Below are 51776 nucleotides of genomic sequence, written 5' to 3'. Positions count from 1 at the left end.
CACCTGCCGAATACGAGACCAAGCACTACCGCGAAACCACGAAATCCCAGGTCACAGTCACGACCTAGAGTCTCGATCAAACCCGGAACGGTTCAGTGTGCCGCACCGGCGATGTACTCCTTGACCAAGGTTGTGTGGAGCGTGGCTGGGAGTTCCGCGAACACGTCGGCATGGTCGGCGACCAGCCGGAAGAACGGCGATCCCCACGGATCGAGTGTCACCACGTCCCAGAGGAACAGACCCGCGTACTCACTGTCGTGAAGCAGGTGAGACCCGAGTGTCACGGCTCCTCCGATGTCGTGTGCGACAACGTATGGCCTGTCCAGGCGCCAGTACGTGAGCAGCTGAGCGAATCGTGACATCTGGGAGGCAAGATCGATCGGTACTACCGGATCCTTCGGTGATCTGCCGTAGCCGGGCATGTCCCACAGGAACACCCGATATCTGCTGCTTAGGTGCCGTGCAGTCTCCGCCCATACCTGTGACGACCACGGCGTGCCATGGCAGAACACCACATCTCCCAGCGCAGCCCCCCGGTCGGGGACCAGTACGTATGTTGCGACGCTTGCCCCGTCGACGGTGATGTGGACAGGATCCGGCAGCCGCGATTCCCTCGTATTCATGCGATGAAGCTAGAACCTCAGGTCGACCTGAGGTCAAGCAGGGATAATGGCCCCATGAAGATCGGAGACGTCGCTCACCGTCTTGGCGTAGCGGTGCATGTGCTGAGGCACTGGGACGATGTAGGTGTCGTCGTGCCCGACCGCACACCGTCAGGCCAGCGCGACTACAGCGAGGAGCACCTTCACCGCTTGCGGGTCCTGCGAGCATGCCAGGGCGTCGGCATGAGCCTGCCGGAGATCCGGCAGGTTCTGCACCGAGGTGACCCCGAGAGAACGGGCGCGATCGAGCGGCAACTCCACCAGATCCGGACGCAGCGAGCACAACTCGAGGATGCCGAACGATTCCTCGTGCATGTGATCAACTGCGAGCACGACCTACTCACAAGGTGCGATGCGTGCACGAGATATGCCGCAAGCGTTTCCCTGCAGGAGGACGAGCACGTGACGCCGTCAACAACGCCCTGACCCGCAACACCTAGCAGCAGTGCTCAAAGACGCCTGCGGAAGTGGTCACGGCGCGAGACGGCGGCGAGCCATGCCCCGGTGCGCCGCTCGCGCCAGCCGCCCTCGAAGAGGATGTTGAGCTCAGCGTCGGTAACAGCCCTCGCTCTCCAATGAAATGACACAGCCAACCGGTCGGCGAGGTTGCTCGGCGGCACAGCGCAGTTCATGACCGGCTCCAACGGCAGTCACGCGGGGTCCCACACAGCATCCCTGTCGCCGTCACCCGTGGTGATCGCGGTGGGAGGGGTGCGCTCGTTCTGAGGGAGATCCGCATCGTGACTGTTCAGCAGCAGGTCTGGTTCATCACCGGCTGCTCGACCGGCTTCGGCCGGGCCCTGGCCCGGGAGGTCCTCGCCGCCGGCCAGAAGGCGGTCGTCACCGCCCGTGACATCGCTCAGGTCAAGGACCTCGTCGAGGGCAACGACCAGGCGCTCGCCCTGCCCCTCGACGTCACCGACGGCACCCAGGTCAGCAAGGCCGTTGAGGCTGCCGAGGAGCACTTCGGCGGCATCGACGTGCTGGTCAACAACGCCGGTATCGGCTACTTCGCCGCCGTGGAGGAGAACACTGATGAGGAGATTCGCCGGATCTTCGACATCAACGTGTTCGGCCTGTCCGACGTCATCCGCAACGTCCTGCCGGGCATGCGCGCGCGCCGCTCGGGAACGATCGTGAACTTCTCCTCCATCGGAGGACTGCGCGCCTTCCCGGCCGTCGGCTACTACGCCGCCACCAAGTTCGCCGTCGAGGGCCTGACCGACGCGCTGCGCCAGGAGGTCGCCCCGCTGGGCATCACCACGCTGCTCGTCGAGCCCGGCCCCTTCCGCACCGACTGGGCGGGCCGGTCCGCCAACGAGACGCTGCCCGAGCGGGAGATCGCCGACTACGCCGACACGGTCGGCGCGGCGCGTGCCGCGTTCCGCGCGGACACCGGCAAGGAGCCCGGCGACCCGCACGCCGCCGCCCGGGCGATCGTCACCGCCCTCGCCACCGACACCCACCCCCAGCGCCTGCTGCTGGGCGCCCCTGCGTACGGCACGGCGATCGAGCAGCTGGAGTCGATGCTCGCCGAGATCCGTGCCAACGAGGCGCTGACCCTGTCGGCCGATTTCGACGCTCCCGCCGCCTGATCCTGCGCCAGGCTCCGCCGGCCGGTGACGACGCCGTACTCCGGCCTGTCACCGACCGGCGGCGCCCGGGCAGCTGCGCCCGCCTGCTCCGTAATCCGCATGGAAGCCGAACCGATGAGCACGCGCCTCGTCGCGGGCCGGCCATTGAGTGCCCGAGGAGAACCCGGAGGGGTTCCTGCGCATGTTCCTCGAATTCGGCAACCGCGCACGCACAGCCTGAACACCGCTTCGCAGAAGGATTGAGCCACCATGGCTGACAGCCACGACAACCACCTGCGCGGCCGCGTCAGCGTCATCACCGGAGCGTCCTCCGGCATCGGCGCGGCCACGGCTCGGGCCCTGGCCGCGTGCGGCGCCCGCGTCGTCCTCGCCGCCCGCAACGCCGACAAGCTCGACACCCTGATCACCGAGATCCGCGACGCCGGCGGCACCGCGGCCGCCCGCATCACCGACGTCACTCGCCGGGACGACGTCGAGGGCCTGATGGACTTCGCCGCCGGCGAGTACGGCCCCGTCGACCACCTGGTCAACAACGCCGGCCTGATGCTCTTCTCCAAGTGGTCCGACCGCGCCATCGACGACTGGGACAAGATGATCGACACCAACCTCCGCGGCTACCTGCATGCCATCAGCGCCGTCCTGCCCGGCATGATCGCCCGCCAGTCCGGCCAGATCCTCAACCTCAGCTCGGTGGCAGGCATCCGCGTCGGGGAGGCCAGCGGCGTCTACAGCGCCACCAAGTTCTTCATCCGCGGCATCACCGACAGCCTCCGCCGGGAAGTCGGCATCACCCACGGCATCCAAGTCTCCATGATCAGCCCTGGCGTCATCTCCACCGGCTGGGCCGACAAAGTCTCCAACGCCGAGGGCAAACAGATCGCCCAGCAGCTCAACGAGGGTGCCATCGACCCCGACCGGGTGGCCGACGCCGTCGTCTACGCGCTGAACCAGCCCCCTGACGTCACCGTCAACGACATCGTCGTCCACCCCACCCGCCAGGCCTGGTAGTTCCACCTTCAGCCTCAGAGCAATCCCGCGCCGACCCTCGCGGCGGTCGGCCACCTGCAGCACTGAACGACCACCTCCGCACGGAAACGGAGCCCTCTCATGAGCAGCACCGCCTCCCGCCGCCCGCTCGCCCTGGTGACCGGGGCCTCCGCGGGCATCGGCCACGAACTCGCGAAGCTGTTCGCCATCAACGGCTTCGACCTGATCGCCACCGGACGCAGCGAGCACACCGACCATGCCGCGGCCGGCCTCGCCCGGCACGGCGTCGACGTCACCCCCGTACGCGCCGACCTCTCCCAGAGCGAGGGCGTCGAGTCGGTGTGGCAGGCGGTGCAGGAGACAGGACGGCCGCTCGACGCCGCGGTCCTCAACGCCGGCCGCAGCATCGGCGGCGCCTTCCTCGACACCGACCTCGACGACGAACTCTCCCTGATCCAGCTGAACGTGGCCTCCGTCGTCCACCTGGCCAAGCACGTCGCCCGGCACATGGCAGGCAACGGCCGCGGCCGCATCCTGATCACGTCCTCGCTGTCGGCGACCCTGCCCACCCCCTACGAGACCGTGTACGGGCCCTCGCGCGCCTTCACCCGCATGTTCGCCCTCGGTTTGCGTGAGGAACTCAAGGAGCACGGCGTCACCGTCACCTGCCTCATGCCCGGCGCCACCGACAGCAACTTCCACACCCGCGCGGGCATGAACAACACCGCCTTCGGCCCCGGCATGAAGAAGAACAACCGCAAGGAAGTCGCTCGCCAGGGATTCATCGCCATGATGAACGGTCGCGCAGAGATCGTCGGCGGCGACGCCGCCACCAAGCGCACCGCCCTCGAACACCGCTTCCTGCCCGAGACCTACAAGGCCGCCCGTCACGCCACCAAGGCCAAACCCCGCTCTCGCTGAGCACACGCCCGCCACTCTGCGGCCTGGGACCGTCTCGCCTCCCGGGCCGCGGACCTTTCACGGCGACAGTGCCGGCTCTGGATGTGCAGGTGACGGACGCCTGTGACAGGGGTCTTGGGCTTTCCGCCGTAGGCGTTCGCAGGGGGACCGGCCGGCGAGGGCGCCGCAGGAGCGATGGCTCGGCGGCTGGCCAGTGTGGAAGAGGAAGCTGTCATCCGCCGCGCGGCCAGGGTGCATCGGTGCTGAGTTCCTTCTGTCTGTGCCGGACGTCTACGTGCCAGGCATCGGTGCCGCCATGGTGCGGTAGCGCCGGACGGAGGTTCCAGGGACTTCACCCAAAGGAAGGCTGGGCCGTGCCCTGCTGCGGGAGCGCGGGCCGGTCCGGCTTCACGGTTGGGCAGGGCGGGGGGAGGCCACCGGCGGCTCGGGAGGCTCGAGCAGGTGGCGTCGCCCGCCCGGATTCGTGCAGCCGTGTCGGCCGGAGCGCAGCTGTGTGCAGGCCTTCGCCTCCGAGGGGTCGGAGGCGGGCACCATGGCGGTGTACACATCGGTGTCGTAGTGCACCCGTTCCCGCATGTGTCTGCCGTGTGCCGGGACGGCCTCTGCCATGTCACCTGGTGCGCCCCAGCTGATGCGGCCCCAGGCGGCCCGGCATGCGTCGCTGTACCGCAACTCGACGTACACCCCGTCCACCCGGACCAGGGCGGAGGTCCAGGCGTCGCCTGCGCACCCGGTGTCCTTGGGGTCGAGTCCGGCGCAGCCGTCCGAGTAGCACTGCGTGTCCAGACCGGCCTCAGCGCCGGTCGTCGATGTCGCCGGGGTGGCGGACACCCCGTTCGGGCCGGCCGCGTCATGACCGTTTGCGGCGGAGAAGGCCGCCACTCCGGCGGCCACGGCGGCCGAGAGGACGAGGACACCGGACAGCCGCGCACCCGCGGTCATCCGGCGCGCGGGCCGAGTGGCCGGCTCCACCGGCTCGGCCGCCGGTTCTTCGCCGGGATCCGCCTCCGGGGCGGGAGTGCGCGGCCGGTTCCACGCCTGCTCCGCCAGTTCCCACAGGGATGTCAGGGTTGCGACATCGCGGCCCACCAGCCGTCCCAACGCCTCCACTGCCTCGCGGGGCGGCAGCTTCTTGCCGTTAAGGTAGCGCTCCCAGGCCGATTTACTGAACGGCGTCTGCTCGGCCAGCGCCGCGAGGCTCAGCCCGCTGGTGTCCTTCATCTTCCGCAGCCGGTCCACCAAGGCCCATACTTCGGGCTCCAGTTCCTCCGGTAACGCCCGCCACTCCCCCATTGCCGGTCCCCACCCCATCCACCAAGGACGACACGCCCCACCGACGGTACGGTCACGGCTGCCGTCGCAAAAGTGCACTGCTTGCCATTTCCCACCGCGGGGTAGAGGCGGGACATGGGGGTTACCGGGGGGTTGTGTCCGCTGCGCGTGATACTCGTCCTTGCCGTCGCGACGGTCCTGGCGTCCGTACCGGCCAGCGCCGCCGACCGGTCGGCAGTGTCGTACGTCAGCGGCCACGGCGCCCTCGGCGACGACTGGCGGGACGAAGGCGTGCTCGACGCCCGAGAGCATCCGCGCAGTGACCTCGTCGGCCTGTGGCAGTCCGTACTGTGGGCGGACGGTTATCTCGCCCGGGCCTTCGTCACCTGCCGCTACGACACCCGTACCCGGGAGGCCACCCGCGTCTGGCAGAGCAACCACGGTCTGGTCGCCGACGGGGTCACGGGAGCCCAGACCCTGGGCTTCGCGGGCGGCAGACTGGTGTCCAGGCCGCCCTGAACGGTGTACGTCGGCGAGCGGTACGCCCTGCCGCTGCGCCGCACGGGCGCGGGTGTCTACGAGGTGTACGACGAAGGCCGCTTCGCTCCGCTGCGCACCGACTCGGCCACTCTGCACGTCTGCAGGGACGCTCACTGATCCACGACCCAGGAGGTGCGGGCGCTGACCCCGAGTTGGCGGTCGAGCAGGTCCACGCTCCCCTTTGCCCTGCCGGGTGTGGCGCCCAGCATGCCGGTGCGTGCGTCCCCGACGGGTGCGGTCACCGCGCGGCCGTCGGCGGAGACGGTGAGACCTGACGTTCCGGCGCCGGGGACGACGTCCGCCCACACTGCACGGCAGAGCGGGCTGTACCACAGCGTGAGCGTCCGGTGGTCGGCGCGGAGCGCGTGCACGGACACGCTGCCCCGGTCGCAGCCGATCCGGTACGGGTCCCGGCCCCGGCAGCCGTCGCCGAGACAGGGCGCCCCCGCTGGTGTCCCGGTCGCGGTCTGCAGCGGCCAGGGCCATTCGGGCGCACCGGGCGGCGCCCCGTGGGGAGCCGGGACACGAGACGCTGGGCGACTCCCGCCGTCCCAAGGGCTCAGCAGGGCCAGCAACGAGGCCAGCAGCAGTGCCGTCCCCAGCAGACCGCCGAGCGCCGTCGTCCGAGATCCGGGGCGAGGGGCCGCACCGGTCGCCGCCGGTGCGGCCGTCTTCGCGGCCCGGGCCGGGAGCCCTGTCCGCCCCGGTGCCGGTTGCCGGGCGACGGCGGTCGCGGCCACCTCCCACAGTGCCAGCAGCCGGCTGTGCTCCTGGGCAGCGAGAGGTCCAAGGGCGTCGACGGCTTCCCACGGCGGCATCGCCCGGCCGGACAGATAGCGGTGCCACGAGGTCGCGCTGTAGCCCGTCTTCCGAGCGAGCTGAGCGAATGTCCAGCCGTGGCGGCCCTTCAGTCGCCGCAACTCGTCCAGCAGCCGCCGGTGCGCGTCCGGAAGGTCTTCGGGCACGGGCTTTCGCAGCGTCACGCGCGACGCCGGGCGATGCCGGGCACACGGAACCGGTCCCGCCGTGCGCACGCGCCGGGGAGCACGGTCAGCAGCCCGCCTTGCCGTCGATATAGACCGTGCTCACGGTGTCCGGCTGGAGCGTCCGGTCCTCATGGGGTGCCAGGCAGATGCCGTACACGCGGCCGCCGCCCGCGGCGGTCATGTGCAGGATCGCCCGCTCCTCATTGAGGCCGCTGTAGACCGCGTAGGCACCGGAGGCGTCCGGTCCCAGGTCCTGAGGGAACGACGTGACACCGCGGTACGAACCCGTCGGCTGCCCCCGCGCCCAGTCGTCCGCCGTCTTGTAGAAGCAGACGTCCAGTTCCGCGCAGCCGTTGTCGGCTCGCGCCGCGGCCGACGGAGTACCCGCAGCCAGGGCGACGGTGGCGAGTGCGCCGGCCATGACGGTTGTCATCAACCTCTTCGCGCGTCCCATGGCCATCAGGGCAACACGCAGGGCACGAGAGGGAAAAGGAGTTTTTCGGTCCGCCGTCCCCGCCGTCTCGCGGAGTCGTCTTTCCGCCCGGTGTCTGCCCAGGTCGCCCGGGTGGGCCGGCCCAGGATCGTGGCACTTGCCGACGGACTGCGGCGCCACCGCACCACCGGCCCCCCGGCTCGGTGACGGGTCAGCCCGACGCCTCGAGTACGCGGTCACCGACCAGCAGCGGGCTTGCGGCATCTCCGCCGACGGCATCGTCGGTCCCGACACCTGGCGTTGCCTGCGGGGCGGTGACCACAACTGACCTTCGGCGCCCGCTGACGGGCGCGTGCAGCTCAGCCGTCCGCCCCACGGGGGAGGTGGACGGCTGTTCGCGTCGGGCTTCCAGCCCCGGGACAATCACGGCGTCCAAGCCCAGGCGATCCGACGGCCCGGTCCGCCTGGTGCGCAGTGGTCGACGAGGCGCAGTAGCCGGTCGGCATGTCGTAAGGGGGCAGTAGCCTCGGGCGCTATGGGCATTCGGATCGATGTCGTGGTGGGTCACCCGATCAACGATGGGACGGAGAGGATGCTGGCCGACGACTGACGCTGGGGAAGAGGACCAGGCTGCGGCGGAGGAGCCGGAGCCGGCCCAGCCAGCGGAATTCGGCGCGTTCACGCTTTTCCGTCGTCGCGTGGGAGGGCGAACGGCGGTTGCTCGCAACGGCGTGGTGGTCGCCGAGCTACCGGACCCCGACGAGCTCGCTGGCTCCAGGAAAAGGCCCGAAGTATCCAAGCCGTCCAGGTGCTTGGACGTCCGGCCGCGGTGAGCGTGGCCCGGGTGCGGTCGACGACGCGCGTCTCACCGTGCAGCTCCAACTCCACGGGCCGGCCAGGATCCCCGGCCGATCGCGCGACGGTCAGGACCACCCGGCCGAGCTTGACACTGTGGCGCAGGTTGCGTCCGGTGGTTGACCAAGGCGACCGGTCGGTGAGAGACAGTTCGGGTACCGAAGTTCCCTGCAGCGAGCCGGCGTTGGAGGCCACCGCCCGTACCGTGACGTTCCGCCGGTCGGGATGGCCTCCGCGTCACGCGCACCTTCAAGATCCGGCTGAGGGTGAGAGGTCGGCTCCTGCCGTGGTGTCGTGGACGCCGAAGACCTCGCCTGACCGGTGGTGGGCACTGTCCTAGGCACCCGTGGTGAACTGCGTGATTTCACGGATGCGGAGCCTCGCACCGCGCGACGTACTGTGCGCATGACCTGGGCGCAGCACGCGCCCGGCATGCCTGCTCGGAGACCCTGGCGGGTTGCCTTCGACCTCACGGAGATTCACATGCGTATACGTGCCCTGTCGGTAGCCCTTCCCGGCGCCATCGCTCTGTCCGCGCTCTGCCTTCCGGCAGCCGCTCAGGCGGCGGAGCGTCCAGGCGCGGCCGCGAGGCTCGGCTCCTTCGCCGCCCACGGCGTCCAACCCCGCACCTCGCTGGGCAACATCAGTTTCTCCAAGGCGGTCATCAACGGCGGCAAGGACATCGTTCTGGGCACCACCACCAAGAAGTCCGTCACCGTGACGTACACGGCCACCAGTTCCAGCGGAGTGGCCCTCACGGAAGCCTTCCTCTGGCAGGGCACGGACAGCTCGAACACAGACACCATCACCGGATCCCTGGGCACTGACGACGACCCCACCTGCGCCGAGTCGACGACCCGGACCGGCGTCTACGCCTGCACGGCCGTCTTCCACATCAACGCCGCGTCCGACCTGAAGAACAACGGCGTCGCAGGGACCTGGAAGCTGTTTCTCGGCGGGTACGACCTCTATGCCAACGCAAGCTACGACGACGACGTCGCAACCACCCGGATCAAGAAGGCATCCCAGTTGACCGCCGACGCCACCCCGGAGCCGGTGAAGAAGGGCAAGGCCATCACGGTGACAGGCAGCCTGAAGCGTGCCAACTGGAACAACGGCATCTACACCGGCTACGCGGGACAGGAGGCGCTGCTCCAGTACCGCAAGAAGGGAAGCAACACCTACGCGACCCTCAAGAAGGTCACGAGCGGCTCCGGGGGCGCGCTCAAGACCACCACCACCGCCACCGCCGACGGGTACTACCGCTTCTCCTTCGTCACCAATACGACCACCGCTGCCTCGACGGCGGCCGGCGACTACGTCGACGTCAGGTAGCCGCGGACGCCTGTGCTCCAAGCGGAGTTCTGCGCCGGCGGCGCCGCGCGGCATCGGCGACGCAGCAGTCGCAAGGTGTCGCGCAGTTCCTCGGAGTGCCCGGACTGATCGTCTCTCTATCGCGTTCCCGGATGCTTCGCGGAGATGTCGCGGGTGGCTTCGAGGAGAGGGAGTGGGTGGATGCGGCCGGGAGTCGGGGTGGAGGTGTGTCCCTGGGATTGGACCGACATCACGACGACCGTCTGGTAGGCGCTGGGGTTGGTATCCACGTCGGACCATGTGGTGCCGGGGCAGAGGGCGTCGATCGTCAGGGTCTTGGTGTACGGGTGCCGACCGACGGCGTATCCGGTGGCCGGCCTGCCGTCCACTGTTCCGTTGCCGGCGGCGGGCTTCTGACGGCCGGCGATGACGCCGTGTTTGAGCAGGAGGGCCGTGGGCGGAACCTCGCCGATCGGCAGGCTGAGCATCTGAGCCCGGTCGGCGGAGGTGATGCTGTAGGTCGCCCGCAGAGCAGAGCCCTGGCGGCGCAAGGACTTGACGGTCACTTGCAGGTGCTCGTCGGGACCGCTGATGACCACGGGGCGTTCGATGGTGCCGCCGCAGGGCAGGGAACGGTCCTGGTTCTTCTGTGGTGGGGTGGTGGTGGTCGGGGCGGGGTGGGTCGGAGCGGCGGATGCCGTGCCGGAATGCGTTCCGCATGCGGCGAGGGCGAGCAGCAGGACGGGAACGGCGGGCAGCAGTGCGCGGCGCATGAGTGTCTCCACGGGGTGTGAGCGAGGTGGGGAGCCGTCATTCGGCCAGGGGGGCACGAGCGACGATCACTGGATCGGGGGCCGGTGTGTCGGAGATGACGGGGTTCTGGGTGGTGAGGACGACGACGACTTCGTAGCCGCCTTTCCACATCGAGCTCCAGGACGTTCCCGTGCATGGCCGGCCCGGCATCGGAGGGAGTTGGGCGCGGTAGGGACGGGCGGGGTCGACGCTCAGCTGGTGCGGGGTGTTCTCGTCTGCCGGTGCACGGGTGGCCGATGATCGCGGCAGATCCTGGCCGGCGACGATGCGGCCTTGTTTGAGAACGAGGGTCCGTGGCCCGCCGGTTCGCCCGGAAATCTGCAGGACGGAGGGGGCGGTCGCGGTCACCGTGTAGGTGATCTGGGGTGCTCCACCCGGGGCTTTGCGCACCCCGGCGATGTGCGCGGTCACGGCTCCCCGACCGGATGGGGCCGGGACTGTCCCTCCGCAGGTGTAGTGGCGGGCCGGCGGCGTGTCGGCCGGGGTGCCGCTCGGAGCCGCACCGCTCGTCGCCCGGGGCTGCCTGCTGACCGAGTCCGCCGGTGTGTTGACCTGCGGAGGAGGCGTGGAGTGCACCGTGCCCAGCACCACCGAGGCGGCCACGGCCAGACCGGCACCGGCCACGGCGGCGTACTGGACGCGCCTACGCCTGCGCACCCGTGACTGGACGTGGTCGATGTCGATGTCCAGTGGCGGTGTACTGTGCGCGGCGGCGAGCAACTGCTCGCGCAGCTCCTCCGGCTTCATGTCTCCAGCCTTTCCTGCGCGACGTGGTCGGTGGGTGGCTGCAACTGGGTGCCCAGCCGTGCCAGCGCGTCGCTCAGATGGCGCTTGACCGTGCCCTCACCGCAGCCGAGCCGCTCCGCTATGCCCGCCGTGGACATGTCCTCGTAGTAGCGGAGCACTACGCATGCCCGTTGCCTCGGCGACAGACGGCGCAAGGCCTCCATGAGGTCGATCCGGTGCGTGACGTTCGCGCTGTGGTCCGCGACCGGTGACGGCGACACCAGCCGCGGAAGGGCGCGGATCCAGCGGGTGCGGCGCCGGTGCAGGTCCAGATAGCGGTTGAGCATCGTGCGACGTACGTATGCCTCCGCCTGTTCCAGTTCCCACGCGCGACGGGGTCGGGAGAAGACCCGTACCAGTGCTTCCTGGACCAGGTCGGCGGCCTCGGCACGGTCACCGCACAGCAGGAAGCCGTACTGGTTCAGCTCCGCGCCGCGCTCTTGCGCGAGCTCGGACAGCAGGCTTGACCATTCGGCCACGTCTCCTCCGTTCCCCTCACCCTGTACAACGAACAACTCGCCGGTTCGGTTGGGGGTCCTCGTACATGGAGCAGGGCCCCACTGGCTCCGGGTCGGAGCTCCGTGGGGCCCTGCGCGGTGCGATTGGCTACTGGTGCGGGTTGAGCTTCAGGCCGAAGCCGTTGAGGATGTCAGTGGCCTCGGTCCAGTACATGACCCCGGTGCCGTTGTTGGCGGAGACGATGCCGCGTGCCTGGCGGTGGGAGCTGTCGTTGATCGTGAAGACCAGGCCACCGGAGTCGCCCTGGGTGCAGGTGTAGCTGCCGTTGCCCTGTACACCCCGCACGTTGTGGGTGGAGCCGTCCTCCCACTTGATGCTGTACCTGACGTCGCTGTTGGTGACCGATATGCCGCAGGGGACACCGCGACCGTTGTAGTAGGAGCGGGCGCCGTCCTGACAGACCGACTGCCCGTTGTATTGATCGTGTTACGGGCCATCAGCTCGTCCCCAGTTCGGCAAATCGTTCGATCTTCGAGTGGTCGTCCCCTATCGTCAGCTTGTCCTGTCCGGTCGCCCGTCGGGGGAACGCTCGAGTGAACAGACCTTCCAAGTTGCTCATTTCATTGGCTGCCACCTGTGTGGCCGTCGGGCTGATCACGACAACGGGCTTGGTCGACACGGCCGGCGCTTCGCCCGCCGTTCCTGCCGCACCGCACTGGACGGCCGCGGCGGCGATGCGGTTCTGGACCGATCAACGTATGGCGGAGGCCAAGCCCTTTCCGGGTGCGTCGGGGAAATCCTCGTCACAGCGTGCGCTGCCCGCCCGGGCAACGGGGGCCGGACCGACGAGCTCGCACTTCGGCGGGTTGGCGATGATCGGACGGATGTACCTGCGAAGCGGCGGCGGGTCCTACTTCTGCACCGCGAGTGTGATCAACAGCCGGCACCACAACATCGTGCTGACCGCAGGCCATTGCATGGACGCCAGGGCCGGTGGCGGCTCGATGGCGTTCGTGCCGCAGTGGACCGCGGCGAGCCCGCGACCGCACGGGATCTTCCCGGTCGCCACCGACTCCCGAGGGCGCGGCCGGGTCTGGATCGATCAACGCTACTACGAACGCGGGCATGCGAAGGGTGCCCCGTGGGATGTGGCGTTCGTCCAGGTAGGGGCCCGCAGCGACGGCAGGCAGGTGCAGGACGTCGTAGGGGGTAACACCCTTGTCACCGGGCGCGGTTACGTGTTTCCCCGAGTCCGGCTCGTCGGCTACCCGAACACGGATCGCCAACCTTTGACCTGCACCAACTCCACGACGCGGTTCACACCCACGGACGGCACACCCGGGTCGTACCTCCGGATCGCCTGCGACGACTACCGGTCGGGTACCAGCGGAGGCCCGTTCCTGGCGAACTTCGACTCGCGCACCGGGACGGGAGATGTCGTGGGCAGCATAGGCGGCTGGAAGACCGGCGGGCCCACCGCAGACATCTCGTACAGCCCATACTTCGGCTCCGATGTCCGACGCCTGTACGACGCGGCCGTGGCCGGCACCCCGCCCGCCCGGCCCGGCGCGCTGCCCACGGTCCGCGGTGAAGCTGAACGGTAGGCTCAGGTTTCCCGACCGCACAGCTTGGCCCGCCTGGACGCTGGCACGGGCCGTCGGCGAAGCTCGCCTTCCGGCCCCGGTGTTGACGACGTCCGCCAAGCTGCTGCCGCACGATCTCCCGGCCTACCGCTGGATGTGCGAGCACCTCGACGACATCACCCCCGCCGCGACCCTCAACGGCCCCGACGGACTGCGCCAGTGGCATCGCCGCCGCCACCGCAGCCATGCCGGCCACCGCCGCCGGTCGATTCGACGAGGCAGAGGCCGGCTACGCCGCGGCCGACGGCCTGTTGCAGTGCGTCAGGGGCGCACTGCGTGGGCCTTCTCGGTGTGGCCGGTCACGGCAGGATCTCGACGTACCCGTCGGTTCCGTGCACGCGGATCCGCTGCTTGTCCCGGATCAGCCGGGTAGCCTGTTCCACGCCTACGACGGCCGGCAGGCCGTACTCCCGGGCGATCACCGCGCCATGGGTCATCAGGCCGCCCACCTCCGTCACCAGGCCCGAGATCCCGACGAACAGCGGCGACCAGCTGGGGTCCGTATAGGCCGTGACCAGGATGTCGCCCGTCTCGAGATCGGCTTGCGCCATGTCGTGGATGACGCGGGCCCTGCCCTCGATCGTCCCCGCGGAGACCGGTAGGCCGATCAGGGCGCCGGCCGGCACGTCGTCGCGTCGGTACGCCCCGGTGACGGTCTCGCCGTCCGAGGTGAGGACCCGGGGCGGTGTGAGCGCGTGGTACGACCGGAACGCTTCCTTGCGCTGCCGGATGAGCCCGTCGTCCACCTGGTGGGAGCGTACGACGTCACGGAACTCCTCGAACGTGAGGTAGAAGACGTCCTCCTTGTCACGAAGCACGTCGGCCTGCGCGAGGCGCTCGGCCTCCGCCACCAGAGCCTGCTTGTAGACGAAGTAGCGGCTGATGATGCCGTACTTCGGGTACTCCCGGTACCCGATGAAGGTTCGGACCCGGTCGATCATCCGCTTGGTCTCGTCGGCCTTCAGGTCCCCGTCCGGCAGGGCCCGCAGGCGCGACAGCACGTCCTGTTCCTTCTTCTGCGCCTTCTGCCGTCCTTGCTCGAAGCGCCGCCGGGCGGCGCCCGGTTCGAAGTTCCTGACGTTGTCGAGGATCGCCGGCACGAGCGTGGTGGGGCTCTCGCGCCAACGAGGCCTGGTGATGTCGATCTCGCCGGCACAGCGCATGCCGTACCGGTCGAGGTATCCCTCGAGGGCATCGCGCGCTTCGGTCCCGCCCGCGAGTTTCGCCAGCTCGTCCAGAAAGCCTTCGTCCTCGACGTTCTGCAGGAACGCCACAACCTCCGGGTGGGGGCGGATCACGTCCGCGACGTCGAGCAGTGCCAGCCCCATCTCCGACGTGACATTGCCGGGCGCGGACAGTGTGAGCGTGTCAGCCGCGTTCTTCTCGCCCAGCCACTCCTGCAACTTGTCGTTGAGCCACCACGTGGCCTCCATCCCGGCCATGATCGCCTGGATGCTCAGCGGATCACTGAGGACGCGCTTGTGCTCCTCGAAGGCCTCCAGCAGGAAGTCGAACAGAGCCGGTCCGGTCTTCGTCCGGATGTCGCGTCGCAGGTCGGCGATGGACGCCTGGCTGCGCTCGATCAGCTCGGTGACGATGGCCGGATCCGTCTCGATCGGGGCGGACGCACCGCCGGCCGGCGGCCTGCCGATGCCCACGTCCGGAAGCGTCGGGACGAAATCGTCGTGGTCGAGGACGGTCTCCAGCGCGTCCCTCATCAGCGGATCGCCCCTTCCCATGACGTCCAGGAGGCCGGCGCGGCTCGCAGGCGAGGCGAGGCGCCGAGTGACGTCGACGAACAGGCGCCCGCCGGCCGCGTGCATGGGCACCATGGCCGTCAGCTGCCACATGGACAGCCCGAGGGGTTTCATGGGGTCGGTCATCATCTGTTGATGGCCGACGGAGACATAGACGTGATTCTCCTGATCGCCGGTCTCCGGAATGGGGAAGAGCGTCGTGATCGGCCGACTCTGCACGATCTGGAAGCCCTCGTCGTCCAGGCACCATTCGATGTCCTGAGGGCAGCCGAAGTGCGCTTCGATCCGCCGCCCGAGCCGCACGAGCTCCACGGCCTGCGTATCCGTCAGCGCCGGCTTCTCCTGCCACTGCGGGTCGATGGCCGTTTCCCGCGTGCCGCCGGTCGGCAGGGCGTGAACAGCACGCTGTTTGGCGGCTATCGTCTTGGCGACGACTTCGCCGTCTCGCACCTTGAAGACGTCCGGGTTCACCAGGCCGGAGACCAGGGCCTCGCCGAGGCCGAAGCCGGCGTCGACGGTGGCGACCTTCCGGTTGCCCGTGACGGGGTCGGCCGTGAACAGGATGCCGGCCGCATGCGGGAAGACCATCTGCTGCACGACGACAGCCATGTGGACCGTACGGTGGTCGATGCCGTTTCGCTGGCGGTAGGTGACGGCCCGTTCGGTGAACAGCGAGGCCCAGCACCGGCTCACATGCCGGAGGATCGCCGTCGGTCCCACGACGTTCAGGTACGTGTCCTGCTGGCCGGCGAAGGACGCCGTCGGCAGGTCCTCTGCCGTCGCACTGGATCGGACGGCGTAGGCGGCATGCTCGCCGAGCCGGGCGAGCGCGCGGGTGATCGCCGTCGCGACGTCGCGCGGGACGGCGATCCCTTCGATGGTCCGGCGAATCTGCGCACTGAGCGTCCGGATCGCCTCCCGGTCGTCCGGGTTCAGGCGCGACAGCTGATCGAGCCGGTCCTCGATCGACGGCGCTTCCGCCACGATCCGCCGGAACACGTCCGTCGTCACGCAAAAGCCACGCGGCACACGGATCCCTTCGAGCCGTGACAACAGGCCCAGGTGCCCGCCCTTGCCGCCGACGACCGCGAGCCGAGGGTCCCCCTCCAGAAGGTCCAACACGTACTGCTCGGTCATCGCGGTACCTCCGAGACAGCCGTGCCCCGTCGCACTGAACCGGCCGGTCGCATCACCGGCGCCTCCAGCTCTGCCGCACCGCTGGCCACACACGCCCTCATCCCTGACTGCCTTCCCTCCGCCGAGTCCGGCCTCCCCCGCGTCTCCGCTTCGAGCGCCCGTGACCGCACAGCCGTTACAACCGCTGATTCGACGTCACCGCGTCCCGTACGCCGACAACGACACACGTGTGTCGTGCCTTCGCCTTCGCAGGTTGTGGCCTTGGTCGATGATTCTGCGGTGCGACCGGGGTCTTGCCGCAAGCCCCCCAGTGCGCTATACCTTAGGAGTGGCGAGGAGAGGGATCTCCTTGCCTTTGTCTTTTGCCGTCCGTGGGACTGACGCTCAGCGGCTTGACCGGACAGGCGGCGCAACCGGTCAGCACGGCCGGTGGTAGGGCACTCCGCCCAGGTGTCGGCGCCACTCTTCGGGTGAGGGACGGTCCAGCGGACCTGCACGCTCCGGTGACCAGTCTCCCGAAGTCGGTCGGCAGGGTGTGGCAGTCCCGTCGAACATTCCTGTGAGGACCTGTCCGCCGTCCGGAGTCAACCTCGGTCCGAGGACCGCCGTCGTGAACGTCATGTCCCAGAGGATGACGCGCTCGTCGCTCCCTACCGCGCTGGCGAGGAGCCGTCCGTCCGGGCCGAAGGCCACGGCGCGTACCGTCTTCGCGCGCGTCCACACCGCGGAGAGCAGGTGTGGCCTGCTGAGTTCGGCGATGTCCCGGAGGATGAGGACGCCCTCGGAACCAGCGCTGACCAGTACGGAGCCGCCGGGGTGCACGGCGACCGCGTACAGGGCGTTCTTGTGCCGGGTGAGGATCGCCGTTCGGCGGGGGTAGCGTGGTTCGCGTACGCCCCTAAGACGCACCGTGCGGTCTCGGCCCGCGGTTGCCAGCACGCTGCCGTCGGGGCTCACGTTGACGGCGTACGTCTCGGCCTTGTGCGCAGTCAAGGTGGACATGAGCGTGCTGAGGAGGGCGTCGCGGCTGCGTCTGTCCGGCCGTAGCCGGTAGGCGGCCAGGGCCTCCTGGGCCGCCAGGGCCGGTGACCTGTGGGCCGGCTCGGTGGCTTCCGCACTCGCGTTGTGGGCGACCGCGTCGTCGCGCTCGACCGTGAGCTCCCGGCCGACCTGTACGGCGAGAAGAGAAGTGGTCACGGACACCGCGGGCAGCACTGCGGAGGCGGCGATCAGCCAGGGCCGTCGGCGCCGGCGGCTGGCCTGGCTGATCGCCGTGATGTCGGCGCCTTTCGCTGCCAGAGTCGCGTTGAGGAACGCCTTCTCGCACGCCGTGAGACCTGCGTCCCGTGCCTGCGTCAGAGGGCGAGCCGCTTCCAGGCGCGCGCCTCTCAGGAGTGCTCCCGGAGCCTCCTCCAGGTGCGTCCAGGTCGCGGCAGCTTCCGTCAGCTGCCGCCGGGTGCGCAAAACCTCGCGGCTTTCGCCGAGCCGTCCACGAGGCGTGGCCATCCGTGGATGAGTGCTTCGTGCGTGAGTCAGGAGTAGGCGTGGTTGGCTTGGTCGGTTCAGGCCGCGCAGTCCGCGGTCCCGCGGTCGGTGGTTTCCGTGCCGAGCACCGGTATGGGCAATGGTCGTTGCTGAGCCCCCGCCCGGGTCATGTCGTGCCGCGGATGTCCAGGCGCGGCGTCAGTACGGCGGGAGGAGGTAGCTCGCCGGTCAGGAGTTGGTCGACTTGGTGGACAGCCAGTTCGCCCAGCCGCCGCTTGTCGAGGTGGAGCGTGGTCAGCGGCGGGTCGACGAGATCGGTGATGCTCAGCCCGTCGTAGCCGAGCAGCGCGCAGTCGTCGGGTACTCGGACGCCGAGTCGGCGAGCGGCCCGCAACGCACCCATCGCGACAAGGTCGTTGAAGGCGAAGACGGCGGTGATGTCGGGGAACGTGGTCTGCAGTTCCTCGAACGCGGCGGCGCCGCCGGCCGGTGACTGCTCGCCCATGACCACCCAGCGCTCATCGACCGGCAGCGCGTGTTGGGCGGCGGCTTCCAGGAAGGTGCGGCGCCTTACGACCGGGTCACAGACACACTCGCAGTCGATCATGCCGATCCGGCGATGCCCCTTCTCGATGAGGTGGTGCATCCCGGCCCGTACGCCGGCCGCGGTGTCGACGTGGACCAGCGCGTGAGTCGACGAGTCCAGCCCGCGGTCGACTATGACCAGCGGCACGCTCTCGAGGTACGGCTCGAGCTGCTTGTCGGGATGGCTGAGGTAGCCGACGAGCGCGTCGACCTGCCGGCCGAGCGAGCGGACCAGCGCCAGCTCTCGCGACCGGTCGTTTTCGGTGCTGGCGACGAGCACCTGCCATTCCCGCTCGTCCGCGGCCGATATCACCCCTGCGACGAACTCGGGGAAGAAAGGGTTGACCACGTCCGGGACGATGAGCCCCACTGTCACGACATCCGGGCGGACCAGCCCCCGGCCGAACCGGCTCGGCCGGTACCGCAGCCGCCTGGCCACTTCGAGCACACGGCGCTGAGTCTCCGGGTCGATCTCCCCTTTGCCGTTGATCGCACGGGAGACGGTCTGATGGGACACGCCTGCGGCCTGGGCGACATCGCGGAGTGTGACGCGCTTGACGGACCTCGTGGCGAGGGGGTTCCGTCCCCGCAGGTCTTCCGTTTCACGCTGTCCGGCCACTGTGCCCACTCACTCCCGTTGTCGTACTGCTCCACGCCCAAGTCAATCAGGTTCAGTGGTCCGCCGCGCCCCTCCCGTCGGCGCCTCCTCCCCGACGGCCAACGCCCGCAGCAGGCAGGCCGTCGACGGATCGCAGGCACCGGGGGCTTCGGCATTGACGTCAGCCGACGGAGTGCGCCACCATTCGTTAGCGGTCACGTTAACGGTAACGGAGAGGAGATGCGTCATGGCTTCCACGAGGAGCTCTCTGCCTGAGCCCCACCCCTTGCTCCAGGGCGTGTTAGGCGACTGGCAGGCAAAAGCCGGGGTCTTCTCGGCACTGCCGAACGCACCAGTGGTGCCGGATGATCCACAACGGCGGTCTTGGTGGCGTCAAGTGGGGCGGCGCTGGAACGAGCTGAGCGGCGGCCGGTCTTCTTTCAGCCGGCCCCTCCGCCGTGGCCAGTGCGTTCCCGCTCCCAGCGGAAGGCCTCGGGCCTGATCCGGCCCGAGGGACCGCCCTGCGGCCAGGATCCACCGTCGCAGTCGTTCCTGCGCGCCGAACCCTTGGCGTTCCCTTGCATCTTCTCGGAGACCAAGTGACTGACACGGCTCTGAAGCCGCCGGAGACCGAGCGGCTCTTCACCCGTCCCGCCGCGGCCGCGTCCTGCGTCGGCTTCGTCCTCATCGGCATGCTCCAGGCGCTCTACGGCCCGGCGGTTCCAGGCCTTCGCGCCGAGTACGGCCTCGACCCGTCGAGCGCCGGTCTCGGCCTGAGCCTTCATTTCACGGGCGGAGTCGCCGGCGTCCTCGTCTTCAACGCCGTCCACTCCCGAACAACCAACAGGGCACTGCTTGCGACGAGTTACGGGCTCATGGCGGCGGGCAGTGCCGGCTTCGCGCTCGCCCCGAACTGGCCGACCGCCCTCGCGGCCGCTTTTGCCGGCGGCCTGGGGTTCGGCGGCATCGACTACAGCCTCAACCAGCTCTTCGCGGTCGGCTTCGGGAGCAGGTCCACCGCCATGCTGAACGTCCTCAACGCGCACTTCGGCATCGGCGCGGTGCTCGGCCCGGCGCTGATCGCGTGGCTGGGGCCGGACAACTACCCGTACACGTTCGCAGTGTGCGCCGCGATGGCCGGACTGTTGATGCTCTGCACGGGAGGCGTCCGCACGCGGGGAACCGCCACCGAGGGCCCGCGCACGTCCATGGCCAGAGGCGTCCTCTCCCGTGTCCTCGTCGGCTTTCTCGCCCTCTACATACTGAACGTCGCCGTCGAGGCGGGCGTGGGCGGCTGGGAGCCCACCCATCTCGAGACCGTCGGCTACAGTGCGGCGGCGGCCGCGTCCGCGACCTCCGTGTACTGGCTGATGATGACAGCGGGCCGCTTCCTCGTCGTGCCGGTCACGTTGAAGTACGCCCCCGAGCGCATCCTCGCCGTGTGCGCCGCGGGCATGACCCTTTGCCTGCTGCTCGCGCTCGACAAGGCCCTGGCGCCCGTCGCTTACGCCGGTGTGGGCTTGTTCATCGCGCCGGTCTTCCCGACTGGTCTGCCCTGGCTCAACAAGGTGCTCCCGGAGGCCAGGCGGGCCGGCGCCTGGGTGATCGCAGCCTCCATGGTCGGCGGGGTCGCAGCACCGCCCATGCTGGGCGTCGGGATCGAAGTATCCGGGATCCGTACCGTTCCCTGGCTGCTTACCGCTCTGTCGGCTGCCTCTCTGGTGGCGACGGCCTGGCTGATCGGTATGACGAGGACGTCGAGCGGCGCGAAGTCCGCCTGACACAGGGATGGCGCTGTTCTCGCCAGTCGGTACGGCGTGCGGACCGCCGTACCGACGGTGGCGCGGACCGGTTCAGCCCCTGGGGGGCATGGGAGGTTCAGCCCGTGGGAGCGACGGCGTGGCCCGTCTGCGGGGAGATCATGCCGGCGCACAGGCCGCGGCTGGCCAGGGTCTGGGCGATGCGCGGGATCGCGGCGAGCGTGTTGGCCGGCCACTCGTGCATGAGGATGACCTGGCCGTTGGTCAGCCGGGACACGGTCTGGACGATGGCGTCGGTGCTCGCACCGTTCCAGTCCTGCGAGTCGGCGTCCCAAATGACCTGTGTAACACCGTACTTGGCAGCCACCGCCCTGACGGCGGCGTTGGTCTCGCCGTACGGCGGACGGAACAGCCTGGGCGTGCCGCCACCGGCCGCCGCGATCGCCTGCTGGGTGCGGGAGATCTCGGAGTCGATCTGCGCCTGGCTCAGACCCGTCAGATGCGGATGGGTGTAGCTGTGGTTGCCGATCCACATTCCGGCGGCCGCCTCGGCCCGGACCTGAGCGGGGTAAGCGGCCGCGTACTGGCCCTCGTTGAACATGGTCGCCCGGAGCCCGTTCTGCTTGAGGGCGTTGAGCAGGGCCGGGGTATGCGCGTTGGACGGGCCGTCGTCGAAGGTGAGTCCGACGTAGCCGGAGCAGGTGGCCGCATGGGACGGGGCGGCGCCGACGGTGAGCGCGCCGGCGACGGCCAGCGCCACGGCCGCTACGGCGGCCGCCGACGGACGCGCCGTGAGCGGTCGTACGACCTTCACGACGTCACCGTGATGTTGGAGCTGCCGCTGCTCTGGTACCCCTCGGTGGCGAGGATCATGTAGTACTTGAAGTTGCCCAGGGGCATGCCGGCGCGCGCCCAGGCGTCGAAGTGGTTGCCGGTGGTGATGGTGCCGCCGGTCCGCTTGGACTGCCGTACGCTCCAGTACTGGTTGAAGGTCCTGTTGCCCTCGACGGACGGAGCGTTGTACCGGGTCGTCTGGTAGATGTCGTAGGTGCCGCCGTCGCTGGTGACGGTGCCTTTGTGTGCGCCCGTGGGCCGGTAGTTCCCCCAGCTGTCGACGATGTAGTACTCGACGAGCGGGTTCGACGTCCAGCCGTAGAGGGACAGGTAGCCGTTGCCGGACGGATTGAAGCTGCCCGAGTAGGTCACGTTCCGTCGTCCGCCCGTGCTCCAGCCCTTGCCGGCGACGAAGTTGCCGGTGTTCCGCCAGCTGGTGCTGTAGTTGCCGCCGGAGCCCAGGGTCATCGAGACCGTACCCTGCGAGTCGGTCCAGAACGAGTAGTAGTAGCCGTTGTTGGTGCCGGTCTGGTTCGTGGTGATGACCGTGGCGGCGCGGGCGGTACCGGGCAGGGCCAGCCCGGCCGCTGTGCCCAGCAGCAGGGCGCCTGCGCTCCTACGACTCAGCGCGTGATCGAATGCGTTCACTTCGTGTCGCCTCCTCGAGGCCTGTGGGGGTGTGGGGTGGCGGGCAAGAGTGTTGGCCCAGCCATTCCACCTGTCAACAGTTTCGGCAACCAATTCGAAACATTCGTGCACGAAGACTCAGCGGATTGATCTCGATTTCGGCTGATGAAAGCACCTGGACGAGTGAATTGGCCAAAGTGGGATCCAGTAGGCCCAACCAATAGATCGAAGCTCGCCGACCTAGCTTCGAAACTTTCGAATCGCCGTTGGCGGCGGCCTCTCTCGACGTCGGGGACGTGGAGGTACGTGGGAAATGGTGTCGGACCGGCTTACCACTGACGGTGCGAGGGGCGGTCCAGGGTGCCGGGCCGCCCTGCCGATTCTTGGCGGATGGAACCATCCCAGCCCATCTGACGTGCAGGTATGTGAGTGCCTGGGATACGGGATCACGGGCCGACGACGGGGGAACGGTGTCGATTCGGGACGATGTCGAGGAGTTCGCGGCGTTGCTGCGCCGGCTGAAGGACCGGACGGGTCGGAGCTACGGCTCTCTGGCTCGCCGCCTCAATATGAACACCTCCACGCTGCACCGGTATTGCGCGGGCGAGGCGGTGCCGCAGGACTTCGCACCCGTGGAACGGCTCGCCGCCTTCTGCGCGGCGACACCTGAGGAACGGCTCGAGTTGCACCGGCTGTGGCTGTCGGCGGTGGCGGCCCGGCAGCGAGTGCGTACCACCGGTGCGGCGGAAGTGGGAGTTCCGGCGCCGGCTGCGGACGGGGCACTCGGCGAGGCGAGCAGTTCCGCGGAGCGACCCGGGGACGATCCCAACCCGGACAGGCCCGCCCCCTCCCCCGCTCCCCGCCCCCGGCACCGCCGCCGACGAGTCCTGACGGCCACCGTCGTCGCCTGCGCGCTGCTGGCCGCTCTGGGCAGCAGCATGTCCGCCCTGCCGGACGACCGCTCCGCCGAGGCGGACACCCCCGGCTCGGCGAGCCCACGGACGACCGCCCACGGCGCACCCCACCTCCCGGCGAAACCCTCCGCCCCCTCGCCTTCCCGGAGCTCCGCGTCACACGGCCCCCGGCACAAGGACCCCGCCCCCTCCGCCACCGGCAGTGGCCCCGCCTCCGCCGCGAAGCCCACTGGTCTGCCCCTCACCTGGAGCGCCGACTCCCAGGTCTGGGAGCTGGGCTGCATCCATGACTACGTCATCGACAAGCCGCCCGCCCAGGTGCCTCCTCCGCCGGTGCAGCAGGACGCCGGGGTGTGGGCGGCGGCGCAGGGCGCGGTGCACGGGCGGCAGACGATGGTGCAGATATCGGTGCAGGGGCGGTCGTCCACGGCTGTGGTTCTGGAGGCGCTCCGCGTCCGCGTCGTCAGCCGCGGCAACCCGGCCCGGGGCACCGCCTACTCCACGGGCCAGGGCTGCGGAGGCGACCTCGCGCCCCGCCGCTTCACCGTGAACCTCGACGTCGACCGCCCCATCGCCCGCCCGAAGGACGGCGCCGACAGCTCCGACAGCGAACACAAGATCCCGGCCGTGCACTTCCCGTACCGAGTCTCCGCCGAGGACCCCGAGGTGCTGCTGGTCGACGCGACGACCCAGGCCTACGACGCCCGCTGGTATCTCGAACTCGACTGGTCCTCGCAGGGCCGCACCGGCACGGTCCGCATCGACGACCACGGTCGCCCGTTCCACACGACCAGCATCGAAGGCATGCGCCACTACTGGTACGGCACGAACGACGCGGGCGGGCGCGCCTGGGTCCCTTACAACGGCTAGGGGCTCGACGAGGACGTCATCGGGTCCCATGAGGCGTCCTCGGGCAGTGGCCACCGCCGGGCCGTCAGTGCTTTCCCACTCACTGACGATCAACGGTGGCCGCAGCCTTGGGTCAGCCAGTCATGTCGACGGTGTTGGCCGTGCCGGCGGCCTTCCGCTGCGGAAGCGCGCCTGCCGGCGGCGCCTGCCGCACGGCCCGGTTGGCCGTGGTGAGCACGGCCAGGATGAACAGCCATGCTCCGCAGAGCCAGACCAGCGGCTTGGCGCCCAGCGTGGTGATCAGCGCGCCGCCTGCGAGCGTGCCGATCGACAGGGCTCCCGTGGTCAGTGTCGAGACCGCGCTCGTGGTCCGGCCCCGCAACTCATCGGGGGTGACGGCCAGCTGGTGACTGGTCATGGCCACCGTATACACGGGAGCCACCAGCGACTCGGCGGCCGCGACCGCTGCCAGCAGCAGCGGGTTGGGCGCGAGCGCGTACAGGGGGAACATCAAGGCCTCCAGCCACATCATCACCACGGCGATCCGGCCGAGCGGGAAGCGGCGTGTGGCCCTCTCCGAGACAAGCGCCCCTGCCAGGGCACCGACCGCCGCGCCGCTGAAGATGACGCCGATCCACAGCGGCGAGGCACCCACCTGCCGGGCGAGGGTGATGATCAACAGGTACCCGGCGCCGTAGCGCACCTTGTCGGCGGCCGAGACGAGAGTGAGGAACCGGATGACCGGCTGGCGCCAGAGCCAGCCGAGCCCCTCTCGGATCTCGCTGGTGAGCCGGGACGTCGTCCGCACTTCCTGCCGGTCCAGTTGGAACCGGGCACGCATCAGGAGCAGCGACGCGGCGGACACCGCGAAGGAAACCGCGTTGACGGCGAACGGCACGGTCCTGCCGAGGGCGTAGAGCGCACCGGCGAGTGAGGCGCCGAAGATGCTCACTGTGCTGGACGCGGCCTGCGAGTAGGCGAGCGCGGCGGACAGTTGTCGCGGACCGACCACGTTGGGCAGCGCCGCCGTGTTCGCCACCTGGAAGAGAGTGGCCAGGATCCCGGCCAGAACGGCTGTCGCATACAGCTGGGGCATTGTGAGCTGGTTCAGCCACAGCGCAACGACGACGCCGGCGATGAGCACGGCCCGGCCCAACTCACACCAGATCATGGTGGCCTTGCGGTCCCACCGGTCGACCAGGGCACCGGCGATCAGCCCGAAGGCCAGGAAGGAGAGGGTGCCGAGGCCGAGTACGACCCCGGCCTGGGTGGCCGACCCGGTGAGGGCCAGCACGATCAGCGGCAAGGCCATGAAATGGGCCTGGTCACCGATGGCGGAGACCAGCTGGCCGCTCAGCAGCAGCGAGAAGTCCCGGTTCCGGAACAGGCCGGGACCGCGAAGGATATTCACGAAGTTACGCTCCGTAACAGCTCAAGGACACAAGGGTGACGTCGAAGCTGGTGTCCGAGCTAAGAAACACGGGACGTAATGAACATGCGTGAACCGTACTCAGATCCCGGGCTGGACCGCAATCGAATATCGCCAGCGCTTCACGAGAACATAATTGACCGAGCGTTCCAATCTCACCTAGAGTCCGAGCAGTGACCAGAGCGGCCATACCGCCACCAACAGACGCCAGACGTCGGCGAGTTATGGACTGGTCAGTCCAGTTGCATTGTGCCGCCTCCTCATTCCTCGACACCCGCACCAAGTAACCGACTGCCGACCAAGGGACTCATCACCATGACCGCGCGCTTCACCGGCAAGACCGCCCTTGTCACCGGCGCGGGCTCCGGCATCGGCCGGGCCGTCGCTCTCGCTTTCGCCGCCGAGGGAGCCTCCGTGGTCGCGGCCGGACGTACGGAGGTTTCACTCGACGAGACGGTCGCTCTGATCGAGAAGGAGGGCGGCACGGCAGCCGCGGTCACCGCGGACGTGACCCGCTCCGAGGACGTCAGGGCTCTGGTCCACCGCACCGTCGAACTCTTCGGCGGCCTCGATGTCGCCGTCAACAACGCGGGGGTCTTCCGGGGCGGCGCTCCCGTAGCCGATCTCCCCGAGGAGGACTGGCGCACCCTGCTCGACATCAATGTCACCGGTGTACTCCTCTGCCTCCAGGCGGAAGTCGGCCGGATGCGTGAACAGCCCACCGGCGGCGCCATCATCAACGTCGCCTCCAACCTCGGCGCGCACCGCCGTGTCCCGGGCGTGGCCGGCTACATCGCCACCAAGGCGGCAGTCTCGGCCCTGACCCGGGCGGCCGCTCTGGACCACATCGCCGACGGGATCCGTATCAACGCAGTCAGCCCCGGTCCCTCCGACACCACCATGTCGCTGCGGCCGGGGGAGACGGACGCCGACCGCGCCGCCCGGACGCAGCGCGCCTTGCCGCTGGGGCGGGTCTCCTCCACCGCCGAGGTCGCGGCAGCCGTGCTGTATCTGGCCTCGCCTGATGCCGCTTCCATGGTCGGCAGCGACCTGGTCATCGATGGCGGCGCCGCCGCCTGACCGCGGTCCCGGTCACTGGGCGGATCCAGGCACATCGTTCCATGACTCCGCCTCGGTGGCTACCGAGGCCTGGCGAGTGAGGGGGGCGCGTGGTCAGCTCGTCACTCAGGAGCGGAGCTTGGCCGCCGGAGTCGCGGATGTCGGGGAAGTGCGGATGCGGCGGCCCGCCATAGGCTCGGGTATCCATGCGCCTACGAAGCGGACGCCACCGGAGAGGTGTAGCCGCCGCCTCCTTAGTTGCCGTGCGGACCCGAGTCTGGTTGGGTACCAGCGCCACAGGCGCGTTGGGCGTGCCGGTCGGGTCGGGAGTGGAGCGAGCAACGTGCACACGAGGGTACGACAGGACGGCTCGTGGCCCCTGCCCGACGGGCTGGGGCAGGCGATCCGGGGCACTGCCGCGGAGATAGCCACACTGGTGCGCAGTGCGAACGACACGGCGCTTGCCGTGCCGGGGTCGCAGTGGACCGTCGGAGAGGCCGCCGCTCACCTGGCCCTGGCCAACGAGCTGATGGCAGACCTGGCCGCCGGTCGGGAACGCCCCTACGGCGACGGAACGCCGCAGAGCCTCGCCAGGGCCAACGAGGAGTCCCTCGCCGTGTTCGCAGAGCGCCGGGCGGAGCCTCTGGCAAGGATGATCACGGAACAGGCCGAGGCGTTCCTGGACGCTCTGTCACTCCCTCCGGCGGACGGCCCGGCACCGACCACGCCCCTGGGCCCGATGAACCGTTCCGTTCTGGCGTCGTACCTGCTCACGCACATGCTCGGCCATGGATACGACCTGGCCCGTGCCGTGAGGCGTCCGCACATGGTCGACCCGGCGCGGGTGGGCTTGTGCATGCCGTTCATGCTGTCGGTCATGCCGCGTGTCGCGAACACCGCGAACACGGCCGGGCTCACGGCCCGTTACCGGATCCAGCTGCGCGGGGGCGAGAGGTTCGATGTGTTTCTGTCCGGCGGCGCCGTGCAGGTGACACCGGGGGCGCCGTCGCGGCGCACGGACTGCACCATCCTGCTCGACCCCGTAGCCTTCCTGCTCATCGCGCTCGGCCGGCTCAATCCCTGGCGTGCCATCGCCCGGGGGCAGGTTCTCGCCTGGGGCCCCCGGCCGTGGCTGGCACCCCGGTTCCCGTCCCTGTTCACAGCGCCCTGAGCTGTCTACCGGCCGGCATCCACGCCCCTGCCCCCACGCGTTCACTGCCGGTGCCGCACGAAGCGGATGTAGGCGTACCCCTCCCCCGCGCGTGGCGCCCGTGTCCATGACCGGGTGGTTAAGGTGGGGAGCTTGCCCCGGGTCAGCGCGAAACGGGGCAGCGAGAGTCCGAGTTCGGCGTGCAGGGCTTCCAACGCACGTCGTTCGCAGTCCAGTTCGTCGCCCTCCCGGCGGAACAACACTGCGGGGTCCAGGGCCTCGGGTATCGCACCAGAACGCTGGATCTCCGTACCGCGCACGGTGAACGCGTATACCTCCTCGCCGTGTTCGGCCACCGACAGGTGGAAGGCGGTCGGGCGGCCGCCCGGGGAAGAGCCCCTCGGTTCGCGCCACACCACCACCGCGCGGCCGCACGAGGAGGCGGCCGGAGCCGGGGACTGGAACAGTTTGTTCATGTAGTGGTGGGAGTAGACGTCGAAGGCGAAGGCCCAGGCTTCGGCAGTGCGACCGATGGCGACCACAGCCCGGTCTTCCCACGGTTCCACGCCCTCGCGTTCGTGGGGTCTGGGTGCCCGCCAGAACGCCATGCGCACATCCGCCGGCGCGCTCAGGTCGGCACCTTCCTCACCGATCAGGGCGGGCAGGCGGGCTGGGTCGACGCCCTCGACCCAGACACCGCGGTACCCGTCGAGCGGCTGCCCGTTCACCGCGGGCCCCGTCAGCCAGGCGAGGCCCGGCGGGTCGAGATCGGGCACCGGCTCAGGAGCGGGGCCCGTCTCCCCTGACCGCGGGGTCGCGAGGATCTCCCGCCCACGCTCCGGGGTGATCAGCGACCCCAGGACCGGATCGGCGAGCAGGCCGACCGGGGCGATGAGCAAAGGTCCGGGTGCCACCCACTGCGGGAGCGCGTCCCGCAACAGCCGCCAGGCGGCGTCGGTCGCCCCCCAGCGGGCCGCCTCCCGGGCCTCGGTGACGGCCCGGCCCCATGGCCCGTCAGGCTCGTAGCGGTGCGTGCCGTCCCGCATCGCGCTGAGCACGGTCTCGGCGGTCTTGCGGGCCGCTCCACGGGCGGCCATCATCCGGAGCCAGTGGTCGTCTCCGCCCAGCCGCCATTGGCCACTTGCCGGCTCCATCGCCTCCACAGGCAGAATCTCCGGCAGGTAGCGCGGGTCGGCCACCAGATCGCCGTACCCCCGGGAGCTGTGCGGAGCCAGCAGATGCCGGAGCTGGTCGAGCAGGACGGCGCTCCGTGGCCGTCCGAAGGACCGCGCCTCCTCGAGCAGGGGCAGGGCCTCCTCGTACCGTCCGCGCAGTGCCAGCAGGCGGGCCTCCTCCACATGGGCGTCCTGGGCGCGCGTGGTCGCGTTCACGAAGTCGGGGCTCTGCGCCCGGTCACCGTGGAAGCCTCGGTACATCGCCTCCATGTAGGCGCGGAACGACGGGTAGCGGTCCGGTAGCTCACCGCTCCAGCCCTTGTAGACGTAGAGCGCCCACTCGCCGTCCTGGTCGCGGTCGCCCGGGTCGAGCAGGGCGTAAGACATGTCGGAGTCCGTCTCCAGCCGTAGCGCCCGTTGCCACATCCCGGCCAGCAGAACGTCCTCCTCGCGCGGGTGGTCGCCCAGATTCTCCTCGTACAGCGGGGTCATGCCGTGCGGATCCCGGAACCAGTCGATGTCCGCGGCACCGCCGAGCTGATAGACCCCGGCCGTCTGCTCCACGTGCCACCCGTCGCTCACGGCCAGGAACTCCCGGTACGAGGGCGGCAGTCGCCGCCCCAGCCGCTCCTCGGCCGCGGCGATCGCCGCCTCGTCCGCCCCGGGTCTGCCCAGGGGAACGACGCTCTGTCCGTCGTCGTCCGCGCGCGGAACCCACTCCTCCTGCCAACGTGCCAGGAACGCATGCCAGTTGAAAGACTCTGCACTCATGACCGGATGGTGTCACCCGGCACTGACAACGACGCCCCTCACCTCTTCGCCCACTCGCAGGCGGCCCGCGCGACGGCCCCGAGCTCTCCGAGAATGTGAGTGCGCGGGGCCGTCCGGTCCGTTCAGTTCTTGCCGGTGAGCCTCCAGATCTGGTTCTTCTTGGAGCTCAGTGCGCTCGCGGGGTCGCAGGTCCACTGGTGGATCTTCGCCCCCGCGGTGGTGGAGACGTTGCTGACGTCGACGCACTTGCCGCTGTGGACGGCGACCAGCTGGTAGTCCTGGCTGCTGCCGAGCGCGGTGACTGGGTTGAGGGTGAACTGCTGGTTCGTGGCGCCGTTGCAGGTGTACTGGATGACTGCGGCACCGTCCGCGGCGGACGCGCCGGAGACGTCGAGGCACTTGCCGCTGAGCTCGTTCACCACCGTGTACGTGTTGGTCCTGCCGCTCACCGGCTTGAGGTCGAGCATCTGCTGGTAGCCGCCCTCGCAGTAGTACTGCTGGTACTGCGTGCCGTTGGCGGTGCTGAGGTTGGTGTCGTCCAGGCACTGGCCGCTGTTCTCACTGACCGCGACGGTGGAGACGGTCGTGTTGGACGGCGGGAGGAGAGTGATGGTGTAGCCGTCCTTCGCGCTCGTCCACGGGAGGGAGACCGAGGCGGCGTTGTTGCTGACCGTCAGGGTGGTGTCCGAGATGGTCGTCGGGCCGGTGACGGCGGCGCCGCTGTTGTACGGGACGCGCTGGACGACGGCGCGGACCTGGCTGTTCTCCACCACCGACGTGGTGTTCAGGCCGGTCAGGTTGACGGTGACCGTGCCGGTGTTGCCGCTGCTGCCGAGCAGCACCTTGGCGTTCTTGGCGGTGTTGTCCTTGGTCGCCAGGCCGTCGGTACCGGTGCCGGGCGTGAGTTTGACGATGTTGCCGGTCTGCGAGCCGTAGTAGCGGTACATGAACCACTCCCCCAGCGGCAGGTACTGGCCGGCGCTGTTCTTGGTGAGCAGGTTCGCCTCGTAGTCGTGCAGGTTGGTGCCGGACGCCCAGTTGCCGCGCAGTCCGTCGGCGCCGGCCCGCTCCAGCCGGCCGATGAACCAGGCGCCGCCGCCCGGGGACTGCATGGACAGCGTCGCGTACTCGTTGATCTGGTACGCCCGGGTGTTGGTCAGGCCCGCGGCGGCGAGGGTGGAGTCGGCCCGGCCGACGTCGATCGCCGGGTCGCCGGGCTCGTCGTGCCAGCTGTAGATGTCCGGGGCGACGTTGTTGGCCTTGACGTAGTTCAGGTAGGTGGTCCACCAGGTGTTGGAGGAGTTCGGCTGACCGGCGATGCTGGGGCCGACGATGAGCTGGGAGGGGAAGGCGGCGCGCACCTTGGCGTAGAAACGCGACCACATCTGCAGGTACTGCGTCTGCGAGGGCTTCCAGAAGCCGCTGCCGTCGGGCTCGTTCCACAGGTCCCATTCGACGGTCATGTTGTTGGCCTTGACATCGCTGATGAGCTGGGTGACGAAGTTGTCGAACTGCGTCCAGTCACCGTTGTCCCCCGGCCAGCCCTGGCTCGTGGTGCCGTCCGCACCCCACAGGTCGTGGGGCAGCAGGACGAAGGTGCCGCCGAGGGTGGTGGTGCGCTTGTACTGGGCCAGGGTGGAGGCCCATCGGGTCTGGTAGTCGGCGAGGCTGGTGGCGTAGCCGCCGCTGTTGAGCTGTGCGCCTCCGGCCCGCATGAAGTGCCACTTGATGTCCTTGAAGAAGTGGTCCTGCGGGAGTGAGCCGTCCGGCGTCAGCCCGTAGATCATGCCCGAGGCGTGGTACGCCGGGGCGCCTCCGGCGGTGGCGAAGTCGACGGTGACACCGGTGTCGGCGGCCTGCGACGGGGTGGCGGGCAGCAGCGTGGTGGCCAGTGCTGCCGCGAGCGCTGCGAGACACGACGCTGCTCGGCGTCCCGTGCGGTTTCGCGTTCTGAGGAGTGTCCGGGACGGGCTCATGTGCGGCTCCTTGATGACTGGCGGTGGACGTGTGCTTCGGCGAGGAGGAGGTAGCTGCTGGCGGTCCAGGTGTAGGCGCGGTCGCGCAGGCCGGTGCCGGTGAGGGCGTCGAAGTTCTCGGCGAAGCCGTTGGTCTCGCACAGGGCGCGGAAACGGGCGCTGATGTCGTCCGCGAGACGCTGGTGGCCGGCGCGGCGCAGGCCGTCCTCGATGAGAATCGTGGCGGGGGCCCAGATGGGACCGCGCCAGTAGCCGTCGGAGAGGTAGAGCGGTGAGTTGGGGTGTTCGGTTGCCAGGCCGTGCGGGGTCAGGTGGGCTTCGATGCGGTCGGCCAGTACGGCGCTGATGTCCTCGGGCAGGTACTCGCCCAGCGCGATGGGCATCAGGTCGAGGAGGCCGGCACTGCTCCAGGTGTCCGAGCCGTCGGCCGAGCGGGCGACGAACCGGTCGCCGGTCCACAGCGTTTCCAGCATCGCCGCCTGCGTGGCTTCGGCCGTTCGCGTCCACCGGCGGGTGTCGTCCGGCTTCCCCAACTCGTTCGCCACGTCGGCGAGTACACGCAGTTGCAGGGTGAGGAAGGCGGCCAGGTCGGCGGTGACGGCGACGCGTTCGGGGTCGAAGGTGGTGGCGTTGTCCCAGCCGCTGTCGTTGCCGTGCTGGTAGTGGGGCAGGGCGGCGCCGGGTGTACGCCGTGCGGTGAGCCAGAAGTCCGTCCAGCGCGCCAGCCGGTCGTAGGCGTCGGCCAGTTGGGTCCGGCCGAGGGGTTCGGGGAGCCGCTCGCGAAGGTGCCACAGGGCCCAGCCGTGGATGGGGGGTTTGACGAAGTTGTACAGGACCTCGGAGTGCGTGACCGAGTCGGGCAGGGCTCCCGCCTCGTCCTGGTGGTCGAAGGGCAGTGAGAACTGGTCCCAGGCGAGGCCGGGGGATCCGCAGGCCAGGGCGAGGGCGTTGAAGCAGTGATCCCAGCTCCAGACCTTGTCCATCCAGTGTTTGGACATCAGCACCGCGTGACGGGTGACCAGGCCGGCCGGGCGTACGGTGGCGGACCACACCACATAGGCGGCGAGTTCGGCCGCCGGTGTGCCGGCCGAACGCCACGGGGCGACGGCGTCGACGAACCCGGCGAACGAGCGCCGCGCGGCCTCCATGACCTCGCCGAAGGACGTCGAAGGGCGGTAGGGCCGTCGCGCACTGTCGAGTTCCTCTACCGCGATCTCCCACGATCCGTCGGCTTCGGCGGTGACCGTGAGGCCGCGGTCACCGGCGCCCAGGGCCTGGACGCCGGACACCTCGGCGACCGTGCCGGACAGCACGGTGATCCGGTAGCGGCGGCCGGTCTCGTAGGAGGTGAACGTGTGGGTGCCGTCCACCGGGTCACGGTAGAAGTAGGTTCCGCTGAAGGGGGTGAGGGTCTGCGCCGCCGCGGTGACACGGAGGCCCAGCCCTTGGCCCCGCGCGCGTACGGTGTCCGGTGACTCGTAGGCGAGGTCGATGCGGCCGTCCGCGCCGGTCCAGCGAAGCAGGCTGGGTGTCGCCCGCACGACGGTTTCCGCCCGCTCGCCCGTCACCGCGTCGAGGGGGACGAGGCGCAGGACGGCGTGCATGCCGTTCTGGTGCGAGACCAGGTGGAGGTCCTCGGCGCGCGTCTTCTCCGCCAGCACGGGAGAGATGCCGAACCAGGATCCGTACGTGCTGAACGGGATGTCGTGGACGGAGAAGGCCGGGCCGGGCGGGGCAGCGGTCATGAAGGCGGCACTCATTTCTTGGGCGGAGTGTTCGGCGGTCTGCCGGTCGGGGTCACCGGTGCTCGCGCGACGGCTCGTCAACGGCGCCGCCGCGTCCGGGCGCTCCGGTGTCAGTCCTTGACGGCTCCGGCGGACACGCCGGCGGCGACGTAGCGCTGGGCGAGTACGAGGATGACCGCGGCCGGCAGCGAGGCCACTACGGCGGTGGCCATGATGGCGTTCCACTCCTGGTTGTTGTTGCCGATGTAGTGGTAGATGCCGAGGGTGATCGGTTCATGCGCACCGCCGTTGACCAGGGTGCTGGCGAAGACGAAGTCGGACCACGACCACAGGAACGCGAACAGGGACACTGTGACGACGGCGTTGCGGCTCATGGGCAGCACGATCGACCGGAAGGTACGCCAGGTTCCGGCGCCGTCCATCGTGGCGGCCTGGAGCAGTTCGCCGGGGATGCCCGACATGAAGGCGGTGAAGATCAGCACCGCGAAGGGAACGGCCAGGGTGGAGTCGGCGACGATCAGGCCGGGCACGGACTGGAGCAGGCCGAGGCTGAGGTAGATGGCGTAGAAGCCCATCGCCATGATGATGCCGGGGATCATCTGGGCGGCCAGCAGGGCGAAGCTGAGGATGCCACCGCCGCGCGGACGGAGCTTGGCCAGGGCGTAGCCGGCGGGCGCGGCCAGGGCGACGGTCAGGACGACCGTGCCCAGGGCGACGACGAGGCTGGTGCCGAGGTAGGGCAGTTGCTCGTCGAGGACGGTGCGGTAGCCGGTCAGGGTGCCGTGCATCGGCAGCAGGTCCGGTGGGCTCTTGCGCATGTCCTGGTCGCGGGTGAAGGACACGTTGATCATCCAGTAGACCGGGAACAGCATGACCGCGGTCAGCAGGACGCCTGCGGTCGTTTTCCCCCACGCACGGCGACGACGGTTCAGGACCCATGGCGAACTCGTCATGACAGCGCCTGCCTCCGCTGGGCCCGGACGTGGATCAGGCCGAAGACCAGGGCCGCGACCACGAGCAGGTTCCCGACGGCCGCGCCGGGGCCGAAGGCGGGGAGCAGGTTGCCGAAGCCGAGCCGGTACGACCAGGTGGCGAAGGTGGTCGACGAGTCCGCCGGACCGCCCTTGGTCATGATCCAGATGATGTCGAAGACCTTGAGCGTGTAGACCAGGCCGAGGAGCAGCGTGATGGCGGACACCGGGCGCAGCAGCGGGAAGGTGATGCGCCAGAAGCGGTGCCAGGCGTTCGCTCCGTCGAGAGCGGCCGCCTCGTACAGGCTCGCGGGGATGGACTGCAGGCCGCTGTAGAGCACGACCAGGTTGAACGGGACGCCGATCCAGATGTTCGCGATGATCACCGAGGCCAGTGACCACGACGGTGACGTCAGCCAGTTCACCGGGTCGATGCCCAGGATGTGCAGGGCGGCGTTGACGATCCCGGAGTCGCTGTTGAGCATCCACGACCAGGTGGACGCCGAGACGATCAGCGGCAGCAGCCACGGCACCAGGAACAGGGCTCGCAGCGTGGCCGACAGCCGGAAGTGCTGGTTGAAGAAGACCGCGAGTGCCAGGCCGATGGCGTACTGGAAGAGCAGGCACACGGCCGTGAACACCACGGTGTGCAGCAGCGCCGGCGCGAAGGTCGGGTCGTCGAAGACGGTCCGGTAGTTCTTCAGGCCCGTGAAGGGCGCGTTGCCCTGGACGAAGGAGCGGACGGTGTAGTTGCGCAGGCTGAGATCGATGTTCCGGTAGAGCGGATAGGCGTAGAAGAGGACGAGGTAGAGGGTCACCGGGGCGAGGAATCCCCAGGCGGCCCACTGCGGCGAGGTCGGACGGCGCCGTGCTCGCGCGTGTGCCGGGGAAGGGGCGGCGGTGACCGCCCCGTCCCGGGCAGGCGCGGACCGGCGGTCCGGCAGTTGTGTCGTGTGGTTCATCTGCGGACCGGACACTTCCTGGCTACTTGGCGGCCGACTGGGCCTTGGTGAACGCGTCCTTGGGTGACTCGGCCCCGCTGAGGGCGGACTGGACGGCCTTCCACATCTGCTCGGAGATCTTCGGGTACTTGGTGCCCAGGTCGTCACTGGTGCGTCCCTTGGCCGACTTGACCGCGTCCACCCAGGGCTTCAGCTTGGGGTTCGCCGCGACCTGCTTGTCCTGGACCTCGCTGGTGGGGGCCACGTAGGACAGGGTGGTGTCGGTGTCGTACAGGTTCTGGGTGCTGGTCAGGCAGGTCGCCAGCTTCTGGGAGGTGGCGTAGCGGCCCGTGTCGCCCTGGACGGGGATGGTGACGAACTCGCCACCGGTGGGGGCCGCGGCGGTCCCGCCCGAGGCGCCGGGGACGGGCAGGACGCCGTAGTCGAATCCGGCCTTCTCGGCGTTGGCGAGCTGCCAGGTGCCGTTCTCCGCGAAGGCGTAGTCGCCGCTGGCGAACTCCTGCCAGCTGGTCGTCTGGGTGTTGTTGAGCACCGAGTTGGGGGCGTAGCCCTTCTTCAGCCAGTTCTTCCACAGCGACAGCGCCGAAACACCCTCGGGCGAGTCGAGCTCGGTCAGCTTCGCGCCCGCTCCCCAGAACCACGGCAGGAACTGGAAGCTGCCCTCCTCCGTGCCGATCGCGGAGAAGGTGATGCCCTTCTTGCCCGCCTTCTTCACCTTCGCCAACGCCGCCGTCAGCGACTTCCAGTCCTTGATCGAGGCGACGTCCACACCGGCCGTCTTGAGGACCTTCTTGTTGTAGTAGAGGGCGAGGGTGTTGGCACCGATGGGCGTTCCGTACGTCTTCCCGCCCGACTGTCCGGCCGCGAGGAGGTTGGGGTCCACGTTCGAGGTGTCCAGCTTGTTGTCCCCGGTCGTGGTGAGCACTCCCGCCTCGGCCAGGGTCGACACCACGGGGTTGTCGACGATGAGGACGTCCGCGGAGTTGTCCTGCTGCGCGGCCAGGAGTGCCTTGTTGGCCAGGTCGCTGGTGTCGAAGGCGGTCCGCTTGATCTTCACCCCGGCCTTGGTGCCGCACTCGTCCAGCAGCTTCGCCCAGGCCGAGGTCTTGTCGAACTGCGGGTACGGGTCCCAGATCGTGTACGTGCCGCTGCCGGCGCCCTTGCTGTCGGTGCTGCCCGATCCGGACGAGCAGGCGGTGCCGACGACGGCGACGACGGTCGAGACGGCCACGGCGGCGAGGAGCCGTCTGGAGGAGCTGTGCATGGCAGGTCCTTCGTTCTTGGCACGGAGGTGCCGTGGGAGGGGTGACGTGGGGGAAGCGGGCACACCGAACGGCGGCGGGGGCTGGGTGCCCGTGCAGGGAGGAAGAGGGAGAAGGGGGATCTGGACGTTGATGTGCGGTCAGGAGGGCGGTGCCTGGACGGCAGGGTTGCCGCCGGCGGGCCCGGTGCTGGCCCGCAACGAGATCGGTGGCGTGAGGAGATGGTGCCGGGGGGAGGCGCCGGGACGGCCGAGCCGTTCGACGAGCAGGTCGACGGCTCGGCGGCCCATCTCCTCCGCCGGCACGTCGGCCGCGGTGAGCTGCGGGGTCACCGTCTCCGCCCATCTGCCGGCCACGACTCCGGTGACGGAGAAGTCGCGCGGCACATGGCGGTCCGCCTGGGCGAGCCCGCGGTAGATGCCGCCCAGGGCGGCCTCGTTCAGGGTGACCAGGGCCGTGGTGGCCGGGTCGTCGTGCAGAATCCGCTCCACACAGAGCTGGCCGGACGCGGCGTCGTCCCCGCAGCAGTACGTCCGCACCGTCAGCCCGCGCTCGGCCGCGGCCTTGGTGAAGCCCTCGAGTCCCCGGTGCGCGGACTCGTACCCCGCCTGCAGGAGCTGCTCGGGCCGGTTGACGAAGGCGACCCTGGTGTGACCGAGGTCCGCGAGGTGGTGAACGCAGGCCGCCACCAGCGCGGTGTGATCCAGGCCGACCCACCAGCCGCCCTCCGGGTGGGCCGTGCGGCCGATGGCGACGGAGGGGAAATCCAGCTCGGCCAGGTGGTCGACCCGGTCGTCCTCCAGCCTGATCTCCATCAGGATCGCGCCGTCGACCCGCCGCTCCCCCAGCAGCCGCTGGAACGAACGGTCACTGTCCACGCCGCTCGGCGACAGCAGGACGTCGTAGTCGTGCGCCGCTGCGGCCTCCACGACACTGCCGATGAAATCCAGTTGCATTCCGGTGTAGTGGTTCCCGGCCGGCGGGAAGACCAGACCGATGGTGCTGGTCCGCCCGTTGGCCAGGGCCCGGGCGCTCGCGTTGGGCCGGTAACCCAGCTCGTCGATGACCCGCTGGATCTTCCGGCGGGTGTCCTCGGACACGGGCCGCTTGCCGCTGAGCGCGTACGACACGGTGCTCCGCGAGACACCAGCTCGCTTGGCGATCTCACCGATGTTCACGAGCACTCCTTGGTGTGAGTGGTCGAAGCGGTTCGACTTTGGCATGCAGTTGATGAGGTGCCCACCATCGAACCGGTTCGCGTGCAGTGAAATTAGGAGCTACCAGGGCGGGTGTCAACGGCTCGCACCGAATTTTTCGTGTGGCCGGGAAACGTCACGGGGTGCTGGCGAGGGGCCCGGCCCGCCCGGGTTCGCCCTGCCCACCGACAGGCCAGGTGCGGGCATCGGCACGACGGCGAGCTTTGAACGCGCCCGGAACTGTGGCTTCCACCACGGCGCATCCGGTCTTGTCCTGGTGAGATCGCCGGATGCTCGGTTTACTCCTCCGTCTTCTGCCGTTCTGGGTCCGTGAGCCCCTGCTCATCGCGGTCGGGTCCGTTCTCGGCGTACGCATCCTGTATCTCGCCGTCCGCGATCACGACCGGGTCGCGGCCGGTCTCGGCGCAGTGTTCCTCGTGTTCACCGCGATACGCGTCCACACGGTGGTGCGGGCCCTGCGCGCACGCCGGAACCCGAGTCCGGCGGCCTCCGCAGAGGGGGCGGCTGTCGATGCCGTCACCCTGTCCGCGGGGGCCGCAGCCGGGCCGCGACCCGGCCCGCACACCACGGAGAAGGAACCCAACGCGTGGGGCCAGGCCGTCGCTGCCGTGGCCGTGTTCGGGGCCCTCGCGGGGGTGCTGTGGGTCGCCCCGCACGTGATGTCGTCCGACGACAGCACCGCTCAGCCCGCCTCGTGTTCGGACGGGGAACACGAGGAGCTGCCGAAGGTCTACGAGAAAGCCCCCCAGCCCGTGACCGGCGAGGAGCTGTGCAAGGCGCTCAACCGGCCGGACCTGGCCGAGCTCCTCGGCACGCCCGAAGAGACCGCGACCGACGCTTCCGGCACCAGCAACACCGCTCCCCTGACTGATGGGAAGGTCGCCCAGCCGGAGGCCGAGGTCAGCTTCGAGACGTACACCGTGCATGTCTCGGCCACGTACAACGGGCTGTCGACCGACCGGTACGGGAAACTGATGAGGACCGGCGACGAAAGGAACGTCAAGACACTCACGGTTCTCGGCCGGCCGGCGGTCTTCTCCTCCGACCACACCATGAAGTTCGAGATCGATCTCGGGAGTGGCGGATCCGGCGGACCTGTCGAACAAGGTCCCCTGGCCAGGACGCTGTCCGTGGCCCTCGACCGTCATGACCGGGGCGGCTACTACGACATCACCGTGTGGAGCACGTCCGGAGCCCTCCCCGACGACAGCGTTCTCCTCGACATCGCCGAGAAGGTTCTTCCGACGATCCCCGGACGGGCTGTGCGTTGAGACGCCGAGAACTTCTCGGCGCGAAGAGAGCTCCGGTCACCGCGGGCACGGACGCCAGTGCCGAGCAGGCAACGGTCATGCGGCGCCGTGCGGTGGTCCCGGCCAGACAGCCGAGGCGTCGTCACGTTCCGGTGAGGGAATGCGCACCGGGCGGACCGGCACCGCCCGGGTACGGTCCTCGCTCAGCACCGTCCAGGGCACGGGATGGCCGGAGTAGCAGGTGCCGGTCAGCACGAAGACGCCGTCGGCGTACACCTCCACGTACTCGCCCACGGTGAGGATGCGCAGAGCGTGGGCCGGCTCGGTCAACCGGGTTTCCGTGATGCGCGTTCCGCCGGGACCCGCGACCCAGATGTCCACGCCGTCGTAACCGACAGTGAGGGCCGGGCGGCCACCGTCCGGCCGTTCCGCGCGCAGAGCGACCTCCACGGGGCCCGAGACGGTGAGGTCGCCGACCGCGTGCAGCGCAGCCTGGCCGCCCGGCTCTCCGAGCCAGCGGTCCAGTCCAGGCCACCATTCCAGGCGCGGTGCCCCGTGTGCGGGCGTGACCAGGAGCTTCGGCTGGGCGAGCATGCCGCGGCAGGGGGCGCCGTCGTCGGTCAGGCCGACGCGGCGGGGTGCCGTGTGCAGGACGACACGGGAACCGTCGGGTGCGCCGATGACCCGAGGGGCATAGGAGCCTGTAGGGCCCAGGGGGCCTCGGCGGGTCCAGGGGCCGCGCAGCCGTGGCGCGGTCCATGCCTCGAAGCCGCGGGTGGCGCCGATGGAACCCAGCAGCAGCCAACTGCCGTCGGCCAGCCGTTCGAGCACCGGGCACTCCAGTTCGTCGACGTCTCCGGGCGCGATGAGCGGGGGGTGGACCGTCCAGTGCTCCAGATCGTCGGAGGTCGCCCAGGCGACGCAGCCGCCGGCATCCACCGGGAGTGAGGCGTCGCTGGCGCAGACCACCATCACCCAGCCGTCCGACTCGTCGTCGGGTACGACGAACGGATCGCGCCAGCCCATGCGTTCACCGGTGCGGTACCAGCGCGAGTCGGCTTCGGCCACCGGGCCGGTGCCGTGGCGCCGCCAGCCGGTGCCGTCGGTGCGGGCGGAGTACGCGAGGCCGACGGACTGCAGGGGCCAGCCGCCCGGGGTGAGGCCGCGGACGCCGGTGTAGAACATCGCCATGCCGCCGCCGTACCGGATGGGATGCATGGTCCACACGGCCTGCTGGTCGAAGCGGCCGGGCAGGCCGTTGCCGAAGGCGGCGCCCTGCGGCTGCCAGCCGACCAGGTCGGAGGAGGTGGCGCGGCCGTACGACGTCTCCATCCGCAGGTGGTCGAACTCGTCCGTCCACGGGCCCTGCAGATGCAGCACCACGTATGTGTCGTCGTCGTCGCGGAGCAGAGCGAAGTCGTTCACGCAGAGGCCGGGCGGGGCGTATCGCATGCGCACTTCCTGTCGGCTGGGCAGCGCTCAAACGCGTGCGCTGTTCAAAGGTACTGAACGTCTCGGTTGAGAATCGGCCCAAGTAAATCTGAACGCAAACGCTTGCGCAACGACGTGGCCGGGTCTACGGTCACGTCACCCACAGACAGCACCGAGGTGAGAACAACGGGAGGTAGTGCGCCTTGACGGTCAGCATCACCGACGTCGCCCGCGCCGCCGGCGTCTCCGCGTCCACCGTGTCCCGCGCGCTGCGCGGCAGGCCGGGCGTGTCGGACGAGGTACGGGCCCAGATCACGGCCGTCGCCGCCTCGCTCGGCTACACCGCCTCCCGGTCGGCCTCCAGCCTGGCCAGCGGCCGTACCTTCACCATCGGCGTGATCGCGCCCTACATCGGCCGCTGGTTCTTCGGTACGGTGCTGGACGCCGCCGAGAAGGAACTCAGCGCCGCCGGCTACGACGTCCTGCTCTACAACCTCGGGACGCCGGAGACACGCAAGCGTTTCTTCACCAAGCTGCCCGTGCGCAAGCGGGTGGACGCGGTGCTGTCCCTGCTCATCCCCGACGAGGACGAGGCCGCGGTGCTGCGCTCGCTGGGGGTGCCCCTGGCGACGACCGTGGGCGGCCCCCGGGACGGCTTCACCGTTGTCGGCATCGACGACCACGCCGGTGCCACCAGCGCCGTACGGCACCTGGTCAACCTCGGTCACCGCCGGATCGGCATGATCTCAGGAGCCAGTGAGCCGCTGCACTGGACAACCCCCGTCGAGCGCCGTCAGGCGTTCCTGGACGTCCTGACCGACGCCGGTATCGCTCACGACCCGGCGCTGGAGGCGGACGGGGGCTACACGGTCGACGGCGGCGAGCGGGCCATGACCGAGCTGCTGAGTGTGTCCCGGCCGCCGACAGCCGTGTTCGCCCAGTCCGACGAGATGGCTATGGGCGCGCTGCGCGCACTGCGCCGACACCGGCTGAAGGTTCCGGACGACGTGTCCGTCGTCGGTTTCGACGACCACGAACTGGCCGAGGTGATCGGGCTGACGACCGTCGCCCAGCCCGTCTCGGGCCAGGGAACGCAGGCCGCCCGGCTGCTGCTCCGGCAACTCGAAGACCCCGGCACCGCACCGGACGGCCACGTGCAGATGCCCATCCGGCTGGTGCTCCGCGACACCACCGCCCCGCCCCGCCCCCGCGGTCCCCAGTGATCCGCGGCGCTCCCCCACACCCGTTCCGTCACCACCACCCTCATCTGACACTGACGCACGTACGGAGGCAGCCCCCTATGAACGCCGGACGCAGAAGGTTCCGTCACGCGGCCTGTACGGGCCTGGCCCTCGCCCTGCCCCTGGCGGCACTGGCCGCCTGCGGCGGGAGCGGAGGTGCCGAGGCCTCCGCCGAGGCCGGCAGCGGAAAGGGCACCATCCGGGTCTGGGCGCACCAGGGGCAGAAGAGCGAGGACGCCGCGCTGCAGAACGCGGTGAAGTCCTTCAACTCGGCGCAGAAGGACATCAAGGTCCAGCTGAGGCTCATACCGGCCAACGACTACACCAAGACCATCACCGCCACGGATGCCTCCCAGCTGCCGGACGTGCTGGAGTTCGACGGCCCGACCATGGCGAACTTCGTCTACAACAAGAAGCTGGCCCCGCTGGACTCCTACGTCTCCCAGGGCACCCTTGCCAACGCCACCGATGCCAACAAGGCCCAGGGGGCGATCGGCGGCAAGCACTACGGCCTGGGCATGTACGACTCCGGGCTGGGCGTCTACGGCAACAAGAAGCTGCTGGACGCCGCCGGAGTGAAGTACCCCACGGGTCTGTCCGACGACTGGACCGCCGCACAGTTCACCGCCGCCCTCAAAGCGCTCAAGGCCAAGGACGCCGACGGCAAGGTCCTCGACATCCAGGAGGGCAACGGCCTGGCCACCGAGTGGGGCACGTACGGCTTCGCGCCGGTCGTCTGGTCCGCCGGCGGCGCCCTCCTCAAGGACGGCAAGGCGTCCGGTGCCCTCGACGGACCGGCGGCGGTCTCGGCGCTGAAGACCTTCCAGTCCTGGAAGCCCTACGTCGACGCCAACACCGACGGCAACGCCTTCGCCAAGCGGAGGGTCGCGCTCAGCTGGGTCGGCCACTGGATGTACCCCGCCTACAGCGCCGCCCTCGGCAAGGACATGGTGGTCCTGCCCCTGCCCGACTTCGGCAACGGCCCCAAGACGGGGCAGGGTTCCTGGGCCTGGGGCATCGGCGCCGACACCAAGAACGCCAAGGCCGCCGGCGCCTTCCTCGACGCACTCCTCGACGACGCCAACGTGAAGGCCATGACCAGTGCCAACGGCGCACCGCCCGCCACCAGGAGCGCGCTCGCCAAGAGCCCCCTGTACAGGAAGGGCGGCCCGCTCCAGCTGTTCGCGGAGCAGCTCGCCAAACCCTGCGGTGATACGCGCATCACCAAGTCCTGCGTCGCCGTCACCCGGCCGCTGACCGCCGGATACCCCACCGTGACCGCCCAGTTCAGCGAGGCCCTCAACTCCGTCTACGGCGGCGCCGACCCGAAGGACGCCCTGTCCAAGGCCGCCCGTGCCATCGACCGGGACTTCTCCGACAACGCCGGCTACCAGATCCCGTAAGAGCGCATCGGTGGGGGGCGGGACCGCGCGCGCCGCGGGCTGCCCCCGCCGGGAACAGGACTTCCCGTGAAATCCGTCGGATCCGTACCCGCTCCCGTCACGGCCGGGCAGAACCGGCCCGCGCCGACTCCCGCCGCCTCGTCCGCCCGCTCCGCTTCGCGCCGTGACCGTGGCGGGGTCCACGGGCTGCTGATGGCCGCTCCCGCGGTCGCCGGGCTGATCGCCTTCGTCGGTGTCCCGTTCGTGTACGCAGTCGTCCTCTCGTTCTACAACGTGCGTCTCAACTCACCGTTGCAGCCCACGTTCTTCGGGCTCGAGCAGTACCGGCGCCTGTTCACCGACCCGGACCTGTCGGGTCCGTTCCTACGGTCGTTGCTGAACAACCTGACGTTCGCCGTGGTCGTCGTGCCGTTGCAGACCGGTCTCGCCCTGGCCCTCGCGATCCTGCTGAACCGAAAGCTGAAGGCCATCGGCTTGTTCCGATCGCTGTTCTTCCTGCCGGTGGTGTTCCCGATGGCGCTGGTCGCCGTCGTCTGGCGGCTGATCCTCGCGCGCAGTGACCAGGGCATGCTCAACTCCCTTCTGCACGCGGCGAGTCTGGGCAACTGGGGCGCTTTCGACTGGCTCGGTGACGCGGCCACGGCGATGGCCTCGGTGATCGTGCTGTCGGTATGGCAGGGCGTGGGCTTCCAGATGGTCATCCTGCTCGCCGGCCTGCAGCAGATCCCGGGTGAGCTGTACGAGGCCGCCCGACTGGACCGCGCCTCACGCTGGCAGCAGTTCCGTCACGTCACACTGCCGGGAATCCGCGGCACCCTGACCTTCGTCGCCCTGCTCACCTCCGTCCTCTCCTTCCGGGTCTTCGACCAGGTCTACGTCCTCATCCGGGGTGGCGGACTCGACGAGGACGCGACACGGACCGTGATGTACCAGGCGGTCACCACCGCCTTCGACCAGAACAACGTCGGTCAGGCCGCCGCCATCACCGTGGTGTTCTTCCTGATCGTCGTCGCCCTGACCCTGATCCAGCGCCGCGTCGTCCGGCCCGACAACGAGGACTGACCATGGCCACGACCCGCACCCCTGTGCGCCGCCTGCTCGACTACACCGTCCTGAGTCTGCTGGCGTTCGTCTTCTCGCTGCCCGTCCTCTACTTGTTCCTGGGCAGCCTGAAGCCATCCGACGAGGTCCTGAACGGCCTGTCCGGCTTCCTGCCGACGCACCTGTCCTTCCACAACTACGCGGCTGTGCTCGACAGCCTGAACTCCGACAGCACCGGGTACTTCTGGCGCTTCCTTGGTGTGTCGCTGCTGGTCGCGTTCGTCGTCGTGACCGGAGGCCTGTTCGTCAACTCCATGGCGGCCTACGGGCTTTCACGGCTGAAGTGGCGGGGCAGAAAGGCCGTCCTCGCCCTGGTCCTGCTGTTGATGCTGGTCCCGTTCGAGTCGGTGGCCGTACCGCTCTTCTACCTGTTCAACGACCAGCGCAACACGCTCTTCATCCAGGCGATCCCCTTCATCGCCAACGCCCTCTCCATCTACCAGTTCCAGACCTTCTTCCGGAAGATCCCGCCGAGCATCGAGGAGGCCGCCCGTCTCGACGGTGCGGGTCCCTGGCGCACCTTCTTCGCCGTCATCGTTCCGATGTCGAGGCCGGCGTTCGCCTCGGTGGCGATCCTCACCTTCCTCACCCAGTGGGGCTCCTTCCTCTGGCCGGTCCTGATGGTGTCCGACCCGTCGGTACGTCCGCTTCCGCTGGAGATGAGCGTCTTCCAGGGCCAACAGCCGCCCGACTGGGGTCAGATCCTCGCCTTCGGCGTCCTCCTGGTGCTGCCGGTCCTTGTCGTCTTCGCGTTCTTCCAGCGCTGGTTCGTCCAGGGCGTCGCCAGTTCCGCGGTCAAGGGCTGACACCGGTCGGCTGGTCGTCCGTCGCGAAGGTCACCTTCGCCGTGTCGACGGTGCCCCCGGTGCGCCCGGGCGCGCTCTGCCACTGCCAGTAGAGATTGGTGTGCGCGATCACCTGGTCCGGGGCCGGTGCGCCGTACTCGGTGAGGTCCTCCGTCGTGTGTGCGTCGCCGACCAACGTGACGTCGTACCCTCGGACGAAGGCGCCGTGGAGGGTCGAGCGGATGCACGCGTCGGTCTGGGCGCCCGTGACGACGAGCCTGCCCACCCCACGCTCGGCGAGCAGTTCCTCCAGCCGGGTGCCCTCGAACGAGTCCCCGTAAGCCTTGTGGACAACAGGCTCCGCGTCATGCCGGACCAGCTCCGACACGTACTGCCAGCTCTCACTGTCCCGCTGGAGACGGGCGTCGGAGTGCTGCACCCAGATCACGGGCACGTCCTCCGCGCGAGCCCTGCCGACCAAGGTGTTGATGTTCGCGATCACGCCGTCGCGGTTGTGCGCGCCTGCCATCACCCCGTTCTGGACGTCGATGACGAGCAGTGCGGTGTTCGGCCGATCGGGCAGGGTCGTCATGGGAACCTCCTGTTTCTCGTCGCGGATCCTGGGGCTCCCCCACAGTAGGCCGGGCCACCGACAAACGGGCCGGGCGCCGCCCTCGGGGAGACGGCGCCCGGCCTTTGGTACGTGCCATCAGGACAGTGCGGCGGACGCACGTTCGATAGCGCTCTCGGGAGTTCCGCTCGAGGACCCCTGCATCCAGAGCGGCACGGCCGGCTTTGCATGCCCCGATGACGTTCTTTGGCAGATTGCGGCACGGAAGTCCGGTTCCGTACACGTTCTCCTTCTCCAATGTCGGCGCGTGACTCGTCGCAGGGTCACACGCTTCGGCCAGCTCAAGGAGAACCACCGTGTTCCGACGCCCGCTCCGTCCTGTCGCGGCGGCTGCCGCCGCGCTCGCCGCCGTCGGCGGTCTGACCGCCGTGACCGCCGCTCCCGCCTCGGCAGCCTCCACGTCCCGCTCCCGGCACATCCTGCTGCTGTCGGTCGACGGCCTGCACCAGTCCGACCTCGCCCGGTACGTCGCCCAGCACCCGCGGTCCGCGCTCGCCCGACTGGCCGGCGGCGGCGTGCAGTACACCCACGCGAGAACCACCGTTCCCTCCGACTCCTTCCCCGGCATGGTCGGCCAGCTGACCGGCGGGGACCCGGGTGTCACGGGCGTGTACTACGACGACACCTACAGCAACGCCCTCCTCCCGGCCGACACCACCGACTGCGCGGGCGTCAAGCCGGGCGCCGAGGTCGACCTCACCGAGGACCTCGACAAGAACCAGAACTCCATCGACGCGGGCCAGGGCCTGTCCGGACTGCCCGACAGCATCCTGAACATGACCGGCGACGCTGCCGACCTCATCGATCCGGCGAAGCTGCCCGTCGACCCCAAGACCTGCCGGCCGCTCTACCCGCACGCGTACCTCAAGGTGAACACGGTCTTCGACGTCGCCCGCAAGGCCGGGCTGCGCACCGCGTGGTCCGACAAGCACGTCGCCTACGAAATCCTCGACGGGCCGTCCGGCAACGGCATCCAGGACATGTTCGCCCCGGAGATCAACAGCCAGGCCATCGGCTACCCGGCCGGCGAGGACTGGACGAAGGACAACGCGGCGACCGAGCAGTACGACGCGTACAAAGTGAAGGCCGTCCTCAACGAGATCGACGGCTACGACCACAGCGGCAGCCACAGGACCGGCGTCCCGGCGGTCTTCGGAATGAACTTCCAGTCCGTCTCCACCGCCCAGAAGCTGCCCTCCTCCGACGGACTGACGGGCGGTTACACCAGCCCCGGCGTGCCCGGGCCGCTGTTGGCGAAGAACCTCGGCTTCGTCGACCAGGAGGTCGGGGCCCTCCTCGACGAGATCCACAAGCGGGGCCTCGACGGCAGCACGACCGTCATCCTGTCCTCCAAGCACGGCCAGTCGCCCACCGACCCCAAGGCGCTGACCCGCATCGACGACGGGCCGCTGCTCGACGGCCTCGACGCCGCCTGGAAGGCCGCCCACCCGGGCGCCGGTGATCTGGTGGCCCACGCCGTGGACGACGACGCCATGCTGCTGTGGCTCAGCGACCGTTCCCAGGCGGCCGCCGACTTCGCCAAGGCCTACCTGCTCGCCCGGTCCGGCACCGGCAACGGCATCGACGGAGCCGCCAAGCCGTTCACGGCGAGCGGCCTGAAGACCGTGTACGCCGGTGCGGCCGCCGCCCGGTACTTCCACGTCCGGCCGGGCGACTCGCGCGTGCCCGACGTGTTCGGCGTCAGCCAGTACGGCGTCGTCTACACCGGCGGCAAGAGCAAGATCGCCGAGCATGGCGGGGCGCACGCCGACGACCTCGACGTGCCCCTCGTCGTCTCCGGTGCCGCCACCCCGCACGGCGTGCGCGTCGACGGCCCGGTGCGGACCACGCAGATCGCACCGACGATCCTGCGGCTGCTCGGCCTGAACCCGCGGGACCTCGACGCGGTGCGCATCGAGCACACCCGGTCGCTGCCGGTGCGCTGACGCACCCGTACGTCCACCCGTGCGGTCCGTGTGCCGGGCGGGTCCTGTCATTATTCGCTGTAGGCGATGGCCTGTATGGCGTAGAGCTCGCTGTACAGGCCGTTCGCCGCCAGGAGTTGCTCGTGGCTGCCCATTTCGGCGATCCGGCCGCCGTCCAGGACCACGATCAGGTCCGCCATCCGTACGGTCGAGAACCTGTGGGAGATCAGCAGCGTGATCCGGCCGTCCGCCCGGCCCAGCCGGGCGTCGGAGGCGATCCGCTCGAACAGGGTGTGCTCGGTGTGGGGATCCAGCGCGGCGGCCGGCTCGTCCAGGACCGTGAGCAGCGGCCGGGTCCGCATCATCGCGCGGGCCAGGGCGAGTCGTTGCCACTGTCCGCCGGACAGTTCCACCCCGCCTTGCCACGCCGAGCCGAGAGGGGTGTCCAGCCCTCCCGGTAACCGCTCGACGAAGTCCGCACCAGCAGCGGCCAGTGCGCTCGGGACCGCCTCGGAGCCCTCGGCGCGGACCAGGTCGCCCACGCCGACGCTCTCCCTGACGGGGAGCTCGAACCGTGCGGAGTCCTGGAACGCCGCGGTGAGTCGCGTACGGTAAGTGTCGATGTCGAGTGCGGTCAGGTCGGTGCCGTCCACCAGGATCCGTCCGGACGTCGGTGTGTACATCCCGCACAGGAGTTTGACCAGCGTGGTCTTGCCGGCGCCGTTCTCACCGACCAGGGCGACGACACTGCCCGAGGGCAGATGCAGGGACAGCTCGCGGAGTGCGGGCCGGAGGTTGCCGGCGTAGGTGAAGGTGACGCCGTCGAGTTCGATGCCCTGGACCAGCCGATCGGGTGTCTCGGCGGGCAGGAGGTCCGAACAGGCGGTCGCCCGGCTCTCCAGCCAGTGATAGTGGCCGGCGGTGGCGTGCACCCGCATCGCGGACGCGGTCAGGTTGGTGAAGGCCATGGCGGCGCTGACGGTGGCGGTGGCCAGGCCCAGGGTCAGGGCCAGGTCGCCCGCAGTGGCCGCCCCGCGGGCGACCTGGCGCAGAACCAGCACCACCGCACCGGCATAGCCTGCGGCGAACGTCAGCCACCCGGCGGTGGAGGCCGCCACCGACCGGAACAGCGCCGCTTCCAGCACGCGCTGCTGCGTGCGTGAGGCGCGCTCGTGCCGCTCCACCAGCTCCTGCTGGAGGCCGTGGATACGCACTTCCATGCCTGCGTCGGGAGCGACCGCGAGGTCGAACAGATGGTGGGCGGTGCGGCGGTCGGCTGCGGTGCGGAGTTCGGCGCCGGCACGCAGTGCCTCGGCGCGCTTGGCCAGCCACGCCGCCGGGAGGGCGAGCACGGGGACCAGCGGCAGGAGGGGATGGAGTCGGCCCAACAGGGTGGCGGTGACCAGCAGTTGCGCTGCGACCAGCGGTCCCATGACTGCCAGCGTCATGCCGTCGGCCAGGTCGTCGCAGTTGTGCTTGAGCAGTTGGAGCCGGTCGCGGAACTCGGGCGACTCGAAGTGTTCCAGGCCGGGCGTGGTGGCGGACAGTGCCAACAGCCGCCGCTGGACGACCATGTGGGAACGCTCGCGCATCCGGATGGTGGCCCAGCGGTATCCGACGGGCGCCAGCGCGGTCAGCAGCAGAGCGAGGCCGGACAGGACACATCCGAGCACGATGCCGCCCGAGTCGCCCGCGACGGCGCCATCGACCAGGGGGCGCAGCCCGAAGGCCAGGACCAGGGGTCCGATGAATGCGGTGGCACTGACGATGATGAACAGCAGGCACACCATGGGGCCGACATCGCGGCCGATGCCGGCCAGCAGGCCCCAGGTACGCAGCCATGTCTTCATGCCTGGACGTCCTTCTCCTCGTGGCCGGCACCTGATGCGTACGGGACCGGTTGGCGGGCGGGCTCGTGTCGTGGGCCGTCGGCGAATCGAGAGGCCTGGAGCCGGAACATCTCGGCGTATCGGCCGTTGGAGGCCATCAGCTCGTCATGGGTGCCCTGTTCCACGATCCGGCCGCGGTCGATCACGGCGATGGAGTGAGCACGGCGGACGGTGGAGAAACGATGAGAGATGACCACGGTGGTCAGCCCCCGGGTGAGGTCCATGAACTCCTCGTGGAGCCGGGCTTCGGAGCGCGCGTCGAGATGTGCGGCGGGCTCGTCCATGATCAGGACGTCGGCCCCGTTGTCGACGGCGAAGAGGGCGCGTGCCAGTGCAAGCCGCTGCCACTGGCCACCGGACAGGTCGACTCCGTCGGAGTACCCGGCAGACAGGGGCGTGTCCCACCCCTGCGGCAACCGCGCGATCTCCTCGGCGATGCCGGCCCGGACCGCAGCGGCCTCGACGGCCGCCGGGGCGGGATCCGCGTCGGGTCGGCCGAAAGAGACATTGGTACGGGCCGACAGGGCGAAGTGCGTCGCGTTCTGGAAGACGGCGGCGATACGACGGCGCCACGCGGCGGTGTCCAGAGCGGCGAGGTCCGCTCCACCGATGGTGATCCGTCCGGCCGTCGGTTCATGCAGTCGGCACAGGAGTTTGACCAAGGTGGTTTTCCCGGCTCCGTTGGCACCGACGATCGCGAGCGACCGCCCGACCGGGATCTCAAGGTCCAGTCCGATCAGGGCCTTGGCGCCCACGCCGGGGTAGGAGAACGACACGTTCTCGAAGCGGATGTCGCCGGGCGGCGGGCTGCCGACGGATACGCCGGACGGCGTGGACGAGACCGCGGTCGGCACGCTCCCGGCCCCCGACACGACGGCGACCGCCTCGTCGAAGCGCCGCAGGGTGGCCATGGCCAGCTCCGTCTGCAGCCCTGTCCACGACGCCTGCTGCATCGCGCCGAGCCCGACCATCAGGGCCTGCGCCCACACAACCGCGTGTGCCGGGGGCACGGCGCCGCCACGTGCCTCGACGGCGATCCACACCAGCCCACCGATCACCACCATCGCCAGCGCCACGTTCGCGACCACGGGGCGCAGCGGCAGTGGGGTGATGACCCGGATCATCGACCGTCGCCAGGTGACGGTGAAGCGTTCGGTCAGGAAGCCGGCGAGGCCGAAGATCCTGATCTCCTTGGCGGCTGCGGGATCGGCTCCCAGTTCGTAGTAGTACTCCAGCCGCCGGGACGTCTCGCTGTCGCCGTAGTGATGGGCGGCCTCCGCACGGGAGGCCACCTTCTCCTCCCGCGCCGCCCACAGCGCCACGACCAGCAGCGCCGAACCCAGCACCAGGTGGAACCCGGCGACGATCACGCATGCCCCGAGCAGCGTGGCTCGTGCGGTCACCAGTCCGCCGACGGTCGAGGCCAGCCGGCCCGGCCTTCCCCAGGAGCCACGGAAGGTCTCTCGGCCCACGGAGATCAGGTCCCCACAGCGGGGGTCCTCGAGATGCCCGATACCGTCCGGCGCCATGACCGCCCGCATGAGGTCCCGCTGGAGCACCGCGTCGACGCGCTCCCCGAGGGCAGTCGTCGCGGCGTTCCGCAGCGCCGCCACCATCCACTGCAGCGTCAGGAGGCCGCTGGTTGCCGCCGACCACCACAGCGCCGCCAGCCCGGCCTGCGAGTCGAGCCCGTGAGTGGCCACCCCGGGAGCCTCGCCCACCACGGCGCCGACTGCTACGACCGTCATCAGCGGCCCCAGCGCCGACACCACCAGCGAAGCTGCCGCAGTCAGCACCAGTCCGGGACCGGCCCGCCACGCCACCCGCACGAACCGCCGATGACCGCCGGCGGCCACGGCATGGTCGGGGCAACCCGACGGCGCGGTCGAAGACACGGAATCGACTGCCACGAGTGGACCCCCAGTCGGTTGACGACATGTGGACCGAGCCGGGACATCTTCCTGTCGCCCCGGCTCGGCCGCAAGGAAAAGCTCGGCATACTCGTCGGCGACGGTTCAGCCCGCGTCACTCGGAAACCGGGCGGCCCGTTGCCGTCATAGGTCAGCGTCGTGACGACCGCGGCGGCCTCTCAGGAACGGCTCGGGGCCGATCCGGGCTCGGGCTCGGGCTCGGGCTCGGGCTCGGGGAGAGATGATGCCGCGCGCCGGGGAAGCAGCAGCGGGGTCGCCAGCAGCAGGACGCCGGCCAAGCCGATGGCCGTGCGGGGGCCGAGCAGGCCGCCCAGCGCTCCCCAGACGGCCGTGAGCAGCGCGGTCGTGGCCTTGGTGGTCACCGTCCAGGCGGACAGGGTGCGGGCGACCCGGTCGGTGGCGGTGCGCTCGAGGCGGTAGGTGGTGTAGACGGGGTTGAAGACCCCGCAGCTGAAGATGAGCCCGAGTTCGACGCCCATCACCAGCAGCAGTCCGCCGGTGCCCGGGCCGAGGAAGGCCAGGCCGACGGGCCAGATCGCCCGTAGCGTCCCGGTCACGACCAGGACCCGCTGCTGTCCGAACCGGGTGACGAGTGGTCGGGCCAGCCGCGAACCGAGCAGCCCGCCGATCGAGGGCGCGGCGAAAGCGAGACCGTACTGC

The 51776-nt window shown here is 69.6% G+C and carries 45 protein-coding genes and 1 pseudogene (1 of these 46 running past the window's edge); 19 read left to right on the top strand and 27 right to left on the bottom strand.

The annotated features are described in order from the left end of the window. Nucleotides 1–92 precede the first annotated feature (92 nt). Nucleotides 93–623: an alpha/beta fold hydrolase gene (locus tag ACFYZQ_RS08430; protein ID WP_389143181.1), complete on the bottom strand. Its 531-nt coding sequence runs from the start codon at nt 621–623 to the stop codon at nt 93–95. Nucleotides 624–626: 3 nt separating this feature from the next. Between ACFYZQ_RS08430 and ACFYZQ_RS08425 the strand changes: the two genes are divergently transcribed. Continuing rightward, nucleotides 627–1088 (top strand): MerR family transcriptional regulator, encoded by a 462-nt coding sequence (locus tag ACFYZQ_RS08425; RefSeq protein ID WP_389143178.1) that lies wholly within the window; start codon nt 627–629, stop codon nt 1086–1088. 23 nt (nt 1089–1111) lie between these two features. On the opposite strand, the gene ACFYZQ_RS08420 is transcribed toward ACFYZQ_RS08425, so the two are convergent. Continuing rightward, nucleotides 1112–1294 (bottom strand): DUF6000 family protein, encoded by a 183-nt coding sequence (locus ACFYZQ_RS08420; RefSeq protein WP_389143175.1) that lies wholly within the window; start codon nt 1292–1294, stop codon nt 1112–1114. 108 nt (nt 1295–1402) lie between these two features. Between ACFYZQ_RS08420 and ACFYZQ_RS08415 the strand changes: the two genes are divergently transcribed. From ACFYZQ_RS08415 to ACFYZQ_RS08405, 3 genes are all read left to right on the top strand, one after another. After that, on the top strand, nt 1403–2257 hold the full coding sequence (locus ACFYZQ_RS08415) for an oxidoreductase (protein WP_389143172.1): 855 nt from the start codon (nt 1403–1405) through the stop codon (nt 2255–2257). Between the two features lie 249 nt (nt 2258–2506). Further along, entirely contained in the window at nt 2507–3265 is a 759-nt protein-coding gene (locus tag ACFYZQ_RS08410) for an SDR family oxidoreductase (protein WP_389143169.1), read from the top strand. A 99-nt stretch (nt 3266–3364) separates the two neighbouring features. Next, nucleotides 3365–4165, top strand: coding sequence for an SDR family NAD(P)-dependent oxidoreductase (locus tag ACFYZQ_RS08405; protein WP_389143166.1), 801 nt, complete (start codon nt 3365–3367; stop codon nt 4163–4165). Nucleotides 4166–4552: 387 nt separating this feature from the next. Here ACFYZQ_RS08405 and ACFYZQ_RS08400 read toward each other — a convergent pair whose 3' ends face one another. Next, a complete protein-coding gene (locus ACFYZQ_RS08400; protein WP_389143163.1) occupies nt 4553–5458 on the bottom strand; it encodes a DUF2690 domain-containing protein in 906 nt (301 codons plus the stop codon). A 147-nt stretch (nt 5459–5605) separates the two neighbouring features. Here ACFYZQ_RS08400 and ACFYZQ_RS08395 point away from each other — a divergent pair, with 147 nt between their 5' ends. Beyond that, nucleotides 5606–5956 (top strand): peptidoglycan-binding protein, encoded by a 351-nt coding sequence (locus tag ACFYZQ_RS08395; protein WP_389143160.1) that lies wholly within the window; start codon nt 5606–5608, stop codon nt 5954–5956. 3 nt (nt 5957–5959) lie between these two features. Continuing rightward, the gene (locus tag ACFYZQ_RS08390; RefSeq protein ID WP_389143158.1) at nt 5960–6094 is read left to right on the top strand and encodes a hypothetical protein; all 135 of its coding nucleotides are present in this window, start codon (nt 5960–5962) and stop codon (nt 6092–6094) included. Here ACFYZQ_RS08390 and ACFYZQ_RS08385 read toward each other — a convergent pair. Then, the gene (locus ACFYZQ_RS08385) at nt 6088–6942 is read right to left on the bottom strand and encodes a helix-turn-helix domain-containing protein (RefSeq protein WP_389143155.1); all 855 of its coding nucleotides are present in this window, start codon (nt 6940–6942) and stop codon (nt 6088–6090) included. The genes ACFYZQ_RS08390 and ACFYZQ_RS08385 overlap by 7 nt on opposite strands. Nucleotides 6943–7027: 85 nt before the next feature. After that, nucleotides 7028–7396 carry a hypothetical protein gene (locus tag ACFYZQ_RS08380; protein ID WP_389143152.1) on the bottom strand — a complete coding sequence of 123 codons (369 nt, stop codon included), beginning with the start codon at nt 7394–7396 and terminating at the stop codon, nt 7028–7030. Nucleotides 7397–7553: 157 nt separating this feature from the next. On the opposite strand from ACFYZQ_RS08380, the gene ACFYZQ_RS08375 reads away from it, so the two are divergent. Together ACFYZQ_RS08375 and ACFYZQ_RS08370 are read left to right on the top strand one after the other, a co-directional pair. Then, nucleotides 7554–7724, top strand: coding sequence for a peptidoglycan-binding protein (locus tag ACFYZQ_RS08375; protein WP_389143149.1), 171 nt, complete (start codon nt 7554–7556; stop codon nt 7722–7724). A 1010-nt stretch (nt 7725–8734) separates the two neighbouring features. Next, nucleotides 8735–9586, top strand: a complete 852-nt coding sequence (locus ACFYZQ_RS08370; RefSeq protein ID WP_389143146.1) for a hypothetical protein — start codon at nt 8735–8737, stop codon at nt 9584–9586. 116 nt (nt 9587–9702) lie between these two features. On the opposite strand, the gene ACFYZQ_RS08365 is transcribed toward ACFYZQ_RS08370, so the two are convergent. The 4 genes from ACFYZQ_RS08365 to ACFYZQ_RS08350 form a co-directional block, all read right to left on the bottom strand. Then, on the bottom strand, nt 9703–10338 hold the full coding sequence (locus tag ACFYZQ_RS08365) for a hypothetical protein (RefSeq protein WP_389143143.1): 636 nt from the start codon (nt 10336–10338) through the stop codon (nt 9703–9705). 37 nt (nt 10339–10375) lie between these two features. Beyond that, nucleotides 10376–11125, bottom strand: coding sequence for a hypothetical protein (locus tag ACFYZQ_RS08360; RefSeq protein ID WP_389143140.1), 750 nt, complete (start codon nt 11123–11125; stop codon nt 10376–10378). Continuing rightward, on the bottom strand, nt 11122–11643 hold the full coding sequence (locus ACFYZQ_RS08355; RefSeq protein WP_389143137.1) for a SigE family RNA polymerase sigma factor: 522 nt from the start codon (nt 11641–11643) through the stop codon (nt 11122–11124). Before ACFYZQ_RS08355 ends, ACFYZQ_RS08360 begins: the two co-directional genes overlap by 4 nt. Nucleotides 11644–11770: 127 nt before the next feature. Continuing rightward, nucleotides 11771–11968, bottom strand: a complete 198-nt coding sequence (locus ACFYZQ_RS08350) for a hypothetical protein (protein ID WP_389143135.1) — start codon at nt 11966–11968, stop codon at nt 11771–11773. A gap of 293 nt (nt 11969–12261) precedes the next feature. Here ACFYZQ_RS08350 and ACFYZQ_RS08345 point away from each other — a divergent pair, with 293 nt between their 5' ends. Further along, the gene (locus tag ACFYZQ_RS08345) at nt 12262–13227 is read left to right on the top strand and encodes a trypsin-like serine peptidase (protein WP_389143132.1); all 966 of its coding nucleotides are present in this window, start codon (nt 12262–12264) and stop codon (nt 13225–13227) included. Between the two features lie 338 nt (nt 13228–13565). Here ACFYZQ_RS08345 and rph read toward each other — a convergent pair whose 3' ends face one another. From rph to ACFYZQ_RS08330, 3 genes are all read right to left on the bottom strand, one after another. Then, nucleotides 13566–16160, bottom strand: coding sequence for a rifamycin-inactivating phosphotransferase (gene rph / locus ACFYZQ_RS08340; RefSeq protein ID WP_389143130.1), 2595 nt, complete (start codon nt 16158–16160; stop codon nt 13566–13568). A gap of 417 nt (nt 16161–16577) precedes the next feature. After that, nucleotides 16578–17666 carry a WD40 repeat domain-containing protein gene (locus tag ACFYZQ_RS08335; protein ID WP_389143127.1) on the bottom strand — a complete coding sequence of 363 codons (1089 nt, stop codon included), beginning with the start codon at nt 17664–17666 and terminating at the stop codon, nt 16578–16580. Nucleotides 17667–17811: 145 nt separating this feature from the next. Then, complete coding sequence (locus tag ACFYZQ_RS08330; RefSeq protein ID WP_389143124.1) at nt 17812–18849, bottom strand: LacI family DNA-binding transcriptional regulator; 1038 nt, start codon at nt 18847–18849, stop codon at nt 17812–17814. 578 nt (nt 18850–19427) lie between these two features. On the opposite strand from ACFYZQ_RS08330, the gene ACFYZQ_RS08325 reads away from it, so the two are divergent. Then, on the top strand, nt 19428–20609 hold the full coding sequence (locus ACFYZQ_RS08325) for an MFS transporter (protein WP_389143121.1): 1182 nt from the start codon (nt 19428–19430) through the stop codon (nt 20607–20609). 100 nt (nt 20610–20709) lie between these two features. On the opposite strand, the pseudogene ACFYZQ_RS08320 reads toward ACFYZQ_RS08325, so the two are convergent. Continuing rightward, nucleotides 20710–21402, bottom strand: a pseudogene (locus ACFYZQ_RS08320) (polysaccharide deacetylase family protein); the annotation flags it as partial. Beyond that, nucleotides 21399–22070: a glycoside hydrolase family 11 protein gene (locus ACFYZQ_RS08315; RefSeq protein ID WP_389143118.1), complete on the bottom strand. Its 672-nt coding sequence runs from the start codon at nt 22068–22070 to the stop codon at nt 21399–21401. The gene ACFYZQ_RS08315 and the pseudogene ACFYZQ_RS08320, both read right to left, overlap by 4 nt. Before the next feature lie 449 nt (nt 22071–22519). Here ACFYZQ_RS08315 and ACFYZQ_RS08310 point away from each other — a divergent pair, with 449 nt between their 5' ends. Beyond that, nucleotides 22520–23833: a helix-turn-helix domain-containing protein gene (locus tag ACFYZQ_RS08310; protein ID WP_389143115.1), complete on the top strand. Its 1314-nt coding sequence runs from the start codon at nt 22520–22522 to the stop codon at nt 23831–23833. A 112-nt stretch (nt 23834–23945) separates the two neighbouring features. Here ACFYZQ_RS08310 and ACFYZQ_RS08305 read toward each other — a convergent pair whose 3' ends face one another. Continuing rightward, nucleotides 23946–25223 carry an MFS transporter gene (locus ACFYZQ_RS08305; protein WP_389143112.1) on the bottom strand — a complete coding sequence of 426 codons (1278 nt, stop codon included), beginning with the start codon at nt 25221–25223 and terminating at the stop codon, nt 23946–23948. A gap of 333 nt (nt 25224–25556) precedes the next feature. Here ACFYZQ_RS08305 and ACFYZQ_RS08300 point away from each other — a divergent pair, with 333 nt between their 5' ends. Together ACFYZQ_RS08300 and ACFYZQ_RS08295 are read left to right on the top strand one after the other, a co-directional pair. Further along, complete coding sequence (locus ACFYZQ_RS08300; RefSeq protein ID WP_389143109.1) at nt 25557–26321, top strand: SDR family NAD(P)-dependent oxidoreductase; 765 nt, start codon at nt 25557–25559, stop codon at nt 26319–26321. 322 nt (nt 26322–26643) lie between these two features. Next, nucleotides 26644–27471, top strand: coding sequence for a maleylpyruvate isomerase family mycothiol-dependent enzyme (locus tag ACFYZQ_RS08295; RefSeq protein WP_389143106.1), 828 nt, complete (start codon nt 26644–26646; stop codon nt 27469–27471). Nucleotides 27472–27512: 41 nt separating this feature from the next. On the opposite strand, the gene ACFYZQ_RS08290 is transcribed toward ACFYZQ_RS08295, so the two are convergent. The 7 genes from ACFYZQ_RS08290 to ACFYZQ_RS08260 all read right to left on the bottom strand — a co-directional run bounded on the left by ACFYZQ_RS08290 (nt 27513) and on the right by ACFYZQ_RS08260 (nt 37490). Next, a complete protein-coding gene (locus tag ACFYZQ_RS08290) occupies nt 27513–29396 on the bottom strand; it encodes an SMI1/KNR4 family protein (RefSeq protein ID WP_389143104.1) in 1884 nt (627 codons plus the stop codon). Between the two features lie 122 nt (nt 29397–29518). Then, complete coding sequence (locus ACFYZQ_RS08285) at nt 29519–31372, bottom strand: RICIN domain-containing protein (RefSeq protein WP_389143102.1); 1854 nt, start codon at nt 31370–31372, stop codon at nt 29519–29521. Next, nucleotides 31369–33117, bottom strand: coding sequence for an amylo-alpha-1,6-glucosidase (locus tag ACFYZQ_RS08280; RefSeq protein ID WP_389143099.1), 1749 nt, complete (start codon nt 33115–33117; stop codon nt 31369–31371). The genes ACFYZQ_RS08285 and ACFYZQ_RS08280 overlap by 4 nt, the downstream gene beginning before the upstream one ends. Before the next feature lie 110 nt (nt 33118–33227). Next, nucleotides 33228–34070 carry a carbohydrate ABC transporter permease gene (locus ACFYZQ_RS08275; protein ID WP_389143096.1) on the bottom strand — a complete coding sequence of 281 codons (843 nt, stop codon included), beginning with the start codon at nt 34068–34070 and terminating at the stop codon, nt 33228–33230. Then, the gene (locus ACFYZQ_RS08270) at nt 34067–35050 is read right to left on the bottom strand and encodes a carbohydrate ABC transporter permease (RefSeq protein ID WP_389143094.1); all 984 of its coding nucleotides are present in this window, start codon (nt 35048–35050) and stop codon (nt 34067–34069) included. The genes ACFYZQ_RS08275 and ACFYZQ_RS08270 overlap by 4 nt, the downstream gene beginning before the upstream one ends. Before the next feature lie 22 nt (nt 35051–35072). Then, a complete protein-coding gene (locus tag ACFYZQ_RS08265; protein WP_389143091.1) occupies nt 35073–36314 on the bottom strand; it encodes an extracellular solute-binding protein in 1242 nt (413 codons plus the stop codon). A 138-nt stretch (nt 36315–36452) separates the two neighbouring features. Then, nucleotides 36453–37490 carry a LacI family DNA-binding transcriptional regulator gene (locus tag ACFYZQ_RS08260; RefSeq protein WP_389143088.1) on the bottom strand — a complete coding sequence of 346 codons (1038 nt, stop codon included), beginning with the start codon at nt 37488–37490 and terminating at the stop codon, nt 36453–36455. A gap of 308 nt (nt 37491–37798) precedes the next feature. On the opposite strand from ACFYZQ_RS08260, the gene ACFYZQ_RS08255 reads away from it, so the two are divergent. Then, nucleotides 37799–38800 (top strand): DUF6215 domain-containing protein, encoded by a 1002-nt coding sequence (locus tag ACFYZQ_RS08255; protein WP_389143085.1) that lies wholly within the window; start codon nt 37799–37801, stop codon nt 38798–38800. A 75-nt stretch (nt 38801–38875) separates the two neighbouring features. Here ACFYZQ_RS08255 and ACFYZQ_RS08250 read toward each other — a convergent pair whose 3' ends face one another. Next, nucleotides 38876–40231: a mucin-1 gene (locus ACFYZQ_RS08250; RefSeq protein WP_389143083.1), complete on the bottom strand. Its 1356-nt coding sequence runs from the start codon at nt 40229–40231 to the stop codon at nt 38876–38878. Between the two features lie 182 nt (nt 40232–40413). On the opposite strand from ACFYZQ_RS08250, the gene ACFYZQ_RS08245 reads away from it, so the two are divergent. The 4 genes from ACFYZQ_RS08245 to ACFYZQ_RS08230 all read left to right on the top strand — a co-directional run bounded on the left by ACFYZQ_RS08245 (nt 40414) and on the right by ACFYZQ_RS08230 (nt 44761). Further along, entirely contained in the window at nt 40414–41433 is a 1020-nt protein-coding gene (locus tag ACFYZQ_RS08245) for a LacI family DNA-binding transcriptional regulator (protein ID WP_389143081.1), read from the top strand. Between the two features lie 77 nt (nt 41434–41510). Continuing rightward, nucleotides 41511–42854, top strand: coding sequence for an ABC transporter substrate-binding protein (locus ACFYZQ_RS08240; protein WP_389143078.1), 1344 nt, complete (start codon nt 41511–41513; stop codon nt 42852–42854). 66 nt (nt 42855–42920) lie between these two features. Beyond that, nucleotides 42921–43916 (top strand): carbohydrate ABC transporter permease, encoded by a 996-nt coding sequence (locus tag ACFYZQ_RS08235; RefSeq protein ID WP_389143075.1) that lies wholly within the window; start codon nt 42921–42923, stop codon nt 43914–43916. Between the two features lie 2 nt (nt 43917–43918). Further along, entirely contained in the window at nt 43919–44761 is an 843-nt protein-coding gene (locus ACFYZQ_RS08230) for a carbohydrate ABC transporter permease (RefSeq protein ID WP_389143072.1), read from the top strand. On the opposite strand, the gene ACFYZQ_RS08225 is transcribed toward ACFYZQ_RS08230, so the two are convergent. Continuing rightward, nucleotides 44751–45332 carry a cysteine hydrolase family protein gene (locus ACFYZQ_RS08225; protein ID WP_389143069.1) on the bottom strand — a complete coding sequence of 194 codons (582 nt, stop codon included), beginning with the start codon at nt 45330–45332 and terminating at the stop codon, nt 44751–44753. The two genes, ACFYZQ_RS08230 and ACFYZQ_RS08225, sit on opposite strands and share 11 nt — an antisense overlap. A gap of 335 nt (nt 45333–45667) precedes the next feature. On the opposite strand from ACFYZQ_RS08225, the gene ACFYZQ_RS08220 reads away from it, so the two are divergent. Further along, a complete protein-coding gene (locus ACFYZQ_RS08220; RefSeq protein ID WP_389143066.1) occupies nt 45668–47317 on the top strand; it encodes an alkaline phosphatase family protein in 1650 nt (549 codons plus the stop codon). 50 nt (nt 47318–47367) lie between these two features. On the opposite strand, the gene ACFYZQ_RS08215 is transcribed toward ACFYZQ_RS08220, so the two are convergent. The 3 genes from ACFYZQ_RS08215 to ACFYZQ_RS08205 form a co-directional block, all read right to left on the bottom strand. Next, on the bottom strand, nt 47368–49146 hold the full coding sequence (locus ACFYZQ_RS08215) for an ABC transporter ATP-binding protein (protein ID WP_389143063.1): 1779 nt from the start codon (nt 49144–49146) through the stop codon (nt 47368–47370). Next, complete coding sequence (locus ACFYZQ_RS08210; RefSeq protein ID WP_389143061.1) at nt 49143–51080, bottom strand: ABC transporter ATP-binding protein; 1938 nt, start codon at nt 51078–51080, stop codon at nt 49143–49145. The genes ACFYZQ_RS08215 and ACFYZQ_RS08210 overlap by 4 nt, the downstream gene beginning before the upstream one ends. Before the next feature lie 194 nt (nt 51081–51274). Then, nucleotides 51275–51776, bottom strand: the final stretch of a protein-coding gene (locus ACFYZQ_RS08205) for an MFS transporter (protein ID WP_389143058.1). Its footprint extends 767 nt past the window's final position; the window shows 502 of its 1269 coding nt (coding positions 768–1269); the start codon falls outside the window, past its right edge — the gene reads right to left on this strand; the stop codon is at nt 51275–51277.

It is taken from the genome of Streptomyces sp. NPDC001843, assembly GCF_042891955.1.
Taxonomy (GTDB): domain Bacteria; phylum Actinomycetota; class Actinomycetes; order Streptomycetales; family Streptomycetaceae; genus Streptomyces.
The sequence above is the reverse complement of the archived record's forward strand: the minus strand, read 5'-3'. Positions and strand labels throughout refer to the sequence as shown.

What these genes read in the sequence shown, in the direction of transcription:
- ACFYZQ_RS08410 (WP_389143169.1), top strand. Translation starts at nt 2,507, where the DNA reads ATGGCTGACAGCCACGACAACCACCTGCGCGGCCGCGTCAGCGTCATC.
- ACFYZQ_RS08370 (WP_389143146.1), top strand. Translation starts at nt 8,735, where the DNA reads ATGCGTATACGTGCCCTGTCGGTAGCCCTTCCCGGCGCCATCGCTCTG.
- ACFYZQ_RS08230 (WP_389143072.1), top strand. Translation starts at nt 43,919, where the DNA reads ATGGCCACGACCCGCACCCCTGTGCGCCGCCTGCTCGACTACACCGTC.
- ACFYZQ_RS08255 (WP_389143085.1), top strand. Translation starts at nt 37,799, where the DNA reads ATGCTCGGTTTACTCCTCCGTCTTCTGCCGTTCTGGGTCCGTGAGCCC.
- ACFYZQ_RS08400 (WP_389143163.1), bottom strand. Translation starts at nt 5,458, where the DNA reads ATGGGGGAGTGGCGGGCGTTACCGGAGGAACTGGAGCCCGAAGTATGG.
- ACFYZQ_RS08215 (WP_389143063.1), bottom strand. Translation starts at nt 49,146, where the DNA reads ATGAAGACATGGCTGCGTACCTGGGGCCTGCTGGCCGGCATCGGCCGC.
- ACFYZQ_RS08285 (WP_389143102.1), bottom strand. Translation starts at nt 31,372, where the DNA reads ATGAGCCCGTCCCGGACACTCCTCAGAACGCGAAACCGCACGGGACGC.
- rph (WP_389143130.1), bottom strand. Translation starts at nt 16,160, where the DNA reads ATGACCGAGCAGTACGTGTTGGACCTTCTGGAGGGGGACCCTCGGCTC.
- ACFYZQ_RS08425 (WP_389143178.1), top strand. Translation starts at nt 627, where the DNA reads ATGAAGCTAGAACCTCAGGTCGACCTGAGGTCAAGCAGGGATAATGGC.
- ACFYZQ_RS08335 (WP_389143127.1), bottom strand. Translation starts at nt 17,666, where the DNA reads ATGGCCACGCCTCGTGGACGGCTCGGCGAAAGCCGCGAGGTTTTGCGC.
- ACFYZQ_RS08270 (WP_389143094.1), bottom strand. Translation starts at nt 35,050, where the DNA reads ATGAACCACACGACACAACTGCCGGACCGCCGGTCCGCGCCTGCCCGG.
- ACFYZQ_RS08290 (WP_389143104.1), bottom strand. Translation starts at nt 29,396, where the DNA reads ATGAGTGCAGAGTCTTTCAACTGGCATGCGTTCCTGGCACGTTGGCAG.
- ACFYZQ_RS08280 (WP_389143099.1), bottom strand. Translation starts at nt 33,117, where the DNA reads ATGACCGCTGCCCCGCCCGGCCCGGCCTTCTCCGTCCACGACATCCCG.
- ACFYZQ_RS08430 (WP_389143181.1), bottom strand. Translation starts at nt 623, where the DNA reads ATGAATACGAGGGAATCGCGGCTGCCGGATCCTGTCCACATCACCGTC.
- ACFYZQ_RS08275 (WP_389143096.1), bottom strand. Translation starts at nt 34,070, where the DNA reads ATGACGAGTTCGCCATGGGTCCTGAACCGTCGTCGCCGTGCGTGGGGG.
- ACFYZQ_RS08365 (WP_389143143.1), bottom strand. Translation starts at nt 10,338, where the DNA reads ATGCGCCGCGCACTGCTGCCCGCCGTTCCCGTCCTGCTGCTCGCCCTC.
- ACFYZQ_RS08405 (WP_389143166.1), top strand. Translation starts at nt 3,365, where the DNA reads ATGAGCAGCACCGCCTCCCGCCGCCCGCTCGCCCTGGTGACCGGGGCC.
- ACFYZQ_RS08250 (WP_389143083.1), bottom strand. Translation starts at nt 40,231, where the DNA reads ATGCGATACGCCCCGCCCGGCCTCTGCGTGAACGACTTCGCTCTGCTC.
- ACFYZQ_RS08225 (WP_389143069.1), bottom strand. Translation starts at nt 45,332, where the DNA reads ATGACGACCCTGCCCGATCGGCCGAACACCGCACTGCTCGTCATCGAC.
- ACFYZQ_RS08360 (WP_389143140.1), bottom strand. Translation starts at nt 11,125, where the DNA reads ATGAAGCCGGAGGAGCTGCGCGAGCAGTTGCTCGCCGCCGCGCACAGT.
- ACFYZQ_RS08240 (WP_389143078.1), top strand. Translation starts at nt 41,511, where the DNA reads ATGAACGCCGGACGCAGAAGGTTCCGTCACGCGGCCTGTACGGGCCTG.
- ACFYZQ_RS08420 (WP_389143175.1), bottom strand. Translation starts at nt 1,294, where the DNA reads ATGAACTGCGCTGTGCCGCCGAGCAACCTCGCCGACCGGTTGGCTGTG.
- ACFYZQ_RS08300 (WP_389143109.1), top strand. Translation starts at nt 25,557, where the DNA reads ATGACCGCGCGCTTCACCGGCAAGACCGCCCTTGTCACCGGCGCGGGC.
- ACFYZQ_RS08265 (WP_389143091.1), bottom strand. Translation starts at nt 36,314, where the DNA reads ATGCACAGCTCCTCCAGACGGCTCCTCGCCGCCGTGGCCGTCTCGACC.
- ACFYZQ_RS08380 (WP_389143152.1), bottom strand. Translation starts at nt 7,396, where the DNA reads ATGACAACCGTCATGGCCGGCGCACTCGCCACCGTCGCCCTGGCTGCG.